Below are 57,671 nucleotides of genomic sequence, written 5' to 3'. Positions count from 1 at the left end.
TGCGTAATTCTTCTTCTTGGCCTTTAGCGATTGGGTTAAAGAAACCAACGCGCTCAATATAACGACCATCACGTTTGCTGCGTGAATCTGTTACGACAATGCCGTAGAAAGGACGCTTTTTAGCGCCGCCGCGTGTCATTCTAATTGTTACCATAAACCTACCCGTTGAAAATCTGGATGGAAAAATAGAGTTATTTTACGCACTTATCTTAGGTTTGCAAAGCTGTAAATACGATTGTCTTAAAATGGCATGCCACCGCCACCCATTGGCAGTTTTCCACCAAGGCCGCGCATCATTTTAGCCATACCACCTTTCTGCCCCATTTTTTTCATCATTTTTTGCATTTGTGAGAACTGTTTCAGCAAGCGATTAACATCCTGAATCTGAGTTCCTGAGCCAGCTGCGATACGTTTTTTTCTTGACCCTTTGATTAATTCAGGTCGACGACGCTCTTTGGGCGTCATCGAATTAATCATGGCTTCCATCTTAACCAGCTCTTTGTCATTGGCTTGGTTTTTAACTGAATCAGGCAACTGACCCATACCGGGCAATTTATCCATTAATGAAGTAAGTCCGCCCATTTTGCTCATTTGCTGCAATTGATCGCGAAAATCTTCGAAATCGAATCCTTTGCCTTTTTTGAGTTTGTTGGCCAGTTTTTCGGCAGAACCAGCATCCATCTTGCGCTGCGCTTCTTCCACCAGGGAGAGCACGTCGCCCATGCCGAGGATTCGAGAAACAATACGATCCGGATGGAATACTTCCAAAGCGGTTGTCTTTTCACCCACACCCATAAATTTAATGGGTTTTCCGGTGATATGGCGAATCGATAAAGCCGCACCACCGCGGGCATCACCATCCGTTTTAGTTAATATCACGCCGGTTAATGGCAAAGCTTCGTTAAATGCTTTAGCAGTATTGGCCGCATCCTGGCCGGTCATGCTATCAACGGTAAACAAGGTTTCTGCTGGATTGATTGCTGCATGAATACGTTTGATTTCACCCATCATGTCATCATCAATATGCAGACGACCTGCCGTATCAATAATCACCACATCGACATATTCGAGCTTAGCTTGTGCAACAGCAGCCTGAGCAATTGCAACCGGATCCTGACTGGCATCACTAGGGAAGAACTTTGCTTCAACATCAATGGCCAGTGTTTTGAGCTGCTCTATCGCTGCTGGACGATAAACGTCAGCACTGGCGACCATTACCGATTTTTTATGTCTTTCTTTTAAGAATCTGGCCAGTTTTGCCACACTAGTGGTTTTACCTGCACCTTGCAGACCAGCCATAAGAATAACAACTGGCGGCTGACTGTTGAGATTAAGACTATTATCCTCATCGCCCATCACGGCGACCAGTTCGTCATTTACTATTTTGACAAAAACCTGGCCGGGAGTAAGGCTACGCATTACATCCTGCCCCATCGCGCGCTCTTTCACTTTTTCAATGAAATCGCGAACCACAGGTAAAGCTACGTCAGCTTCAAGCAAAGCCATACGCACTTCACGTAATGTTTCTTTTATATTGTCTTCAGTGATTCGACCTTGGCCACGCAGTTTTTTGAGGCTACCGGCGAGTCTGTCACTTAGGCTGTCAAACATAATGTATCCTGCATCGTTGGAGTCTGAAAATCAGTACTATCTAGATTGATAAGGCATTATAACTGATATGATATCCGGCGAAGCAGCTTATCGTTTATGATTAGGCCAGCAATTAATTGGATAACATAATTGGAACTTAAGGATCTCCCCTCATGGCCATTGCCAACGCATTAGCCTTCCTACTGTATTTAAGTAGCAGCGTTATTTTGATCCGTGACTTTGTCAAACGTGATCATAACGCCAATAAACTTGCCTTACCGATTGGTATATTGACCACATTGGCATTGCTGTTCCATGCCGCAGATATTTATTTCACCATGAAATTTGCACAAGGCTGGGATCTCAGTCTGATGAGCACATTGTCTATAGCCGCCTGGTTAATGGCATTTATTGCCATGCTAACAGGTTTACGTTCTCCTATAGCTCATCCGGGAATTGTAGTCTATCCATTGGTCGCTTTATGTCTGATGCTCAGAGTGGAAGCTCCGGGAAGTCAACGCGCACTCAGCGATCCCGCTTTAGAGTGGCACATTTTATTATCACTCACCGCATATGCCTTACTTGCACTGGCGGCAATGCAATCCATCATTTTAGCGATTCAGGAAAGACATTTGCGTAATAAACATGCCGGTGGCTGGGTGCGCAAACTTCCACCACTGCAATCGATGGAAAAAGCTTTATTTCAATTGCTTTACGCTGGCTTCATATTGCTCACTTTAGGCTTGATTACCGGATTTGTGTTTGTAAATGATTTTATTGCTCAGCATGTAGCCCATAAAACGGTGTTTTCCATTATTGCCTGGCTGGTTTTTGCTGCATTGCTGTGGGGTCGGCATCAATATGGTTGGCGTAGCCAGACAGCGGTAAAATGGACGTTATCCGGTTTCGGATTTTTGTTGCTGGCGTATGTTGGTAGCAAAATTATCCTTGAATTCCTAATACAAAGTTAAATAGATGCTGGAAAATACTTCTTTAATTGCACTGTTTCTAATCCTGTTTTGCCTCTTGGTTTTATCGGCGTTTTTTTCCAGCTCAGAAACAGCGTTGATGTCTTTAAACCGCTATCGCTTAAAGCATCTCGCTTCGCAAGGCCATCGTGGTGCAATGATTGCCAGTAGCCTGCTGGCCAGGCCTGACCGTTTAATTGGTCTGATCCTGCTAGGCAATAATTTCGTCAATATATTTGCCTCGGCCATAGCAACCGTAATCGGTATTAAATTGCTCGGTGAGAACGGTATTGTGGTGGCGACCTTTACCTTAACTCTAGTCATATTATTATTCGCTGAAGTCACCCCGAAAACATTAGCCGCCCTGCATCCTGAACGCGTTGCCTATCCGGCAAGTTTCGTTTTAAAGCCCCTGTTATTCATTCTCTACCCGCTAGTATGGTTTACCAGCATTATCACCAATCGATTACTGGGTTTATTTGGTGTGTCACGAGAAGATGCCACCTCTACTGCCATTAATATTGAAGAATTACGAGTGGCGTTAATGGAGGCTGGCAGCATGATCCCAAATCGGCATAAAGATATGTTGATGAGTATTCTGGATCTTGAGCAAGTCACTGTGAATGACGTGATGGTGCCACGTAATGAAATCGAAGGAATCGATATCAATCAGCCGTTCGCTGAAATCATCAAACAGTTGTCGCATTGCGGTTATACACGGCTGCCAGTTTACCGTGACAGTATGGATAACATAGTTGGCATATTGCATGTGCGGAAAGCCTTGAATCTGATGACACAGGATAATTTGAACCCGCAAACATTCCAAAGCATCGTCAAAGAAGCTTACTTCGTACCGGAAGGTACTCCCCTTAATACCCAGTTGATTCAGTTCCAACGTAAATTACGCCGAACTGGCTTGGTGGTCGATGAATATGGTGATTTGCTCGGATTGATTACTCTGGAAGATATTTTCAGGGAAATTGTGGGTGAATTCACCGCTAACACCATTGATGATGAAAAGGAAATTCATCCACAAAGTGACGGCAGTTATCTTATTAATGGTTCAGCCAATATTCGCGAACTGAATCGAACTATGGATTGGGATTTACCGACCGATGGCCCCAAAACCATTAATGGTCTGGTTTTAGAATATTTGGAAAGTATCCCTGATCCCGGTGTCAGCATACGGATCAACAGCTATATTATCGAAGTGATTCAAACTGCAGATAATGCCATAAGAACTGTGCGGCTTCGCCAAATACACCCAGCCATTGAGGCGGAGCAAATCTAAATTGGCTAATCTGCGGATACGATGCTTCGGCTTCTCGGATGCAGATCAGCAACAACTGCAAGCATATTTATCTCAGTACAAGGCCTCATTAAACACTCATTGGCGCTTCAGTCGTTTGGGACATGCAGTTCTATACTTTTATAACATCGATAATGCAGAGGGTCTAAAAGCCTGGCAACAACGTGACATCAATTTACTTAATATCTATTGCAGCCGTGGCAAAAGCCATCGTGAACCGAACCTGCTGCAAATAAAACTGCCATTGATGAGCAATAATGTATTTTCTGTTTTTTGCTTTCGCTGAAAGACATTTCTCGCAATCTACTAAATTATCTCCTAACGGTTTTCATTTTCTACAATCGCCCGTCAGGTTAATTAATCCCAAATTATTCAGCATGTGGCTTGGCAATAAATGGTTTCGTTCGCAGGCCAAACCGGCAGCGGATCTTCCTGAGCTGCATTTACTCACCTCCATTGTTACTGACGAACGACGTGGAGAGATTATTACTGACCCTGCTTTATTAAAAATCTGGCTTTCTCAGCTTACCAATGACTTACCGCAACGACTGTCTATCCTATTGGTGAATTTGCAAGCGATTAAACAACAGCACATTTCTGAGAATCGCCAGATAAACCTGCTCGAGGTTTATTATCATGAATTGAATCGACTTTTGTTGAACCGTGACAGCAAAGTCATCGCCAAGGCGACCAGTGCCAAAAAATCCACTTTTAAAAACCTGACTAATTTCAGTCAGACTTTACGTTGTTTAGCCGAGTTATATTTCACGTTGGCCGATAAACATTATCAACGTGGGGAACGTCCTGCAGATCAGCCCCGCTATCTGTTTTGTTTGAACCGAGGCAGCAGTCTGATTGCTTTACAAATTTTGCATGCTTATATGCATTATCGAACGGCACCAAAAGATTGCTGGTTACAGCTCAATCAATTGTTGATGTATTTGGAAAAGGCCAAGGCAGTAGCTCTACAGCCCGAAATAACAACACTCGGCAAAACTGATAGCTTCGAACACATTTATAAACGTGTGGCCTTAACTGCAATTGCTGATCCCTATAGCTTATCGAAATTTGCTGTCAACCGGCTGTATGCCATGTTTGCAGATATGCTGGATAAGGTCGCCATTACGGTTATCCCGCCACAACAGCAAGTTATTGAGAATACTTTTCTGTTAACTGGTTATTTTTGTATAGAAGTTCAATCAGACCACGGCCCGAAAGCTTTAGTAAAAACCCCTCATTTAATTCGTGTTGTTGCGGACAACCGCATGTTGCAGACTCAAGATGTGTTGACCGTTCTCGGACAAAAACTCATCCCGACACGTAAACAGGAAAATACGCTGGATTTAAAACTGATTCGCCATGTTCTACCGCAGTTGGCTGCTAATTATCAACGTCAGTCTCCCAGAAAACAGCTCTCCGAATCCGGTAATATCGAAATTGTTTATGGTTTCCAAAACATAGTGGATTTTTTAAATGGAGCGACAACTGCTTTAAAGGCTGTTGTTGTAAACCATTCCGAGCAAGGCAGTCTGCTGCATATTGCTGACTGCAAAGACAGCATTGATGTAGACGAATTGATATTGCTCAAGATGCACAGCAAATTACAACTCGCCAGTATTTGTTGGTTTTGTAGTGATTGGCAAAACAACGGTCAGGCCGGCCTTAGCTTAATTGAAGGCGATCCAGAAATCGTCACATGTCAGCCTAAAATAGGGAATCTTTTATATCCGGGTTTACAACTAAATACGCAATCTCCAGCACTAATTACTCAGAAAGGTGTCTTTAGCCCTAGACGCCAACTGACGGTATTTAATGCTGACGGGAAAACTATGAACGTGGAAACCAAGGATCTGTTTTCAGCAACTTTGGACTATGAACGTTTCACCTATATCGTTAAAGCCGGTTCATAAACCCACTTAAATGGCTTATCATCTTCGTTATACACCCCTCTAAAGTACAGGATCCAAAGCATGCGCACCTTTATCAAACTGGTTATCGCCATAATCATCATTGCTATTGCGGCTCTCGCAGCACTTCCTTTTATTATTGATCCAAATGACTATAAAGATGAGATTGCGGCTCAGGTTGAAAAGGCAACTGGTCGTAAATTGACCTTACAAGGGGATATCGGTTTATCAGTATTTCCCTGGATAGCGTTAGATCTCGGAGCATTATCACTGAGTAATGCCAGCGGCTTCGAAGCAGAATCTTTTGCCAGCGTACAGGCTGCCAAAATTCGTATAAAACTGATGCCTTTGCTGAAAAAACAGCTTGAAATGGACACCATTGTTCTGGATGGATTGTTGTTAAATCTGGAAACCAATGAAGAAGGCGTAACCAATTGGGATGATCTGACCAAAACTGAAGCTGAAACGGAGGAAGCTGCCTCACCTGCTGCAGAAAAACCGGCGAAAGAACCACGCCAAGGTCTGTCTGCTATCAACATCGCTGGGGTGAAATTAAGCAATGCTAATGTTTTATGGTCAGATGCCAGCAAAGATCAAAATTTCCAATTACGTAATCTCAATTTAGATACCGATCCATTGGTTCCGGGCAAACCTACTGCATTAACAACCTCTTTTGACTTAATTAGCACCAAACCGGATGTTAAAGCTCATATCAAAATCGATACCAAGGTAATCGTTGATTTAGACAAACAAATTTACGCATTGGAATCACTCAGATTCAATACCGTTGCCAACAGCAGTGGTATGCCATTGCAACGCGCCAACCTGAATCTTAGTGCCGATATAAACGCCAACATGGCCAGGGAAATAATTACCATCAATAATCTTGTCATGGATTTGCAAGCTACAGGCGCCGATCAAAAAATTGACGCCAAGTTAAGCGGTTTGGTCGAAGCTAATCTGGCAACACAACAACATCGTATTACCAATTTAGCCATTACAGGTGATGTCGAAAATGAACAGTTACCTGGCGGCAAAGCCAAGCTAGATGTGAATACTAATATCGTTGCCAACCTGGCTGACGAAACTTTCCAAGCCAGCGATCTGATTATTAAATTGGCAGACTTGACGATGAATGGTCGTCTGCAGGCCGAAAAAATTCTGTCTGACGATCTTGCATTTAACGGTAATGTACAAATCAAACCGTTTAATTTGCGTAAATTAGCCAGCGATCTAAAAATTGAGTTGCCCGAAATGGCGGATACCAGCACTTTGGAGCTGGTTCAATTGAGCAGCGAAATCAGTGGTAGCAAAGACTCCATCAACGCTAAAGACCTACAACTGACCCTCGATCAAAGTCAGGTTGCAGGCCAGTTTGGTATCAGTAATTTTGAAAAACCTGCCTACACATTCAATCTGAGCTTGGATCAAATTGACGCTGATCGCTATTTACCGCCAGTAAAAGAAAAAGAAACCAAGCCCGCGGGTGAAAAGTCTGCAAAAGAAGCAGCTACGCCAGCCACTGCCGCAGCAGCTGGTAGCAGTGATTTTCCGTTAGAAACCTTACGTGATATCAATGCTAAAGGCAGTTTCAAGATTGGCAAACTGAAAGCAAGTGGCATCAGCAGTGAAAACATTGTTATTACTATTGATGCCAAAGATGGATTGATAAAGCTCAGTCCATTATCAGCGGAGTTATATCAGGGAAAGTACCAGGGTAATGTCAACCTTGATGCCCGTGGTGATGCGTTAAAACTTGCTGTGGATGAAAACCTGCAAGGTGTGCAGGCAGGACCATTATTAAAGGATCTTACCGGTAATGACCGTATTTCCGGCACTGCCAATGCAAACGTAAAGCTTAATGGCAGCGGTAAAGACATTGATGCCATTAAACAAAGTCTGGCTGGTAACGGTGCATTTTCATTTACAGATGGTGCATTGAAAGGCATCAACATTGCTGAAGCGATCCGTCAGGCCAAGGCGGTTATTTCCGGTCAACGAGCCACTGAAGCAGCTGGACCAGTTCAAACTGATTTCAGTAGCTTGAAAGGCTCATTTACTGCAAAGGAAGGTATTGTTAACAATCAAGATCTTGAGCTGATGTCCCCATTGCTAAGAGTAACTGGTGCCGGCGATATTGATATTCCAAGAGAAGTTATTGATTATGCCGTCAGAGTTTCTGTAGTTGGTACGGCAGAAGGTCAAGGTGGCAGAGGTCTTGAGGATTTAAGAGGTTTAACCATTCCAGTCAAAATCACTGGCAGCTTTGAAAATCCTCGACCTTCTGTCGATTTAGCATCAGTTTTAAAAGAACAGGCGACCGGTGAAATCAAGGCCAAGGCAGAAGAAAAACTAAAAGAAAAACTTGGTGAAGGTCTCGGTGGTTTATTAGGCGGCAAACTAGGTATCGAATCAAAATCAGCCACTCCAACAGATTCTGGTGCGGAAACGACCGAACAACCAGCTGCTGAAGATCAAACTGCAGAAGAGGCAGACGAATCTGAAGCTAAACCTTCAGCTGAAGATCTACTTAAAGAACGGCTGAAAAAATTATTCTAATTACTACACTTCAGGCCGTGGTCTTGATTGGCCACGGCTTGTTTTTATTTTGACTAATAATACATTCAGTGAGCGTTTACTAGCCTGGTATGACCAATATGGTCGTAAAGATTTACCGTGGCAGAAAAACGCTACGGCTTATCATACCTGGCTATCAGAAGTGATGCTGCAGCAGACTCAGGTATCTACCGTTATCCCTTATTACCAACGTTTCATTGAGCGTTTTCCCGATATTAATGCTCTGGCAAATGCCAATGTTGACGAGGTACTCAGTCTTTGGTCAGGGCTGGGCTATTACGCACGAGGTCGCAATCTGCATAAAGCTGCAGTACAAATGCAGCAATTACATAATGCTAAGGTTCCACAAGATTTTGAGGCATTACTCGATTTACCCGGAATTGGACGCTCGACTGCAGGGGCAATTATGGCACTCGCCTATCATCAACCATTTCCTATTCTGGATGGTAATGTAAAACGTGTGCTGGCCCGCTATGATGCAATCACTATCTGGCCGGGTGAAAAAAAAGCTGAAACCGCTATGTGGCAACGTGCCGAACAATTATTGCCGACTAGTCGTATTGCCAATTATATTCAGGCGCAAATGGATTTAGGTGCCACCTTATGTACCCGCAGCCGTCCAGATTGTAATAGGTGTCCTTTGCAAACTGATTGTCAGGCTTATGCATCAGGTGAACCGACTTTATTTCCGGTACGAAAAGCCAAAAAACAAATACCCTTGCGCCAAACTAATTGGTTTGTATATATCAATAAGGATAGACAGATATTATTAGAACAGCGTCCAGCAAATGGGATCTGGGGAGGTTTATGGAGTTTCCCTGAAGCTGAAACGCCAGAGTTTCCAGAAAGTCATTTGCCGATAAAAAACACGCTATTTGCATCAAAAATGCCTGAAATCAAGCATGTTTTCAGTCATTTTAAATTGACCATACAGCCATTTATTTTCAATGCTGAGCCAAATCACTTCGTTGCTGAGAATAATCAATACATCTGGGTTAAAATAGAACAAGCGTTAACAATGGGCCTACCGGCTCCCGTTAAACAATTAATTGAATTCTTATCATCAACCGAGAGGATGCTATGACACGTACCGTGCATTGTGTAAAACTCAACAAAGAAGCAGAGGCGCTTGATTTTCCGCCTTACCCTGGTGAACTGGGTAAAAAAATCTATGAAAGCGTTTCAAAAGAAGCGTGGCAAATGTGGATAGCCCACCAAACCATGTTGATAAATGAATATCGCTTATCTCTGGCTGACCCAAAATCGCAAGCTTTTTTAAAGACCGAATTGGAGAAATTCTTCTTTGGTGAGGGTTCAGAAAAGCCAGCTGAATTTAAGCCACTTTAGCCTGTGTTAACAGCAAAATCGCGCACTTTGACCGCAAGACTGACTCATTAATCGCAGTTAACTAAATTCTATAAACCGGCTTATTTTGTTCACCAAATCTCAAATAAAGATAATGTATTCAATGGTTAAGCGTTTTTTTGTTCGTTTTAATAGCTATTTCTAATAACAAAAAAATTTTGTTATCTCCAAAATAAATGTGACTTTTTGTTAAATTTTGGGCGTACAATGCGATTAACCCCTTTTTAAGGGGTAGTGTAAGCTGACTTAGGAGTTAAGTTAGCAGAAGATTTAAGATATTGAGGTTGATATGGCAGAGCAAGTTACAGGCACAGTGAAATGGTTCAATGACGCAAAAGGATTCGGCTTTATTGAACGCGCCGATGGTCCAGATGTATTTGTACATCACAGCGCGATTAAATCAGATGGTTTCAGAACTCTGAAAGAAGGCCAATCTGTCACGATGGAAGTGACACAAGGTCAGAAAGGTCCACAAGCGGAAAACGTTGTCCCTAGCTGATAACCAGATCCGATACAGACATGAAAAACCGGTTAAGTAATTAGCCGGTTTTTTTTGCCTATGTTTTGAATTAATTCAAATGTATAACTTGACGCTAGGCAACTTGCACAGGCAATATCCCACGCCCATAGGAAAGGAATTTCGTTATGTCTTATCGCGATAAATTTAGTGTTGTTTTAGTGACACTTTCACTTGGTTGTCTGACTGCACCAGCCCAAGCTGATTGGAAACAATTCTTAAATGACTTCAGTAAATCTGGAACCGCCATACTGGGGAATCAACAAGGTAGCGATTTAAGCACAGATATGATCGCCAATGGCTTAAAAGAAGCCCTGGAAGTCGGCACAAGAAAAGCAGTTGAGAATGTTAGCCAAGAAGGCGGTTATCTGAATAATCCGCAAATTCGTATTCCACTCCCTCCCCGTGTACAACAAGCAGCTGGTGTTATGCGTCAGATGGGTCTGAATAAAATGGCAGATGACTTTGAGCAAAGTATCAACCGTGCAGCAGAAAAAGCGGCCCCGCAGGCAACATCAATCATGATAGATGCGATTAAAAGCATGACCATCGACGATGCTCGTACCATTTTGAATGGTGAAAATGATGCCGCCACCCGTTTCTTTGAAGATCGCACCCGTACCAAACTCGCCGGTTTATTTGAACCAATCATCGATACTTCTTTGAATGAAGTTGGCGCGACCCGATATTACAATCAACTTGACGATAAAGTCAGCTCATTGCCTGTAGTAGGCCAAGATCTGAATCTCGATTTACCCGATTATGTAACGGGGCAGGCTCTCGATGGCTTATTTGTCATGCTGGCCCAGGAAGAACAAAAAATCCGTAATAATCCCGCCGCCCGTACCTCAGAAATTTTGCAGCAAGTTTTTGGCAGTAAATAGTGTTTTTTGTCTACTAAGCAAAAACACTATGTAATAAAATAATCACAATAAAAATAAGGGAAACAACATGGCAAGAAATCACAACCTGAATCTCGCAAGTCAAGGCACCTCGTTAAAAGCACTTTTTACCGGTTATCTGGTTGTGGTGGCAGTGGGCTATCTAATGGCAATTGTTCAAATCCAGCTTACCCACGGTTTGGCTGATGGCAAATATGGTCTGTCTATTGATGACATTGTCTACAGCTATTACGGTAATAGAAGCAACTCGTTACTTGAAAACAAATTACATGGCTCGATGAAACCGATGGCAACCGATGATGAGCGGGCTAAAATCATTAGCTGGGTTCATGCCGGTGCGACTGAAGAAGCTTATGAAAATGATGGTATCAGACAAATCTTTGATGCCAAATGCATTGTCTGTCATAACGCCGATGCAGGTGGTGCTGTGCCAGATTACTCTGATTTCAAGCAGATTAAAGAACGTGCTGTGGTCGACACTGGAGCGAGTATTGCAGCACTTGCTCGTGTTTCGCATATTCACTTATTCGGTATTGCCTTTATCTTTATGTTTGTCGGCTTGATTTTCAGCTTGGCTTCGGGCGTGCCAAAACCATTAAAAGTCACCGTTATTTCTATGCCATATATCTTCCTGCTGATCGATATCAGTTCATGGTGGTTGACCAAGCTGAATCCTAATTTTGCTTGGTTTGTCATTATCGGCGGTGGAGCAATGGCGTTATCGTTTGCCTTTATGTGGGTGGTATCGATGTACGAAATGTGGATCCTGCCGCGCTATCGTGAAGATAATCGAGATGCCTTACTCGACGAGTAGGCCATAACTGAAAAAGCCGCTGTCTAGTTATCAAGACAGCGGCTTTTTAGTATCTAAAGAAGATAAATATTGCGTTAGTCGTTCTGCAAGGCTTCCAACTTTTCCCATTTTTCAAAAGCAGCTTCCAGCGATTTTTCCAAATCTGTCATCTGCGTTTGCACTTGTTTAATTTTAGTTGCATCCTGCTGATAAAAGTCTGCCGCTGCCATTTTTTCTGTCAATGCAGCAATCTGTTGTTCAAGCTTTTCAATTTCCAGCGGCAAAGCTTTTAGATCCAGCTGTTGCTGATAAGTTAATGATGATTTTTTCTTAGCCGTCTTTGCAGCCGAAGCCGGTTCTAGTTTAGTAGCTGGCTTGTCCTGTTTAGCTGGCTGCTGCCGTTGTGCCAGCCAATCATCATAACCACCAACATACTCACGCACTTGCTGGTCTTCATCAAACACGATGCAACTGGTGACAACATTATTCAGAAAGCTTCGATCATGGCTGACCAGCAACATGGTGCCGGTAAAGCCCAGTAATAAATCTTCCAGCAATTCCAACGTTTCAGCATCAAGATCGTTAGTTGGTTCATCTAAAACCAATAGATTAGCTGGTTGAGTAAATAATTTTGCCAGTAACAACCGATTACGCTCGCCACCAGATAAGACTTTTACCGGTGTTCGGGCGCGTTCTGGTGTAAACAGAAAATCCTGCAAGTAACCAATGATATGTTTACGGCTGCCATTAACTTCAACAAAGTCTCTGCCCTGCCCAACATTGTCAACAACACTGGCTTCCTCATCGAGCTGGCTGCGTAATTGATCAAAATACGCTACCTGCAAATTGGTACCTAAACGTACCGTCCCGGTTTGCGGTTCCGCCCGACCTAATAAAATCGACAGTAAAGTGCTTTTACCACAACCATTCGGTCCAATAATACCAATGCGATCGCCACGCTGAATGAGCGTTGAAAAATCTTTAAATAACTGTCTACCATCAAACTCCTGGCTGATATTTTCAACTTCAACCACTAATTTGCCGCTGCGATCTCCTTCCTGGATCTGCATAGACACATTACCCTGCACTTCACGGCGTTGCCCACGTTCACGACGCAGCTTTTCCAGTGCTCTGACTCGACCTTCATTACGAGTGCGCCGAGCTTTAATACCTTGACGGATCCACACCTCTTCCTGGGCCAGTTTTTTATCAAACAAGGCATTCTGTTCGGCTTCAGCCGCCAGCAAAGCTTCTCTTTTTTGCAAAAAGCTATGGTAATCACCAGGAAAACTTACTAACTGCCCACGATCCAGTTGCACGATACGGGTCGCTAATGCCTGCAAAAAGCTACGATCATGAGTGATGAATAATAAGGTGCCGCCATAGCTTTTCAGAAAACCTTCCAGCCAGGTGATAGAACTAATATCCAAATGGTTAGTCGGTTCATCCAGCAATAAAATATCTGGCTGACGAACCAAAGCCTGAGCCAGTAAAACCCGACGCTTCATCCCACCAGACAGACTGGCAAATTCCACATCCGCATCCAGAGACAGGCGCGAAATTACTGTTTCGACTTGCTGCTCAAGACTCCAACCATCAACTGCTTCGAGTTTATGTTGTGCTTTTTCCAGCTTGTTAAGAATTTGTTCACTGCTATCGTGTTGCAGTTGCTGAACAATATGATGATATTCCACCAGCAATGGGGCAACCTCACCCAGTCCTGCTGCCACCACATCGAATACACTGCCACCGGTACCAGCCGGAACTTCCTGTTCCAGACGGGCAATTTTCAACTCTTGCAGTCCCACCATTTCACCGCTATCAGGTGTAATTTCGCCAGCAATGACTTTCATCAAGGTTGATTTACCAGCTCCGTTACGGCCCACCAGACACACCCTTTCGCCTTTATCGAGCTGGAAGTCGACTTTATCAAGTAAATTGGGACCGCCATAACTGACGGACAGCTGTTTTAAAGACAATAATGCCACGGGTTAAACCTCTGCAGTTTCTGCGTTTTCGAGTATTTCACTGGCTTCTAGCCAGTCCATTTCAGCCTGTTCCACTGCCGCCTTGGTTGCGGCTTGTTCTTGTAACACAGCTTTGAGTTTTTCTTTATTAGTCGCTTCATACATCGTTGTATCAGCGAGTTGTAATTCTATTTTGGCAAGTTCAGCATTCAGTTTGTCGAGCGTCTGTTCTGCTTTTTTGACCTGATTGCGCAGCGGCTGTAATTTCTGCCGTTGCTGGGCTGCTGCTTGGCGATCCAGCTTTTTGGTATTGTTGGCAGTAGCTGCTTTATCACTGCTGTTACTGATGGTATCCCGTCCAAGACGTAATTGGCGGTAGTCATCCAAATCACCTTCGAACGCGCTGGCTTTACCATCGGCCACCAGCCATAAGTCATCAGTAACATTGCGCAGAAAATACCGGTCATGTGAAACCACCACTAAGGCGCCTTCGTATTCCTGTAGTGCCATCGTCAATGCCTGACGCATTTCCAAATCAAGATGATTGGTTGGCTCATCAAGCAGTAACAATGCTGGACGTTGATAAACTAATAATGCCAGCACTAAACGCGCTTTTTCACCACCGGAAAATGGTGCAACGGGTTCTAATGCAGTATCACCATTAAAACCGAAACCACCGAGAAAGTTACGGCAATCCTGTTCAGTCGCCAGCGGATCCAGTCGCTGCAAATGCTTTAATGCACTGTCATCGGGGCGTAATTGTTCCAGTTGATGCTGGGCAAAATAACCAATAACAATATCTTTACCTTCCCGGCGTTTGCCGCTGAGCGGTTCCAGTTCGCCGGCTATCAGTTTGATTAATGTCGATTTACCGGCACCGTTAGGGCCTAACAAACCAATACGATCGCCCGGTGCAAGGTGTAATTTAATGTTATCGATTAACGGTGTTTGCTGATAACCCACACTGGCTTTATCCAACGCTAAAATTGGCGTGGTTAAACGGCGCGGCTCAAAAAAACGAAAATGAAATGGTGAATCAACATGGGCCGGAGCAATCTTTTCCATGCGTTCCAGCGCTTTAATACGACTTTGTGCTTGTTTGGCTTTGGTGGCTTTGGCTTTAAAGCGATTCACAAAGTCACGGATATGCGCGATTTCAGATTGTTGTTTCTGATAAGCAGATTGCTGATTGGCCAGATGCTCGGCACGGGCTATTTCAAAATCCGAATAATTACCGGTATATAGTTTAACCCGTTGTTGTTCGATATGAGCGATATGAGTAACCACGCGATCCAGAAATTCGCGGTCATGCGAAATCACCAGCAAAGTACCGGCATAACTGCGCAGCCACTCTTCCAGCCAATATACCGCTTCAAGATCCAGGTGATTGGTCGGTTCATCCAGCAGCAATAAATCACTGCGACACATCAATGCCTGAGCAAGATTTAGCCGCATACGCCAACCACCGGAAAAGGTTCTGACCGCATTTTCCTGCTGATCAGCACTGAATCCCAACCCATGCAGTAATTTTGCCGCCCGGTACGTGCGGTGTAGCCATCAATCAGTCCCAATTGATCATGCAGCTGAGTTTGCAAATGCCCATCTTCATTTTTCTCAGCCTGCAGCAACTGGGTTAATAACTGACTAAGCTCAGCATCGCCTTGCAGTACATAGTCGATCGCTGATGTATCAACCGCCGGGGTTTCCTGAGCGACATGCGCAATTACCCAGGATTCGGGCAATGTCAGATCACCACTGTCGGCATGGATTTCGTTACGAATCATCGCAAATAAGCTGGATTTTCCCGTGCCATTGGCACCGGTCAAACCGATACGTTGTCCCGGATGAATCACCAGATTGGCAGCTTCAAACAATAAACGGGGTCCGCGACGTAAAGAAAGTTGGCTAAGATTTATCATGGCGCGAATTGTATCAAGCCTGCCTATCGACTGTATTGAAGAAATATGACTGTTAGATAAATGACTGCAAAAAATTAAACCGATACCGGCAATTGCCAATCAATGGGAGTTTGCCCGTGTTGCTGTAAATAGGTATTGGCCTGGCTGAAATGTTTACAGCCTAAAACCCACGATGAGCGGATAAGGGTGATGGGTGCGGCGCTTTCAAAACCAGATGTCGCTGACTATCGATAGCGAGGCCTTTTTTTTGCGCATAACTGCCCCACAGCATAAACACTACATTTTCACGGCGCTGATTTACTAGGGCGATTACCTTATCAGTAAACTGTTCCCAGCCTTTTCCCTGATGCGCATTGGCCTGCCCGTGCTCTACCGTTAATACGGCATTGAGTAATAAAACACCTTGTTTTGCCCAGGCTTCAAGATAACCATGCTTTGGTGGAGTAATACTCAGATCATTATTCAGTTCTTTGTAAATATTCATCAGCGAAGGTGGAATGGCTACACCCGGCTTTACTGAAAAACACAAACCATGTGCTTGCCCAGGCTGGTGATAAGGATCCTGGCCGATAATCACAACTTTGACTTGTGATAGAGGCGTAGTTTCCAAGGCATGAAACCAATCAGCTGAATGAGGATAAACTATCTTGTGTTGCGCTTTTTGCTGCTGCAAAAAAGTCTTCAATTGCAACATATAAGGTTGTTCAAATTCCCCGCCAAGTAACGCTTGCCATTCAGGCGCTTTCTGCAAAGCCATTATCACTTCCCCGTAGTTAAATTCACATCATACTAATTTTGATTTTTTCACTCAGCCTTGCAACTCAGGTATACGGCGACCAGTCAGATAATGCCGGCTGAAAATATTTAATATTTCAAACTTTCAGGCCGATAGACAAGTTAATAAGTTACTGTTACTTTCAGTGGATACCATTTGCAGTCATTCAAATGTTTGTCGCAATAGTATCTATTCACAAGGAATCGCGATGGATAATAACGCCAATGTATTAATCGTAGATGATGTCCCTGACAATATTCAGGTCGCGATGAATTTTTTAAAAGAAGAGCCTTATAACCTCTCTTTTGCGACCAGAGGACAGGAAGCTCTCGCACTGATGCGAACTCACGATTATGACCTGATCCTGCTGGATATCATGATGCCCGAAATGGACGGTTATGAAGTATGTCGACGAATCAAAGCAGAACCAAGATTGCAGGATATTCCGATTATCTTTGTCACAGCCAAGGTCGATGTTGACTCGATAACTCAAGGCTTCCAAACCGGCGCAGTAGATTATCTTTGTAAACCTTTTCATGCCGAAGAGTTACTCGCCAGAGTCAATACCCATCTCACCTTATATCGCGCTAAAAAACTTCTTCAACAAAATAATCTTTCACTCCAGCATAAATATGAACAAAACCAGCAACGGCTGCTAACCGAGCTTGAACAAAACCAGCTGGAAATGATTTATGTGTTAACTGAGTTGATGGAATCCACTTCTGACGAAACTGGCAAACATATTCGTCGGGTAGCAGAGTGTTGCAGATTATTGGCTTTGTACCATGAAAGCCTGACCGATGAAGATGCCGACATTCTGTTTCATGCCGCGCCAATGCATGATATCGGCAAAATCACCATTCCCCATTCCATCTTGCATAAACCCGGCAAACTCACTGAAGATGAATTTGCCATCATGAAAACTCACACCACCCGAGCCTATAAAATCCTCAACAACTCAAAACGCAAATACACCAAAGCGGCAGCAATCATCGCGTATCAACATCATGAAAAATGGGATGGAACAGGTTATCCACAAGGATTGAAGGGCCAGGATATTCACATCTATGGTCGTATCGTGGGTTTGATTGATGTGTTTGATGCTTTGATGCATAAGCGGGTGTATAAAGAAGCATGGACGCTGGAAGCGACAGTGGATTACATTAAAAAACATAGCAGTAGTCAATTTGATCCTTATTTGGTGAATATATTGATGGAACATATTGATGAATTTGTTGCCATTGCCAATCAAAACTAACTGGCTGTTTTTTATTGTTCTGTTGTGCATCAGTTGCCGGCTGTCGGCGTTGACGTTTACGGAAGAAGAGCAGGCATGGATCGACAATAACCCAGAAGTTTTATTAGGTGCAGATTACAGCTGGGCTCCCTATGATTTTCTCAATGAGAATAATGAACATGACGGTATTGCTGCTGATGTTTTAAAGCTAGTCAGTGAAAAAAGTGGTTTAAAAATTGTGGTTGAACCCGATATCTGGGCGAACACAATGCAAAAAATGCGTAATGGCGAGTTAATGGGCCTTAGCTGCGCGGCAGCCAACGCAGAACGTGAGGAATTTCTGTTATTCAGCAAACCATACGTCAGCATGTCTCTAGGAATTATTGTCCAGCAACATCGGGATGATATTAAGTCCATCGAAGATTTAGCTGGCCTGACCTTGGCCGTCAATGAAGATTCTTATCTACATAACTGGCTGAAAGTCCATTATCCTGACCTGGATTTGCTACTAACGGACTCTAATGACGATTCGCTAGAGGCTGTGTCTTTTTCAAAAGCAGATGCCTATATCGGTAATATCGCGGTCCTTAGTAACGTTATTAAACAACGCTATCTTTCTAACCTGAAAGTAGCCGCCAAAGTGCCGGGAGTGACAACGGATACGTCAGTTGCTATTGATAAACGTTATCCGCTTTTGCACAGCATTATAGAAAAATCCCTAGCAGCAATTACGGCTGCAGAAAAACAGCAAATCATTGATAAGTGGTATGCCATAGTCACTGACAACTCCGGGTTTGAGGTATTACCTGGCGAACAAAGCGGCTTGATTTAACCGATAAAGAACAGCAATGGATAAAAGATAATCCAGTGATAAAAATAGGGGTTGACCCTTATTGGCCACCGTTTGATTTTATTGATAAAAATGCTGTTCACAGTGGAATCAGTGCTGATTATGTACAGCTGATCAGCAAAAAGACTGGCCTGCAATTCCAGCTTGAAACCTACGCTGACTGGCAATCCGTCATCAGAGCAGCTCAGTTACGGCAGGTTGATTTGCTCCCAGCACTCTCACGCAATACCTATCGCGAAACATTTCTGGATATGTCGATCCCCTATCTCGACTATCCCCTTGCCATTGCGACCACCAAATTCGGTCATCTTACTAATCTGAACCAGCTAAGTAATAAACCTGTCGGTGTGGTTAAGGGCTACTTTGCTGAATCCATTTTATTGGCCCATTATCCGGAAATTAACATCGTCTACGTTCCCTCGGTTCGAGAGGGTTTAACGATGTTAGCCGCTGAAGAGATTGATGCCTATTTCGATATCATTGCGACCATCACCTACAACGCTAGTCAAATTGGTTTGACCCACCTCAATACGAGTATTGTTGACGAGTTTTCATCTGCATTACATATGGGTATCACTAAAGAGCAACCAGAGTTACTATCAATCATTAACAAAGCCCTGGCTGCGATCACAGCTGAAGAAAAACGGGTTATAGATCAACGCTGGATGTCCATTGCTACTTTCGATCGCACTAATTACACCTTACTGATTCAAGTCGCTGCTATTTTATTACTTATTCTGTTGGCCAGTATTTACTGGAATAGACGATTAAGTATTGAAGTCGATAAACGGCTTATTTCCGAACAACAACTTCGCGACAGTGAAGCACAGCTTTTACACCTGATTAACGTAATGCCGATGAGTCTGATGGTAACTTCAGCAGTTGATGGCAGTATTTTATTGGCCAATGAACACTGTTATGAAGAATTAGGTTTTACCCCAGAGCAACAAGAGAAGATTAAAGTTCAAGAGTTTTATGCGGATCTAGGGCAACGTCAAGGTGTGTTGGAAAAACTTAGCAAAGAGGGAGAAATTATTGGCAAACTGGTCAAAATTAAAACTAAAAATGGTCAAATCATTCAAGGACTGTTCTCGATAATATCAATTCAATATCAAGGTAAACCAGCCTTTCTCGGCTTTTATCTCAACATGCAAGAACGAATCGCTCTCGAAAACTCACTAAAGGAAGCGAAAACTCACGCTGAGGCAGCAAACTTGGCTAAATCGCAGTTTCTCGCCAATATGAGCCATGAAATTCGTACCCCGATGAATGCGATTCTAGGATTTACCGAATTACTGGACGAGCAAATCACCGAACCGCGTCTCAAAGCTTTTATTAAAACCATTCGCGGAGCTGGCAATACTCTATTGCTGCTGATAAACGATATTCTTGATTTATCGAAAATCGAAGCTGGCAAACTCCAGCTGAATAAAACTGCCACTGATCCACATCAGCTGTTTGATGAAATCGCCAATATGTTTGTGTTGCAAATCCGTAATAAGGATTTAACGCTGCACTTAGATATCGATCCGAACCTACCCCACGGCTTGCTGCTGGATGCTACACGTTTGAGACAAGTGCTGTTCAACCTCATCAGTAATGCAGTGAAATTTACCGATGTTGGTCATGTGCGTATTCACGTTCATGCCGATAACGTTGATGATCATTTAAGCAAGCTTGATTTACATATTCTGGTCGAAGATACCGGTATTGGTATTCCCGAAGCTGAAGTCGAACATATTTTCGAAATCTTCGCTCAGCAATCCGGCCAGGATGTTCGCAAATATGGTGGAACCGGCCTTGGTTTATCAATCACCCGTCGTTTGATAGAAATGATGGGGGGACAAATTCATCTGCACAGTAAAAGTGGTGAAGGCTCTGTGTTTACCATTGATTTGCCCGGGATTGATATCGCAGCAATAGCCAGCGATAAACTTCGCCAACAGGCGTTAGCATTTGATGCCAGCCGAATACGTTTTGAGCCGGCCCATATGTTGATCGTGGATGATGTTAATCATAATCGGGAGTTAATTCGCCAACATTTTATCAACAGTAATATTCAAACCAGTGAAGCCGAAAATGGTCAGCTAGCGGTTGATTTTGTCAAAAACAATACGTTAGATCTGGTGTTGATGGATATTCGTATGCCAGTAATGGATGGCTATGAAGCTGCCAAACAAATCAAGCTGATTAAACCTGATTTACCTATAATCGCGTTGACTGCCTCGGTAATGAAAGATGCTTACGAACAGGATAAATTGCAACATTTTGATGCTTACTTACGCAAACCAGTGCTTCGCAATGAGCTATTTCATGCGTTAAGTGTGTTTTTGGGCTATCAAACCATTGAAATTCAAGCTACGAAGGTTGTTCAAGAAGATTGGTCACAACTCGATAAACAGCAACTTTTATCGATCTTTAATCACTTTCAAACTGACATTGACGAAATTTGGCAAAAAGCCAGCCAAAGCAATAGCATGACGGATATTAAATCCTTTGCTCATGCCATAGCCAAACTTGCTACTGAATATCAAATTGATACTTTGGATCGTTATGCCAGCCAGTTACTGGAACGTATTGATGCATTTGATATTGAAGGCATGAAAATATTACTAAAACAATTTGCCTCGTTAAGAAGTAATCTTCAACAAATTATTCGTGCTGTTTAGCCAGAAAGGCTTAAGCCGATATGATTTGTTTGCCGCTTTTTTATACAATGCCACCACCCTGTAATTGAGATGAGCTAGATGAATTCCGATTTAAAAACGGATGCACAGTGGCGTCAACAACTTAACGATGAACAATATCGCATTACCCGACAGGCTGGCACCGAACCCGCTTTTTCCGGAGAGTATGTCGATCATGATGAAGCGGGTCATTATCACTGCATCTGTTGTGGGCAAGCCTTATTTGCTTCAGACGATAAATTTAATGCCGGTTGCGGCTGGCCAAGTTTCTCCTCACAACTCGAACATGGTGTGGTCACTCATCATCCGGATTACAGTCACAATATGGACCGGACCGAAGTCCGTTGCCAACAATGCGATGCGCATTTAGGACATGTATTTGACGATGGTCCAGCCCCCACGGGCCTGCGCTATTGTATTAATTCGGTTGCTCTCGATTTTCATGACAAAGACTGAATGGACGTTGTATATCATTGAGGCAGCCAACGGTCATCTTTATACCGGTATTACCACTGATTTAGAGCGGCGCTTAAAACAACATCAGAATCATAATGGTGGTGCTCGCTTCTTTCACACCAGTCAGGCTCAAAGAGTCGTTTATCATGAACAACACCCTGATCGTAGCAGTGCCAGCCGTCGCGAAGCGGCAATCAAAAAACTCAGCAGACAACAAAAACTGAACCTTATCGGTAAACCATCAGACCATGTATAATGGCGCGCTTTTTCAGCACGTCTGAATTTCTCCTTTAGATACAGGATTTTAACTTTGTTAAGCACTGCTAACATCACCATGCAATTTGGGGCCAAACCCCTGTTCGAAAATGTCTCGGTAAAATTCGGTGGAGGCAATCGTTACGGTCTGATCGGCGCCAACGGCTGTGGTAAATCAACTTTCATGAAAATTCTGGCCGGCGTCCAGGAGCCCACCTCCGGTAATGTGAGTTACGATCCCAACGAATCTTATGCGGTATTAAAGCAGGATCAGTTCGCTTACGAAGATCAGCGCGTCATTGATGTGGTTATTATGGGCAAACCTGACTTGTGGGAAGTGCACAAGGAGCGGGATCGGATTTATAACCTGCCGGAAATGAGTGAAGAAGATGGCCTGAAAGTCGCCGATCTGGAAGCTGAATACGCTGAGATGGATGGCTACACTGCTGAATCCAGAGCCGGAGAATTACTATTAGGTGTCGGCATACCCGTCGAACAGCATTATGGCCCGATGAGCGAAATCGCTCCTGGTTGGAAACTGCGTATTCTATTGGCTCAGGTACTTTTTGCTGATCCCGATATCATGTTGCTCGATGAGCCAACCAACCATTTGGATATCAATACCATTCGCTGGTTGGAAGATGTCTTAAGTCAGCGTAACAGCACCATGATCATCATTTCGCATGATCGCCATTTCCTCAATCGTATCTGTACCCATATGGCTGATATGGATTACGGCGAATTGCGGATTTATCCGGGTAATTATGATGAATACATGATTGCCTCAACTCAGGCTCGTGAACGTCTGCAATCTGACAATGCGAAGAAAAAAGCGCAGATCAAAGAGCTGCAGGAATTCGTATCACGATTCTCAGCTAATGCTTCGAAGGCAAAACAGGCAACTTCGCGTCAAAAACAAATGGAAAAAATTCAGCTGGATGACATTAAACCTTCCAGTCGGGTAAATCCTTTTATTCGTTTTAACCAGGAAAAGAAACTGTTCCGTAATGCATTGGAAGTCAGCAAGCTAACACAAGGCTACGATAACGAAAAACCGCTGTTTGAAAATTTCAGTTTTATGGCTGAAGTCGGTGAAAAGATTGCCGTGATTGGTCCTAACGGAATTGGTAAAACCACCTTTGTGAAAACCTTGGTCGGTGAACTGGCGCCAAAATCTGGCAACGTCAAATGGTCTGAAAACGTAAATATCGGTTATTACGCTCAGGATCATGATCATCTGTTTAAAAATGATATGACTTTGTTTGAATGGATGTCGCAATGGGGCAGCCCTGAAGATGATGAACAGGTTATTCGTGGCACGTTGGGTCGACTGCTGTTTTCTGGCCACCTGATCGATAAAAAAGTGAATGTACTGTCCGGTGGTGAAAAAGGCCGCATGTTATTTGGCAAATTGATTTTGCAAAAACCCAATATTCTGGTGATGGATGAACCGACCAACCACATGGACATGGAATCTATTGAGTCACTTAATCTGGCATTGGAAAACTATGAAGGCACTTTGATTTTCGTTTCGCATGACCGCGAATTCGTATCATCATTAGCGACCCGTGTATTTGATATGGAAAATGAAGGCATTACTGACTTTACCGGTACTTACGATGAGTACCTCAGAAGCCTTGGCATTAATAACTAAAGCTGATTAATCGATCAGGCCAATGTGATTTTTCAGCGCGTTGGCCTGCTTCCATCACTTTTGTTTGCGTGCTATGTTGAAATCCCAATAACGTAGTTGAGGATTTACAGCATGTTAAACCGTCATACGCTTAATTTATCTGCTCTGTTGGCAATGTTTTTAGCTTTTGCATTGCTGGCGCTTCCTAGTCACTCCTTTGCCGCATCTGCCTCCGAGATTGATATTAAAGTTGATGAAGCTCTGAAACGCTTCCAGACAGAAGTCTCCGGTGGTGATCGCTTCCTTGAAAAAGCTACCGGTGTTTTGGTTTTTCCGGATGTGATTAAAGCCGGATTTGGTATCGGCGGCGAATACGGTGAAGGTGCGTTACGCATTGGTGGCAGCACCGTGGACTACTACAACACTGCTGGAGCATCCATTGGCTTTCAATTAGGCGCTCAGCAAAAAACCGTCATCCTGGTGTTTATGACCGATGAGGCTTTACAACAATTTCGTAATAGTGATGGCTGGAAAGCAGGAGTTGATGGTTCGGTCGCGGTGGTTGAATGGGGCGTAGGTGAAGATATTAATACGACAAATATTCAAGACCCTATTGTGGGGTTTGTCTTCAGCAATAAAGGCCTGATGTATAACTTGACGCTCGAAGGCGCCAAGTTCACCAAACTAAATAAATAGAATTAGTCTTCTATACGAAATCCTAATTTGATAGTGACTTGCCAGTAACGGACACCGCCGTTTTCGATATAGCCGCGGGTGTCCGTTACTTCAAACCAATGCAGGTTTTTAACGGTTTCAGCAGCTTTGGCAATCGCATTTTCAATGGCTTTATCTGAACTCTCGGCTGAGCTGCCAGTGATTTCAATATGTTTATAAACATGTTCAGTCATAATATTTCCTTGTTATTTCCGTAAATAGATAAACCAGTAAAACAGGCCTACAAAGATACTGCCACCCAGCATATTGCCCAATGTCACCGGGATCAAGTTATGCCAGAAAAATCCGCCAATAGTCAGTTGTTCCGATACCATCATCGTGGTGGCAATTTCCGTTTGTGCCAATAAGCCTGCAGGGATAAAAAACATATTGGCTACACTGTGCTCGAACCCCAAGGCAACAAATGCTGTAATAGGAAATATTACTGCCAGCACCTTATCGGTGACACTGCGCCCCGCCATACACAACCAGACAGCAAGGCACACCAGAATATTGCACAATACGCCTCGAGTGAACGCTTCCATCCAGCTCAGGTTCACTTTACTGTCAGCAATTGCCACCACTTTCTGTCCAAGAGCCCCATCCCCCTGCCACCATAAACCACTTAAATACATCAACAGCAAAATCCCCAAAGCACCAATAAAATTACCCACATAAACAATTAACCAGTTATGAATCAATTGCCTGAGGCTGATTAGCCCATCAATGCACGCCATCACCAATAAATTATTACCGGTAAATAATTCTGCCCCGGCAACTACCACCAGAATCAAACCAAGGCAAAATGCCAGACCACCAATTAATCGCATCAAACCTGCTGGCATATTGCCAACGTCATAGGTCACAAGCGTAAAGAAAGCCGCCCCCAGCGCGATAAAGGCTCCGGCTAATAATGAAAGAGCAAATACTCTTAATGGATCAACCGTGCATTTACTCATGCTGGTTTTTTCTAGGCGGCGAGCAATTTCTGCAGGGGTATATGCATCTACTGAAAATGGATCCATAGGTATTTTCTCGATATTGAAAAATAAGTTAGCTGATAATCACATACCTGGGTGTACAGCACCATGCCCATCGAAATAAATGAATGATTTTGCTATCTTTTCATAGAGCGGGCACGTATAATTGCACGCTCGCAAATGTCACTTTTACAGCTTTGTTTCCAAAGCTGCCCATCACAGGTTATTCAATGTCCACACCAGAAAACGATACAACACCCTCATTCGCTGAGTTAGGGTTAGCCGCTCCAATTTTACAAGCCGTACAACAACTCGGTTATGAAACACCATCGCCAATTCAGGCGCAAAGTATCCCGCCGTTACTGGCTGGTAGAGACTTACTGGGTCAAGCCCAAACCGGCACCGGTAAAACCGCAGCCTTTGCCTTACCGCTGTTAAGCCGTTTGGATCTAAAAAACAAAGCCACCCAAATGTTGGTATTAGCACCAACCCGTGAGTTGGCGATCCAGGTTTCTGAAGCGATTCAAAGTTACGCTCGTCACCTGAAAGATTTCCATATTCTGCCTATTTATGGCGGTCAAAGCATGGGTATCCAATTACGTTCATTACAACGTAAACCACAAGTCGTGGTTGGTACGCCTGGTCGTATTCTGGATCACATCCGTCGCGGTACATTGAAGCTGGATAAACTTGAAGCATTAGTGCTTGATGAAGCTGATGAAATGCTGCGTATGGGTTTTATTGATGATGTCGAAACCATCCTCAAAGAAACCCCTGAAAACCGCCAGGTAGCGTTATTTTCAGCAACCATGCCCGGCCCTATTCACCGTGTCGCACAGAAATATCTGAAAGATCCGGTAGATGTTCGTATTCAATCCAAAACGTCAACTGTTACCACCATTAACCAGCGTTATTGGCAAGTGACCGGCATGCACAAACTGGATGCCTTAACCCGTATTCTGGAAGTCGAAGACTTTGATGGCATGATCATTTTCGTGCGCACCAAAAATGCCACGGTAGAATTGGCTGAAAAACTTGAAGCTCGTGGTTATTCCGCTTCTGCGATAAATGGCGATATGAATCAGGCGCTGCGTGAAAAAACCATCGAACGCATGAAAAAAGGCAGTATCGATATTCTGATTGCTACCGACGTCGCTGCACGAGGTCTGGATATTGAACGCATGAGCCACGTGGTCAACTACGATATTCCTTACGATACTGAATCTTATGTACATCGCATCGGCCGAACCGGCCGTGCTGGTCGTAAAGGTGAAGCTATTCTGTTTGTCTCTCCTCGCGAAACCCGTATGTTGAGTGCAATTGAAAAGGCCACACGCCAAGTCATTACTAAAATGCAATTACCAAGCAGCGAAGATATTGCTGATCGCCGTGTATTGCAATTTATGGAACAACTCAGTGAAACCATTGAGTCGCAAGAATTGGCGTATTTCGAAACATTGATCAGTCAGTACCAAAAAGAACATGATGCCGATCCGATTGCCATCGCCGCCGCGTTAGCATTTTTAGTACAAAAAGATCGTCCATTGAAACCAGTCAAGCATGTTACCGAACGTCCAGCTCGTGAAGATCGTGAACGCGCACCACGCCAAGAGCGTGATCGTAGTGAACGGCCAGCTCGTGGCAGTCGTGATGAACGTCCACCACGTGAGAAACGTCCAGCTCGTCAACATCCGAATGAACCGGATATGGATACTTACCGCGTTGAAGTGGGTCGTGCAGATAAAATTGAGCCACGTAATCTGGTTGGTGCAATTGCCAATGAATCGGGTATCGAAAGTCAGTTTATCGGTCGTATTACCATCAATGAAGATCACAGTCTGATTGACCTGCCACAAGGCATGCCAAAAGATATGTTCCAGCAATTACGTAAGATTTGGGTCAACAGTAAGCAGCTGAACATGAGTCTGGCAACAGATGAAGCAGTAGCAGAAAGTGCTGCAGATCGTCCATCACGTCGTAACTTCAGCAAAGATCGTAAAGATGGTCCAAAAAGTAAACCAGCCAAGAAGTTTAAGAAAAGCTAAGAAATAAGTTTTTTCATTACTAAAAAGTCACTGCTAGCAGTGACTTTTTTGAGCATGCCACAATAGCGTCCATGCTCAATATCATCTGGATTGCCTTTTTTCTGATCGCCTTTGCGGTAGCTTTATTTAAGCTGCTTGTATTGGGCGACAGTGAAATCTTCAGCCAGATCATGCAGGCAATGTTTGCCCTCTCCAAAACCGCTTTCGAAATTGCTATCGGCCTGACCGGCATTCTCGCGCTGTGGTTAGGCATTATGAAAATTGGTGAGCGTAGCGGATTTGTTGAACTCTTAACTCGTGGCCTATCTCCCCTGTTTACCCGCTTGATGCCTGAAGTACCCAAAAATCACCCAGCGCTCGGGGCGATGGTGATGAATATCTCAGCCAATGCTTTGGGATTGGACAATGCCGCAACTCCACTTGGCATAAAAGCGATACAGGAATTGCAGAAGCTTAATCCCTTAAAAGATACCGCCAGTAATGCACAGATTTTGTTTCTGGTGATTAATACCTCTGCCGTCACGTTATTCCCAGTTACTATTTTTACTTACCGTGCTCAGATGGGCGCTGCCAATCCGACAGATGTTTTTATTCCATTATTAATCGCTACCTATTTTTCAACTTTGATCGGCTTGATTACGGTAGCTGCGGTACAAAAAATCAATCTGCTGGATAAAGTTGTGTTGATGTACCTGGGTGGATTCAGTGCTTTTGTATTTGGTTTACTGGCTTATTTTGCCAGTCTGGAACAACAACAAATGCTGGTTCAATCAGCGGTAATCAGTAATGTGGTGATTTTTTCACTGGTGATTGCTTTTATCGTCGCTGCAGCCTGGCAACGGGTAAGTGCCTATGAGGCCTTTATTGAGGGAGCCAAAGAAGGCTTTTCAACCGCAGTAATGATTATTCCTTATCTGGTTGCCATGCTGGTCGCTATCGGTGTTTTCCGAGCCAGTGGCGCGCTTGAATTGCTTGCTGATGGTGTGCGTGCAGTAGTATTGGCAATTGGACTGGATGACAGATTTGTCGATGCTTTGCCAACGGCGCTAATGAAACCGTTTAGCGGCAGCGGCGCACGCGCCATGATGATCGATACCATGGAAGTACATGGTGCCGATTCGTTTGCCGGTCGACTTGCTTCTATTGTTCAGGGCAGCACCGAAACGACTTTTTATGTGTTGGCGGTGTATTTCGGTGCGGTAGGCATTAAGAAAATTCGTCATGCTATTGCTTGCGGTCTGGCAGCAGATGTCGCAGGTATCACCGCAGCGATTATTATCGCCTATTGGTTTTTTGGTTAATTCATAACTACAACAAAACTTGTCTATTCAAAGCTCAAAATAAACCTTCAGTAAACTACAAATTCTGCTACATTTTATCGCCCGTTCAAGGGCTTAGTCAGGTTATGCCGTTACAGCTAAGGTCACTTATTCTTCTGGAGAATCGCTTTTTTGAACGCTCAGTCTGTTGTTGATTTTGCTGTGTTCGATCTTATTGCCGATGCGCTGACTACCCAAGGTTATTGCATCCTACCTCAATTATTGCCACCCGCTTTAACCCATGATCTATATCGTCGGGTTGCCCGTCTGGATGAACATAATGATTTAGAACGGGCTGGCATTGGCCGAGAACAAAAGCATCAGTTAAATGAAAATATCCGTAGCGATGAAACCCGCTGGCTGGATTCGGAAAATAATGTTGATCAGGCTTATCTCAACCATATGTCCGATTTTCGTCTGGCAATGAATCAACGGTTGTTTTTAGGCTTGTTTGATTATGAAGCGCATTATGCACATTACCCCAGCGGCGCGTTCTATAAACGCCATGTAGATGCATTTAAAGGTCAATCCAGTCGGATTTTAACCACGGTGATGTATTTAAATCCTTTCTGGCAGACTCAGGATGGCGGTCAATTACAGATCTATGATCTTAATGATGATAGTCTGATTACCTCTGTCGAACCTGAAATGGGCACTTTTGTGGTTTTTTTAAGTGAGCAATTTCCACACGAAGTCTTACCGGCCAAACGTGATCGCTACAGCATCGCAGGATGGTTTCGGGTTCATGATCCGCTACAGGCACCAATGATATGAATACAAACTTTGAGATTCTGGAATTAGGCCAAAGTGATTTACGTCGCGTCGCTCTACCAGTCACCGATATAAATGATGTGGTTTTACAACAGAACATTGATGATTTGATCGTGTTTGTACAGCAACGCGGTGGCATGGGCATTGCAGCCACCCAAGTCGGCATTAACCAACGCTTTTTTATTATGTCGAGTCATCCCAATGAACGTTATCCCTATGCACCGGATATGCCTGCAACCTGTGTAATTAATCCGGAAATTATTTGGCATTCCGCTGCGGTGGAAAAAGACTGGGAAGGTTGTTTGAGTGTCCCCGGATTACGTGCCTTGGTTCCACGTTATCAGCAAATTGAAGTCCGTTACAGCCTACGTGATGGTACCCAAATACAAGTAAAATATGATGATTTCATGGCCAGACTGTTTCAGCATGAACTGGATCATTTGGATGGAAAGGTATTTGTTGATCGGGTGGAATCGACAATGGATATGATGACCGAATCAAGCTGGCGGTCGATGCTGGCGGAAAAAGCCCGGAGCAATGCTAAGTAATGGCACAACAATTTGATAGCTTATCTGATCGCTTAATTGAGTTTATTCTCCAACAGCATCTGTTTTTCGTGGCAACGGCAACGGCTGACAGTCGAGTTAACGTTTCACCCAAAGGCATGGACTCACTACGGGTGTTAAATAGTAATCGGGTGATCTGGTTGAATGTGACTGGTAGCGGCAACGAAACCGCTGCACATATAGAAAAAAATCCACGGATGACTTTGATGTTTTGTGCTTTTGAAGGCAAACCTTTAATTTTGAGACTCTACGGCCAGGCTCGAGCGGTTCATCATAAGGATCCTGAGTGGCAATCACTTTATGGTTTATTTGACGCATTGCCCGGTGCCAGACAGATATTTATTTTGGATATTGATTTGGTACAAACCTCTTGCGGCATGGCTGTTCCCTATTTGGATTATGTCGGTGAACGCGAACTACTGAATAACTGGGCTGAGCGCAAAGGGGAGATAGGTATTAAAGACTATTGGCGCGAAAAAAATCAGTTCACGGTGGATGGACTGGAAACCGAAATTGTCACAAAGAATATTTAGCCTTTTTCGACTTACTATTGGCCAAACATTTCACCCACCGCTTTTGCCAAAGTTTCCGAACGCTTTGGATTACGCAAAACCTGCATAATCGGTTGACGCATACCTGGAATAAATAACAAATCAGCTAATAACTGACTAAAGCCTGGTTGCCCAGCGTCATTATGAGCAAGTTGCTCAAGATACAATTCACAGATGGGTGGTTTGGCCAACGTAAGCCAAATACGACCACTAATGATAGCCAACACTTCAATTTCACGACTGCAGCGATGTTTCAGCACCTGCGTAACCATACGTTCCACTAATCCACGTGCCGGGCTATTGGACGCAGCCCGTAAACAGGAAATGATTTTGACCGTATCCGGCTGTTTTTCCTGCAACTGAATATCGACCTGTTGCGCCAATACTTCTACCACACCCGCTGCCGGACTGGCATGTTCCAGCAATACACAAAGGTTATGAAATGGTTCTTGCGGTAGCTTCGGCAATAGTTGAATCAACCCCAAAGTACCTTCATTGGTATCTAAACGAATGGCAAAATCGGCAAGACCTTGCATTGCCAGTCCCGGCCATTTATCCAATGACAGATCACCTGTGAAATAACGGTAAGCAGAGTCGTAATATTTTGATGGGGACAGTTTCAAGGCATATGTGGCATGCGCATTAAAAGCCGCCATTCGATCCTGTCGCGGCTCAAAGGTAAATGGACTATCTTTTAAAGCACCCTGAATTTTGTCACCATCTGCTGCGGCCAACATAGCTTCGCCAAGTCTTTCCAGCAGCATCAGTAAAAACGCATCACGTGCATCAGGAATCAATAACCCCTGCTCATCTAATGGGAATTGCAAAAACCAAACATATTGTTTTTCTGCTGCATCCGGATGCCAAAAAATGATGCCCAGTTGGGCAAACCGTTTGAATGGATAAGGATATGGTCGCTGGCAATTATCAAAACTGACAAACTGTTCAGGGGTTAATTTACAGACCCTGCGGCCCATATCAAACACCCGATACTGGGCGCCACTTTGACGCAGAAATTTGCTCAAGGTGTTGATCTGTCCAATATCCATATATTGCTCCGTATCAGGTACGGTATTCGGCGTTGATTTTCACGTAATCGTAAGAGAAATCACAGGTCCACACTGTTTTGGCAACCTCGCCTCTACCAAGTTTTACCTGGATGGTTATTTCTGACTGTGACATCACCTGTTGGCCTTTTTCTTCAGTATAGTCAGCAGCGGGTTGACCACCATCGACAATGCATACGGCATCCAGATAAATAGCGATTTTTGATAAGTCGAGATTGGGTAAACCACTACGACCTACCGCTGCCAAAATACGACCCCAGTTTGGGTCTGAAGCAAATAAAGCGGTTTTTACTAGCGGTGAATGTGCAATGGTGTAGGCGACTTGCTTACATTCGTCTTCATCAGCGCCTTGCTCAACATCAATACTGATAAATTTGGTTGCACCCTCGCCGTCACGCACGATAGCTTGGGCCAGAAAACGGCTTAATAAATTAAGTGCTTCGATAAATTGCTGCGCTTCAACGCTATCCATATCTTCAATCGAAGCATTACCCGCCTGACCAGTTGCTATAAGAATACAGGCATCGTTGGTGGACGTATCGCCATCAACGGTGATGCTGTTAAAAGACTGCTCCATCGAAACTTCAAGCATCTTTTGTAAAATTAATGGGCTTATCGCCGCATCAGTAGCAATATATGACAGCATCGTAGCCATATCGGGGCGTATCATGCCAGAACCTTTGGCAATACCTGTCAGGGTTATTTTCTGCCCATTTAGAGACAACTCTACGGTGCGGGCCTTGGCAATGGTATCGGTAGTCATAATGGCATGGGCTGCCGCAAACCAATTATCAGCCTGTAATTTTCCAAAGGCATCCGGTAATGCAGTGGTTATTTTGTCTACGGGTAACGGTTGACCAATCACACCGGTAGAAAAAGGCAACACCGCACTTGCATCACATTGACCGAGTTCGGCCACAGCCTGACAACATGCTTTTGCTGCAGCTAGGCCCGCATCGCCAGTTCCAGCATTAGCATTTCCAGAATTTATCAATAGAAAGCGTGTTGCGGATTGGGTCTGATTTTCTCTGGCAATTAATACCGGCGCCGCACAAAACGCATTACGGGTATACACCGCTGCAGTATGACTTCCGGCGGCCAGTTCGATTAAAACCACATCCTGACGGCCTGGTTTTTTGATGCCCGCACTGGCGGTAGCTAATCGGATACCGTTGACAGGTTTTAATTCAGCAGCGATTGGAGCAGAGAGATTAACTGCCATTATTTAATCGCGCCATGGCAATTTTTGAATTTTTTACCACTGCCGCATGGGCACGGATCATTGCGGCCGACTTTTTTACCTTCTCGTGTTAATGGCTGATTCGCTGACGGATGATCAGCTTCTGCTTCAGCTTCGGCAGATGGACTGGCGTGCTGATATTCCACATCTGCAGATTGACGGCGTTGTTCATCAACTGCTTCAACATCTTCCGGTGCCCGCACCTTAACGCGAGAAATTAAACTGATAACATCATGTTTCAAGCTATCCAGCATAGCGGTGAACAGCTGGAATGCCTCACGTTTGTATTCTTGCTTAGGATCTTTTTGAGCGTAGCCACGTAGATTGATGCCTTGACGTAAATAATCCATTTGCGCCAGATGTTCTTTCCATTGGGTATCCAGTGTTTGCAACATAATGGCTTTCTCGAAATGTCGCATCAGCTCTGCACCAACTGTGGCTTCCTTGGCCTGACAAGCCGACTCAGCTTCATCAATAATACGTTGGCGCAAAGTTTCTTCGTGCAGACTATCGTCTGCTTCCAACCAGCCACTAATATCTAAGTCCAAGGCAAAATCATCACGCAGTGCCTGTTCCAAACCAGTGACATTCCATTGTTCATCAATGCTGTTTGGCGGAATATAAAGACTGATAACATCGTTAATCACGCTGCTGCGCATTGAAATAATGGATTCAGAAACATCTTCCGATGCCATTAATTCATTACGTTGCTCGTAAATCACTTTACGCTGATCGTTAGCCACATCATCGAATTGCAGTAATTGTTTACGGATATCAAAGTTATGCCCTTCAACTTTGCGTTGCGCATTTTCAATGGCTCGACTAACCCATGGGTGTTCAATGGCTTCGCCTTCTTCCATACCCAGTTTTTGCATCAAGCCGGCCATGCGATCTGAGGCAAAAATCCGCATCAAATTATCTTCAAGCGACAGATAAAAACGGGTAGAACCGGGATCGCCCTGACGACCTGAACGACCGCGCAACTGGTTATCAATACGGCGAGATTCGTGGCGTTCGGTACCTATAATATGTAAACCACCGGCTTGCAAAACCAAATCATGACGTTGTTGCCAATCGGCTTTCACTTTTGCTTTTGCAGCGTCATCAGCATCTTCGCCCAACTTATCCAGCTCAGCTTCAAGACTGCCCCCCAAAACGATATCCGTACCACGACCCGCCATATTGGTGGCAATGGTCACTGATCCTGGTTTACCTGCTTCAGCAATAATATGGGCTTCTTTCTCATGGAATTTCGCATTCAACACTTCATGAGGAATTTTGGCTTTGGTCAGCAATTTATCAAGGTATTCCGAACTCTCAATCGAAGCTGTACCAACTAAAACGGGCTGCTTACGTTTAATACATTCCTGGATATCTAATAGAATTGCGTCGAACTTTTCTTTAGCCGTTAAATAAATTCGATCTGCTTCGTCTTTACGTTGCATTGGTCGATGTGTCGGAATAACGACAACTTCCAAACCATAAATTGACTGTAATTCGTAAGCTTCTGTATCAGCGGTACCGGTCATACCGGATAATTTTTTATACAGACGGAAGTAGTTCTGGAAGGTGATTGAAGCCAGTGTTTGATTCTCGTTTTGAATCTTCACGCCTTCTTTGGCTTCTATTGCTTGATGTAAGCCTTCAGACCAACGGCGGCCTGGCATGGTACGGCCAGTAAATTCATCGACGATAATGATCTGATCGTCCTGAACAATATATTCGACATCACGATGGAATAAAACATGGGCGCGCAAGGCGGCAGTAACGTGATGCATCAAACCGATATTGGCCGCATCATACAAACTTGCATCGGCCTCCAGCAGACCGGCATCAGTCAATAACTGCTCGATTTTCTCATGGCCAGCTTCAGTGAAATGAACCTGTTTATTCTTTTCATCTACGGTGTAATCACCAGCGACTTTGATATCGTCATCTTCACCTTCTTGTTTGGTGAGATGGGGAATTAGGGTGTTTATTTGTACATAACGCTCAGAGCTGTCTTCCGCCGGACCGGAAATAATCAGTGGTGTTCTGGCTTCGTCGATCAGGATGGAGTCAACTTCATCGATAACCGCAAAATTCAGTGGGCGCTGTACACGGTCTTCCAAACGAAAAGCCATGTTATCGCGAAGGTAATCAAAGCCAAATTCATTATTGGTACCGTAGGTGATGTCCGCGGCGTAAGCTTCACGACGTTCATCTCCACTCAAACCACTGACAATAACTCCGGTGGTTAAACCAAGGAAGCCATAAAGTTTACTCATCCACGCCGAGTCACGCTTGGCAAGATAATCATTGACTGTGATTACGTGAACACCTTCGCCAGTCAACGCATTTAGATAGACCGCTAAGGTTGCGACCAGTGTTTTACCTTCACCGGTTTTCATCTCAGCGACTTTGCCATCGTTGAGAACCATACCGCCAATCAACTGAACATCAAAATGGCGCATTTCCATTACACGCTTGCCGGCTTCACGAACTACTGCAAATGCTTCAACCAAAATATCATTGAGGGTTTGGCCGTCATTCAGTCTTTGTTTAAATTCGATGGTTTTGGATTTTAAGGCAGCGTCATCCAGCTTTTCGTATTCGCTTTCCAATTCATTGATAAGGCCAATTTGTTTCTGCAGCTTTTTGATTACACGATCATTGCGACTGCCAAAAACCTTACTGAAAAACTTGCCTACCATGACTGAACTACCTGTTGAATTGAGTCGAATTGACGACGGTTTGATAAATCACGTGATTATAACGCGTACTATTGAGAAGATCGAAGATCAACTTCATCTTTTAAGTGGTGACAGAATGTGTAATTACAAGTGGGATTATTCGATGTAATTAAATGGATTTACGGATTTACCGTCTCGCAGCACTTCAAAATGAACATGAGGACCAGTTGATCGGCCAGTTGACCCCATCAACGCAATGACATCACCTTTATTGACCCGATCTCCAGTACTCACTTCCAGCGATTTATTGTGGGCGTAACGTGTTACGTAGCCATTACCGTGATCGATCTCTACCAAACCACCATAACCGCCACGCATACCTGCCCAACTTACAATGCCATCTGCTACAGAAATAACGGCACTACCGGTTTTTCCTGCAAAATCAATTCCGTCGTGAAAGGATTTTTTTCCGTTGAACGGATCTACTCGATAGCCATAAAAAGATGATATCCAGCCTTCATCGACAGGTCTGCCAGTTGGGATGGCACCAGTGATATTTTCGTTGGTAATCAAATAATCTTGTAATGCCGTTAAGGTATCTTGTTGATTAGCAAAGTCTTGAGACAAACGAACTAAACTTTCTTCAAATTCAGCATTGGATAACCAGTCACCTGATGTTTCGATGCCGCCCATGCCTGGAGCAAATTCCAAATCAAAGTCACTTACTTCAAACCCTGCAATTTCCGCTAATCGTTGGCTAAGCATTTTCAAGCGAATGGCTTCCGCCTGCAATCCACCAAGCTGTTGCGCATAGAAACCTTGAATGGCTTCATTAGCAGTCGTGTCATCACTTATAGAATAGGGATCGGTTTTAGGTGTGAGAAGTTGAGCGGTAGGGAAAAATTTTGAATCTTCAGTAGATGTCAGAGTGGTCTTTTCATCAATGTAGTTCATTGCCGAGATAGTCACTGCAATGGTGATTGATAACACAAACATTGTCAGCAACATCAGACTGGTTCGGCTTAAATGCCAGTTCTTATGGCCGGTATTGTCGGCGGATATTATGATAATCTGCATACTTATCCTCGTCCCGGTATTGAGACATGTCAAATAAACCGCTTCATTTTGCAACTGTGTGCCAAAGTAATCAGCAACTACAGCAAATCGCGAAGCGCGCCCAAAAATTAACTCAGCTTAACAGCATTCTGCAAGAAATTTTACCTTCGCAGTTCGCAGGGCATTGCCAGCTGGCAAATCTGAATGACAATAAAATTATCATCCATACCGAAAGTGCGGCAATTGCAAGCTTGTTACGCTTTCATTCCGCAACCATTTGTAAGACACTTTCCAACCAATTGGCTGTTAACATTGATCGCGTCGAAGTCAAAGTAAAACCGGGGCAATCTGCCCAGAAATCACCAAGATCCAACACGATTGATATGTCCAATAACAATGCAGCGCTGATTGCTCAGACCGCCGCCGGCTTGGACGATGGTCAGCTCAAAACAGCGCTGCATAAACTCGCAAAGCGAGGTGAATTTTCTAATGACTCCTAGCTGACTATTGAAGCAGCTGGTCGACTGAATACAATCGGTGCATCTGCATCTTCTTCAAATGTCACCAATTCCCAACAATCTTGTTGAGCCAGAAGTTTGCGTAATAAACGATTGTTAACCTCGTGGCCCGATTTATGACCAACGAAAGCGCCAATCAAACTATGTCCTAATAAATACAGATCACCAATTGCATCAAGCACTTTGTGACGAACGAACTCATCTTCGTAACGTAGACCATCTTCATTCAAAACACGAAAGTCATCTACAACGATCGCGTTGTCCATACTGCCACCAAGCGCAAGATTCATTTCACGCAATTTTTCGATATCTTTCATAAACCCGAAAGTCCGGGCACGGCTGACTTCACGAACAAATGATGTGGAGGAGAAATCAACATCGACTTGTTGTGGTCTGCCAGTAAATGCCGGATGTTCAAAATCAATGGTAAAAGAGACTTTGAACCCTTCAAATGGCTCAAACTTAGCCCATTTATCACCGTCTTCCAGTAATACAGGCTTTTTGATACGAATAAATTGTTTAGCAACTGACTGTTCTTCGATACCTGCAGATTGCACCAGAAACACAAATGGTCCGGCACTGCCGTCCATAATCGGTACTTCTGCGGCATTGAGGTCAATATAAGCATTATCGATACCCAGCCCGGCAAAGGCTGACAATAAATGTTCAACTGTTGAAACCCGCTGACCATTTTGGACTAGTGTGGTTGACAGGGCAGTCTCACCCACATTCTCCGCTTTGGCTTCGATTTCAACGACTGGATCTAAATCGACTCGACGGAAGATTATGCCTGTATTCGGGGCAGCCGGACGCAATGTTAAATAAACCATCTCACCGCTGTGTAATCCCACACCTGTGGCACGAATCACATTTTTCAATGTTCGCTGCTTAATCAAGGTGCTCTACCCCCTTCTAGTTTAATCATCCGACAATAATATCATAGGCTTATATTACATAACCATCTTCGTTAGTCAGCTTGTCGGCGTAAAAAGGCTGGAATGTCTAAATAATCCATGTTGACATCACCATTGGCCACTTGTTTATGTTCGCTATTCCGACCATTACGTAAAACAGTTGGTTCGTCATAGTCGATATCAATTGGCTTTTTGACAATTTCAATTTGCGGTGCTGAAGCAGTTTCGACTGGTTTCACTACTGCGGCTCTTGCTGCGCCCAAACCAGTGGCAACAACCGTTACACGCAATTCATCAGTCATATCAGGATCAATTACGGTACCCACAACCACTGTTGCGTCTTCTGAAGCAAATTCTTTAATGGTATTACCCACTTCTTCAAACTCACCGATGCTCATATCCAGACCTGCAGTGATATTAACCAATACACCGCGGGCACCCGCCAAATCAACATCTTCCAACAGCGGACTAGATACCGCTAGTCTTGCTGCTTCAGAAGCACGATTTTCGCCAGAAGCACGGCCTGTTCCCATCATCGCCATACCCATTTCTGACATAACAGTTCTTACGTCAGCAAAGTCGACATTGATCATACCTTCACGAGTAATCAGTTCAGCAATACCCTGAACAGCACCCAGTAATACGTCGTTGGCTGATTTAAAGGCATTAAGCAAGCTCATTTCCTTGCCTAATACTTTCAGTAGTTTTTCATTTGGAATGGTAATCAATGAGTCAACATGCTGACCCAATTCTTCAATACCTGCCGCAGCCACTTTCAAGCGTTTAGCGCCTTCGAAAGGGAAAGGCTTAGTTACAACAGCTACGGTCAAAATCCCCATTTCTTTGGCAACCTGAGCAACAACAGGAGCCGCACCCGTTCCTGTACCACCACCCATACCGGCGGTAATGAACACCATATCGGCACCACGGATTACATCCATGATACGTTCACGATCTTCTAATGCTGCCTGACGACCTACATCTGGATTGGCACCGGCACCAAGTCCTTTAGTAATATCAGTTCCTAGTTGTAAATGTGTGGTGGCATTACTTTTACGTAAAGCCTGTGCATCAGTATTGGCACAGATAAAATCAACACCTTCGATTTTACTGGCTACCATGTGTTCCAATGCGTTACCACCGCCACCACCAACACCGATGACTTTAATAACCGCATTCGCTGTATATGTATCAATCAATTCAAATGTCATGATTTTCTCCCCTCTTCATTAACCAACATAACCTGCTCAGAAATTGCCCTGAAACCAACTTTTCATTCTGGCAAGCATTCCTTTAAAACCATCCGAAATCACAGATTCACTGTGACCGGTACTCACTTGTTCATTTCCAAACAATAATAAGCCCACACCCGTGGCGTGGATTGGATTACGTACTACATCAACCAAACCACCAACATGCTGTGGTACACCCAGTCTTACAGGCAGATGAAACACTTCTTCTGCCAATTCAATCGCACCTTCCATTTTTGCACTGCCGCCGGTTAAGACGACACCTGCCGCCAGCATCTCTTCAAAACCGCTGCGGCGTAATTCAGCCTGCACAAGCATCAATAATTCTTCATAGCGTGGTTCCACCACTTCTGCCAGAGTTTGTCTGGCCAGTTGCCGTGGAGGTCTGTCACCGACACTTGGCACTTCAATGGTTTCATCTTCACGAGCCAATTGTGTTAAGGCACAGGCATATTTGATTTTGATCTCTTCGGCATACTGGGTTGGTGTTCGTAAAGCCACCGCAATATCATTGGTAACCTGATCGCCAGCAATTGGAATAACTGCGGTATGGCGAATGGCACCATCAATAAACACGGCAATATCTGTTGTTCCGCCACCGATATCTACTAAACACACACCTAACTCTTTTTCATCCTGTTCCAGTACTGAATAGCTCGATGCCATCTGCTCAAGAATGATGCCATCAACCACTAGTCCACAACGTTCGATACATTTGGTGATATTTTGTGCGGCGCTGACAGCACCGGTAATCAGATGCACTTTGGCTTCCAGACGAACGCCTGACATACCAATTGGCTCACGAATACCTTCCTGATTATCAATAATGTATTCCTGTGGCAGCACATGCAGTAATTGCTGATCGCCAGGGAAATGTACGGCACGAGCCGCATCCAACACCCGGTCCAAATCACCTTGAGTGACTTCTTTATCGCGAATAGCCACCGTGCCATGTGAGTTCAAGCTGCGGATATGACTACCGGCGATACCAGCAAATACAGAATGGATCTGACATCCAGCCATCAATTCAGCTTCTTCAATTGCGCGTTGAATGGATTGAACTGTTGATTCAATATTCACCACAACGCCTTTTTTCATGCCTCTGGCAGGATGTGAACCGATTCCGATAATTTCCAGCTTATTGTCGTTAGGACCAGCATCCAGAATCGGCGCTGCAACTATCGCAACAACTTTGGAAGTTCCGATATCCAATCCGACAATCAGTTCTCTTTCAATTCGTTTCGACATTACACAATTCCATTAAAAACAGGTTGCTTACCATCTTTCCAGACTACTGCGAGTCCGTTGGTATAGCGCATATCTACGGTTTCGATTTGTTCGCGATAGATTGCGAGCGGGCCTTTGAAAACCTGAATAAATCTTGCTAACCGCTGCTCACTGGCAGCCCGGCCAAGTAGCAGCTGCATATCATCTGTAAATTTAACTTGCCACGAACGACGCTCATCCATGGTCAGGCTTTTGACTCTTAAACCTAATGTTTCCACCGTCTGCTGAATCGTGACCATTTGTCTTGCCATCAACTCACTGTTGCCATCAGGCCCGAATAACTGAATGAGTCCTTCCGGCATTTTTCCACCATCGGGATAAAACACTTGCCCGCGTGTATTTACCAGTCCGTTTTCGTTCCAACGAGCGATTGCTTGATGCTCACTGACCATCAAGTGCAAGGTATCCGGCCAGACACGTCTCACTTGAATCTGGGCAACCCATGGCAAAGCTTCCCCTGCTTGCCGAATACCCGCCACATTTACATCAAGGAAACTGCCAGTAACGTAAGGAGTCACTGCCTCGATCAACGCCTGTTTTTCCGTGTTAATCAATTCACCTTCAACCGTTACATGCATAATCGGCAAGGTGTCGGTATTGTTCAAATACACTGTGCCAAGAATTAACGTCAGCAATACCAACACGGTACTGATATTTCGCAGTCTTACCGACCAGTTAACTTGCTCGCGTGGTTTCACCGCACGGGTGCGGGTTGCTCCAGCAGTTGGGCGTTGTCTGATAGCCATCAGCGCTTAAGCTCCATACTGCCTTGTAGAATTTTCCCGACCAGATTTTCAAAGCTGATCCCAGCCTGACGCGCTGCCATCGGTACCAGACTGTGATCAGTCATACCCGGGACACTGTTGGCTTCTAGCAGGTAAAACTCACCTTGTTGATCAGCCATAACATCAATGCGTCCCCAACCTTGCATATTAAGTGCATTAAATGCTTTTACCGCCAGTTCCTGACAACGCTTTTCATCTGCTTCTGCCAGACCGCAGGGGCAATGATATTCAGTTGAATTCGCGAGATATTTGGCTTCAAAATCGTAAAATTCTCTAGGAGTTTTTAAACGGATAACTGGCAAAGCTTCACCATTTAAAATGCTGATAGTGTATTCAGCTCCGTTAACCCATTGTTCAGCGATAACTTCAGCATCGTACTCAAATGCCAAATCAATCGCCTGTTGCAATGCCTCTAAAGTATTCACTTTGCTCATGCCAATACTTGAGCCTTCATTGACTGGCTTAATGACGATAGGCAAACCCAAATCTTCAACGATTTGCTGGGGAGTCGATTGACGAGTCAAACGCACATATTTAGGAGTTGGCAGCCCCTGCTTTGCCAAATCTGTTTACTGAGGCGTTTATTCATCGACAATACTGCACCAGTGATGCCGCTGCCGGTATAAGGGATCTGCAAAGACTGCAATACACCTTGAATTTCACCGTCCTCACCGCCCCGGCCATGCAAAATGATAAAAGCACGATCAAAACTGCCTTGCGTTAAACGCTCACTGACTGATTCATCAACGTCAATTTCTACTGCATCGATTCCAAGTGACTGCATTGCTGCCAACACTGCACGTCCACTTTTCAACGAAATCTCACGTTCTGCAGATCGGCCGCCCATTAATACGGCGACTCGACCAAATTCTTGGGTATTAAAAGTTAAGTTACTCATGCATGTTCTCCGATAATGTGGACTTCGGGCATCAGTCTTACCTTTGTTTCTGCTTCGACGCGCTCTCTCACCAACTCGATAAGCGCCTCAATATCGGCAGCGCTGGCGTTGCCTTCATTGACAATAAAGTTGGCATGTTTGGGTGACACACTGGCCCCGCCTACCTGTAAACCTTTCAGGCCACATTGTTCAATCAATCGTCCAGCAAAATCACCTTCTGGATTACGAAACACCGAACCCGCACACGGCTGATTGGTTGGCTGACTGTCATTCCGTTTTTTCAATAATTGTTTTATCAACGCTGTTTCAGCATCGGCATCCCCCACTGGTAATTCCAGTGTGGCGGATACAAACCACTCGGTCTCGGGTAGCTCAACATGTCGATAGCTGACTTTAAAATCGCTCACCGGACGTTTTTTCAATTCACCCTGACGAGTGACTGTGGTGGCATCTTTAACCAGCTGCCAGGTTTCTGATCCATGAGCGCCTGCATTCATTGCCAAAGCACCGCCAAGAGTGCCGGGAATACCAGCCAGAAATGCAGCCCCACTCAAGCCATGCTTGGCTGTTTGCTTGGCTACTTTACTGCAGTAAACACCTACTTCGGCTGTAACTGTTTGACCATCAATATCTAAAGCCTGCATGGTGCCTGCCATACTAATAACAGTGCCAGCATAACCACCATCACGAATTAACAAATTACTACCTAAGCCCAGCCATAACAGTGGTTCATTGGCAGGTAACTGACGTAAAAAATTGGCTAGATCATGTTTATCTTTTGGCCGATAAAAACGCTCAGCATTGCCACCAACACGCCATGAGGTGTGTTGTGAGAGTGGTTCATTGGTTTTCAATTCACCTTGTAATTCGGTAAACAGCATTACCATCAGCTTAGCCCCCCAAGTTGTTGTTCCAACTCTTTGGCTATTGCACCGATATCACCAGCACCAAGCGTAAGCAATAAGTCCTGATCTTGTAGTAAGCCTGGCAGCACTGAAAACAGTGCTTGTTTATCCTCTGCAAACACCGGCTCAACTTGGCCTCGCAAGCGAATAGCACGGCATAAACTGCGGGCATCGGCCCCAGCAATTTTGTTCTCTCCCGCTGGATAAACCTCCAACACAATTAATACATCAACGGTTGACAGTACGCGGGCAAAGTCTTCAAACAAATCACGGGTACGGGTATAACGATGTGGCTGAAATATCACCACCAGACGTCGATCTGGCCAACCGCCACGACTGGCGGCAATGGTGGCAGCAATCTCAGTTGGATGATGACCATAATCATCAACCAGCAACACTTGACCTTGTGCTGTCTGTTTCTCACCAAGAATATTGAATCGTCTGCCAACACCATCAAATTTCAACAGCGCTCGCTGGCATGCGCTAACATCAACTCCCAAATTACGTGCAACCGCTAAAGCTGCAGTGGCATTCAATGCATTGTGTAATCCCGGCATATTTAAACGAATCTGATATTGCAAACCGCTTTGAGCTTCGTGAACGATAAACTCGCTTTGTCCTTGGAATTGCTTCAATTCACTGATGCGGAAATCAGCACGCTGATCCTGTCCGTAAGTTGTAATCGGACGGGTCACTTCTGGCAAAATACTTTCCACCACATCATCATCAATGCATAACACAGCTAAACCATAGAATGGCAAGTGATGCAGGAACTCAATAAAGGTGGCTTTGAGCTTTTCAAAATCTCCTTCATACGTTGCCATATGATCATCATCAATATTGGTCACAATGGCGATCATCGGCTGCAGATATAAAAACGATGCATCGCTTTCATCCGCTTCAGCAACCAGATAACGTCCCGTGCCCAAACGTGCATTTGAACCTGCACTATTCAAGCGACCACCAATAACAAAGGTTGGATCCAACTCGCCTTCACTTAACAATGCTGCCGTTAAACTGGTGGTGGTGGTTTTACCATGGGTTCCTGCAACGGCAATGCCATAACTGAAACGCATAAGTTCCGCCAACATTTCAGCACGAGGAACTACTGGTATACGATGTTCACGGGCAGCAACTACTTCAACATTGTCAGCGCTCACTGCGGTGGTAACGACCACCACATCTGCACCTTTCAAATATTCCGCATCATGGCCAATCATGATCGTGGCACCCAATTGACGCAGATGTTGAATCAAACTGTTTTCATGCAAATCCGAACCACTGACCTTATAACCCAGATTCAGTAACACTTCGGCAATACCACCCATTCCCACACCACCAATACCGATGAAATGGATATGTTTGACCCGACTTTGCATTGCTGAGGTTAATTTAGCCATGTGCATACTCCAGACAGATATCCGCGATCTGCGCTGCTGTTCCGGGTTTTGCGAGTGTTCTTGCTTGAATTGCCATGCTTTCTAACTGTTTTCGATCTTCTAATAGTGACTTTAACGTTGCTGCCAGATCTTGTGCGTTTAAATCTGAATCCTTAATAAGCAGCGCCGCTCCAGCATCTTTTAATGCCTGAGCATTGTGCGTTTGATGATCATCAACAGCAAAAGGATAAGGAACAAAAATCGCTGCAACGCCTGTCGCGGCAACTTCAGCAACCGTTAATGCTCCGGCTCGGCAAATAACTAAATCTGCCTCAGCGTATGCCACTGCCATATCATCGATAAATTGAGTAACTTTTCCAGTTACTCCAGCGTGTTGATAAGCTTGCTGACAATCCGCCAGATGTTTTTCACCGCATTGATGAATGACTTCGACCGGATGTTCTGTTTTGAGTAAAGCCAAAGCCTGTGGCACAACCTGATTCAAGCTTTTTGCGCCAAGACTTCCACCTAAAACCAATAGTTTGAATGGCGACAAAGCTCTTGCAGCGTAACGAACCTGAGGTTCTGGTAATTTTTCAATTTGTGCTCGAACTGGATTACCGACCCATTTGGTTTTTGCTGTCTGGGTAAAACTTTTTTCAAAGCCTTGTAAAACCTGTTTGGCAATTTTCGCCAGCAAACGATTGGTTAAACCGGCAATGGCATTTTGTTCGTGAATTAATAATGGTTTTCCAGAAAGCCATGCCGCCAAACCACCAGGGCCAGAAGCAAAACCGCCCAAGCCAATCACTACATCAGGTTGGAAACGTTTAATTACTTTTCTGGACTCAATTACAGCTCGCAGGATTCTAAATGGTGCCACCAACCAGCCCAACAGGCCGTTACCACGTAATCCTTTAATTGGAATCAAATTTAATTTGAATGCCGCTGCAGGTACCAGCCGGGATTCAATACCGCGCTCAGTACCAATCCACTCTACTTTTACTGAACGTGAGCGTAATTCTTCGGCTACTGCCAAAGCAGGAAAGACATGCCCACCAGTTCCACCAGCCATAATTAATACGCGAGTCATCGTTTGATCCTCGCGGAGGCTTTTTCAGGCTGACGGGTTTCCAAATCAACACGTAATAACAAACCTATTGCCACACAGACGATTACCAAACTACTGCCGCCATAACTCATTAATGGCAAGGTTAAACCTTTAGTTGGTAATGCCCCCATATTCACGCCGATATTGACGCAGGCCTGCAATCCCAACCAGACAGCAATACCATAAGCAACTTGAGCACCGAATAATTGACCAGCTTCTTCCGCAGCACGTCCAATTGCCAGAGCACGCCAAATCATCACCAGAAATAATGCAATGACCGCTACAGCGCCAATCAATCCCAATTCTTCTGCCAAAATGGAAAACAAAAAGTCAGTATGTGCTTCTGGTAAATAAAACAGTTTTTGCATACTGCTGCCCAGACCGACACCAAACCAATCTCCACGACCGAAAGCAATCAAGGCCTGTGTTAGCTGAAAACCACTACCAAACGGATCTGCCCATGGATCCATAAAGCTTTGCAGACGTTGTAAACGATATGGAGCAATCCAAACCAGCATGGCAAACAGTCCAGCGAGAATCCCCATTAAGCCAATAAACACATCCAGTCTTGCACCACCAAGGAACAACATAACCAAGACTGTCGATAGAATGACGACGATAGAGCCCATATCCGGCTGCATTAACAACAATACTGCTGCCACACTGAGGAGTAATAAGGGCGATAAGACTTTCAATAACGAGGTATTAAGCTGACCATGATGACGTTGCAAATAATCAGCAACATAAATTATCGCGAATAATTTGATTAATTCTGCAACTTGCAGATTGACCGGCCCTAAAGGTAACCAACGAGAGCTACCATTCACTTCGCGGCCAATGCCTGGTATCAATACTAATACCAACAAACCTACCCCCACCATCAGTAACATCGGCGCCATTTGTTGCCAATGTGAAAGACGTATAGAGATCACACACCACGCAAAAAATAATCCCATCAATGCAAATGCCGCCTGACGGATAAAGAAATAAAGCGGTTGACCGGTTTTATTTTCAGCAATTGTAATTGAGGCTGAACACACCATTATCAAACCAATTAGCAACAAGGCTAACGTTGACATTAAAAGCTTAGAATCAAAGTGGGCACTTACACGGCTCATGCCGTCAACTCCCTTACAGCTTGTTCAAACTGTTCGCCACGATCGACATAATTGCTGAACTGATCAAAACTCGCACAGGCTGGTGACAATAAAACCTGTTGGCCATTTTCTGCAGATGTAGCTGCCAGTTTTACGGCCGCTTTAATATCTCCAGCAAAATGTACTTTCACTGATTTCGGTACATGTCGGGCAATCTCTTCTGCAGACTGACCGATTAAAACCACGGTACTGACATATTCATTCAAGGTGGCTGCTAAAGGCTCAAACTTTTGACCTTTGCCAACACCACCAGCAATTAAAACCAACTTCCCATTATCAGCCAAGCCTTCAATTGCAGCGATACTTGCCCCAACATTGGTGGCTTTAGAATCGTTAAACCAGCGTACTCCATTGATCTCACGAACAAACCGGCAACGATGTGGCAAACCTTTAAATTCTCTTAATGCCTGCAGCATGGCATCCATCGGTAATCCCATTACCGAACCAAGTGCCAGAGCAGCCAACGCATTTGCAACGTTATGTTTGCCAGCAATTTTCATTTCACTGACCAGCATTAATGGCGCATCACCTTCGGCTAACCAGAGATGTCCTCGTTGACTTAATACACCGAATTCATAACCTTGTGATTCATGCAGACTAAAGCCGAGCTGATTACGGCCAGCTATGGCCATTGATGACACAATCGGATCATCCCGGTTAATCACCATGACACCATTACCCTGATAAACCTTTTGTTTTGCTCGCTGGTAATCTTCCACCGAATCATAGCGATCCAGGTGATCTGGACTGACATTCAGAATAACTGAGGCAAAGGCATTCATTGACTTCACAGTTTCCATCTGGAAACTGGAGAGTTCCAGTACATAAAAATCTGGAGCCGGATCGGTCAGCAAATCCAAAGCTGGCGTGCCGAGATTACCGCCTACCGCGACTTTTTTACCTGCCATTTGTGCCATCAGGCCTACCAGAGTAGTCACTGTGCTTTTGCCATTGGAACCGGTAATCGCAATGATTGGTGCGTTAGCATGACGGGCGAATAACTCAATATCGCCAACGATTTCAATCCCTGCGGCTGCAGCTTGTTGAATTTGTGGTAAGCGTGGGTCAACGCCTGGGCTCAATACAATACTATCTGCACGCATTAACCAATCAGCCGGGATACTGCCGGTTTTCACCACGACTTCTGGGTAGTCTTTTTGTAGCGCATTCAAACATGCCGGTTTATCATTGCTGTCAATGACAGCCACGGCATTGCCTTGTTGAACTAAAAATCGTGCGCAGGATAATCCTGTCTGACCTAAACCAATGATCAGGCTGTAGTGCGAACTATGATGGTTTAATTCTGCTGTCATCGTATTTTCAACGTCGCTAAGCCGACCAGCACCAGAAAGACGGTAATGATCCAAAATCGAACAATAATGCGTGGCTCGGGCCAGCCTTTTAATTCATAGTGATGGTGTATCGGTGCCATCAAAAACACGCGCTTACCGCGTAATTTATAGGAGGCCACCTGAATCATTACTGAGAGCGTTTCAATTACAAATACCCCGCCCATAATCAGCAATACCAGTTCCTGACGTACCAAAACTGCTACTGTCCCCAGTGCTGCACCTAGTGCCAAAGCACCGACATCCCCCATAAAAACCTGAGCTGGATAAGTGTTGAACCAGAGGAATCCCAAGCCCGCTCCAACCATTGCCGCACAAAATACGGTTAATTCACCGGCACCAGGAATGTGTGGAATCTGCAGATAACGGGCAAACTCAAAGTGACCTGCCACATAACTGAACAAACCTAATGCGGCGGCAACCATTACAGTTGGCATGATGGCTAAGCCATCCAGTCCATCCGTCAGATTCACAGCATTACTGCTGCCAACAATGACCAGGTAGACCACCAGTAAATACCAAGCACCTAATGGAATAACTATTTCTTTAAAAAACGGCACGATTAACTGTGTTTCAGCCGGTGTTTGAGTGGTCATATATAAAAATATCGCAGCGCCCAAGCCCACAACGGATTGCCAGAAATATTTATAGCGGCTCAATAAGCCTTTAGGATCCTGTCTGACCAGTTTGATGTAATCATCAACAAAACCAATTAACCCAAACAATAAGGTAACTAGTAGCACCACCCATACATAGCGGTTTGCCAGATCTGCCCATAACAATGTGCTGACCGCAATGGCAACCAGAATTAATGAACCACCCATAGTTGGGGTTCCGGTTTTGCTGAAATGCGATTCCGGACCGTCATTTCTGACAACTTGACCAATCTGTCTGAAACTGAGATGCCTAATCATCGTAGGACCAACAACTAATGCGATCCCCAAAGCAGTCATAACCCCTAATATGGCGCGTAAAGTCAGGTATTGGAAAACATTAAAGCCGGTGTGATACTGGCTTAAATACTCACTGAGCATTAATAGCATCAGGCATCTCCTCCAACTGCGAGCACATCCGCCAGCTGATCCAGCTTCATAAAGCGAGAGCCTTTGATTAAGCAAGCCACATCACTGTTCAATGTTTGCTTTAATTCGGCTTCTAACGCGGTCTTGTCGGTGAAATGCTGTGCATTTTCACCAAATGCTATGGCAGCTAGCTCACTTTGTTGGCCAACAGTTAATAATTTCTTTATTCCTGCCGCTTTGGCATCCCGTCCTAGTTGTTGATGTATCGAAGCGCTTTCCGGACCTAATTCACCGAAATCCCCTAAAACTAACCAATGCTCACCTGGAAACTGCATCAAGGTTTGTAAAGCCTGACGGAATGATCCGGGATTAGCGTTATAGGTGTCGTCAATAATTAGGGCATTATTTACTGCCTGGCGCAGTTGCAAGCGATGTGGCACAGATTTAATTGCTGCCAACCCCTTCACAATTGCTTCAGGGTCAATTTTCAATGCAAAGCAAATCGCAATTGCAGCCAATGCATTACTGACGTTATGAATTCCTGGTAAGGGAAGACTTATAAAATGACAAACGCCATCCAGTCTGACCATAAAATGGCTGCCGGTTATCGAAAGTTGTAAATCCAAGGCAGTAATATCGGCAGGTTGCTGCAGACCAAAACGAATCTGCTGGCGTGCACCGAGAATGTGTTCCCACAGCTCACCGTATGGCATATCAGCATTGATAATGCCTACACCATCTGCTTTAAGGCCTGCATAAATTTCGCCTTTTGCTTCTGCAACACCTTGTAATGATCCAAAACCTTCAAGATGTGCCTCACCAACGTTATTAATTACTGCAATATCTGGTTCGGCCATGGCAACCAGAGATGCAATTTCACCTGAATGGTTGGCACCCATTTCGATTACAGCAAAATCATAATTATCATTTAAACGCGTCAGAGTCAGAGGTACGCCCAACGCATTGTTCAAATTACCTTTAGTCGCTAACACCTTGCCACATTGTGACAAGATCGAAGCAATCATCTCCTTGAGTGTTGTTTTACCGTTGCTACCAGTTACTGCAACCACTTTTGCATGACTTTTCTGCCGCCAGAATCTGGCGATTTGGCCATAAGCGCGGGTAACATCTTCAACGACAAGCTGCGGCAACTCACTAGGAACATATCGATTCACCAGGCAGCACAAGCACCTGCTTGATAAGCCTGTTCAATAAATTCATGACCATCGCTATTCACACCAGACAATGCGACAAACAGATCACCGCTTTCAATTTGACGGCTATCAATTTTACTGCCCGTCATCACGGCATCATTGCCACGCAACTCTGTGCTGAGTAGTTCAGCGATCTCAGTCAGGGTTATATTCGTCATAGCGTAACCCTTGTGACTGAGTGGCGTTTTTGTATGGCTTTCATAGCTATCTCGTAATCATTAAATGGTTTTTTGACGCCAGAGATTTCTTGATAATGCTCATGGCCTTTGCCAGCAATCAGCACCATATCTTCAAGTGCAGCATCATTAACGGCGTATTCAATCGCCCGTTGTCTGTCTTCTTCGATATGCACATCAATATTGCTTTGGATACCTGCCAAAATATGTTCGATTATGCTGGAGCTGCTTTCATTACGCGGGTTGTCGTCAGTAAGCACTACCTTATCTGCAAGTTCACTGGCGATTTGCCCCATTAATGGACGTTTTCCGTTATCACGATCACCACCACAACCAAATACACACCAAAGTTTGGAACGTGTATCTATATGCTGACGCATACCCTGTAATGCTTTCGCGAGAGCATCCGGAGTGTGAGCAAAGTCAATCACAACCGCCGGTTGTAAATTGCTCGCTAACATTTGCATGCGACCGTTGACACTAATTAAATGATTCAGGCTTTGAGCAATGTCATCTGTTGACCAGTTAAGCAACGATAGAACTGCAGCCGTTGCCAATATATTTTCAACATTAAACTTGCCAAGTAATCGGCTTTGAATCGTTAAATTCTGCTGAGCAATCTGTAAATCAAATTGCAAACCAGTGCTGGCAGTACGAATATTAGAGGCAACAAGATCAACCTGAGAATCCTTACAGCTATAGCGAACAGTGTTGATTTGCTTCGCAGCCAGTAATGGAATCAATGATTGGCCAAACGCATCATCGGCATTCACAACAGCGGCTCGCAATGAATCAAAATCAAATAAACGTTTTTTTGCCGCAGCGTAGTCCGCCATGCTCTGATGATAATCAAGGTGATCACGACTTAAATTAGTCAATACTGCATAGTCAATATCGACAAAATTCAATCTTCCCTGCTCTAAGGCATGGGACGACGCCTCGACAGTCACATATTGAATTCCACTATCACGCATTTCTGCCAATATCGCTTGTAAACGCACAGGATCCGGCGTTGTCATACCGTTGTATTGCATGTCGGTTAACCGTCCACTGCCTAGCGTGCCGATTACTCCACACGCTTGTCCTGCATTTTCCAGTGCCTGAGCGATAAATTGAGTCACCGAGGTTTTGCCATTAGTGCCTGTCACGGCAATGATGGTCATCACTGCTGATGGATAGTTATAAAACGCCGCAGCAAGACGCGAAGTTTTATCCTTAAGATTTGCGACGGCCACCAACTCAATGTGTGTAGCTGCCAGTTGTTGTAACAATTCCGGTTCTAATGGTAATTCAGCTGAGTAGCAAACTGCAGCAACATTGGCTGTAATGGCTTGTTTGATATGTTGTAACTGTACTTGTGGATTGGCTGCTAAGGCAATAAACAAATCCCCTGACTTGAGCTGACGACTATCAAGACTCATACCTGTTATCAAACAAGTTGAGCTGGTGTCACTTTCAACCAGATGCATTAAATCAATCAGGCGCATTTGATAATTCATTGATGTGCCACCTGTAATTGCGTTTGCGGCAAAGCATCAGGTGCAATATTTAATAACCGCATCGCACCAACCATGACATCAGCAAATACCGGCGCAGCTACTGCACCACCGTAATATTCTTCTCCGGTCGGGTTATCAATCACTACCACCATCGCAAGTCGCGGATTGCTGGCTGGAATTAAACCGGCAAATAACGACAGATATTCGCTTTCGGTATACCCACCTGCCATGGCTTTTTTTACGGTACCGGTTTTAGCGGCAACACTGTAATTAGGTACTGCAGCTCGTTGTGCTGTACCGCCAGGCAATACCACCAACTCCATCATGCCGCGAACCGTTTCCATCAAATCTTTGGAAAATACTCGACGACCTTTTGGTGTTTTATCCTGTTTAATAAAGGTGACATCGCGCATGATGCCGCCATTGCCAATAATCGTATACGCCCTGGCAAGTTGTAATGTATTAGTGGCCAAGCCATAACCATAAGCCAGCGTGGCACGATCCAGAGTTCGCCATGACCGTGGATCAGGTAAACGTCCCATCGCTTCGCCGGGGAAATAAGCACCACTGTCTACGCCCATACCAAAACTGGCAAAATCTTCCCAGAGTTGCATCGGTTCTATTTCCAGGGCAATTTTGCTGGCAGCCACGTTACTGGATTTTTGAATAGATGTGGCAAGATCAATAATGCCGTAATCACGAAAATCACGAATATTATGGCCACTAACGCGCATGGTACCCGGATGGGTATTGATCATCGTGGTGAGATCAAATTTGCCCGACTTCAAACCACTGACTACCGTAAATGGTTTGACGGTTGAGCCTGGTTCAAACAAATCGGTAACGGCACGATTACGTAAGTCAGTCGAACTCACACCATATCGATTATTCGGATTAAATGCGGGCTGATTGACCATAGCCAATACTTCGCCAGTCTGTACATCCAGAATAACGGCAGAACCAGATTGTGCCCCATGTTTTTCAACTGCATTTTTAAGTGCGTTGTAACTTAGATATTGCAGACGAAGATCAATGCTCAGCTGAATATTTTCGCCTGCTTTCGCCGCACGAATCGGATCGCCACCACCTACAAAATTACCTTTACTGTCACGCACCATGCGACGCAGTCCAGGCACGCCAGTTAAGAGGGGTTCGTAGGTTAACTCGAGACCTTCCTGACCAATATCATCAACATTGGTAAAGCCTACAACATGGGCAGCGACTTCACCGGTTGGGTAATATCGTTTGTATTCCCGTTGTAGTGCCACACCACCAATATTTAACTGTTTAACCTGCTCTGAAATTTCAGGTGTTACCCGACGTTTAAGATAGAGAAATTCACGATTGGGATTTTGATAAATCCGTTCACGGACATTTCTTGCATCAATCCCCAGAATGGATGCTAAGTTTGTCAATTGTGGATGTTCAGGATCGGTGGCCTGTGGATTCAACCACACCGAATGCACCGGTGTGCTGATGGCCAGAGGTTCGCCATGTCGGTCCAGAATCATGCCGCGATGTGCGACGATAGGCACATTACGCAAATGGCGCGCATCGCCTTGATTACGTAAAAAATCAGGGTTTAAAACCTGAATATCCACCAACCGCCACAATAAACCCAAACCAATCAGAATAAACGACAGTCTGACCAGATTCAGCCGCCAGCTGCCGGTTTGTTGATAACCGCGTTGTTGACGGCGACTCATGGTTTAACCACCACGGTTTGCTCGTTGCTAGGGACTTGCATATTCAAACGGGTACGAGACTGTAGCTCTACTCGGGCGGGACTTGCCCATGTACTCTGTTCAAGCAATAACTTGCCCCACTCTTCATTCAATTGGTCACGTCTGTTATCCAATTGTTGTAATGCCACAAACTCGCTGCGGCCGGCATGTTTGGTATATACCACCGCAACGGAAGAAATCAGCACCAATAGCGTCATAATCAATACTGGGAAGTCGATACGTACATGCTCAAAAAAAGTTGGCCAACTCATGCCAATTTCTCCACCACACGTAATACCGCGCTGCGTGCACGGACGTTGACAGCTAACTCGGCGTCATCCGCTTTGACGGCTTTGCCGATAATGCGTAAACGCGGGTTTAACTGATCAGCAGTGACCGGAAAATGAGCTGGTAAATTATCGCCTTTGGCTTGATCACGGAAAAAACGTTTTACGATGCGATCTTCCAGCGAATGAAAACTGATAACAACCAGTCTGCCACCTACCGCCAGTACTTCCAGAGCTTGTTCCAGAGCACTGGTTAACTCTTCTAACTCACTATTAATAAATATACGAATTGCTTGAAAAGTCCGGGTGGCCGGATGCTTGAATTTATCCCGCGTGGGGCTGGCTTTATCGACCAAATCCGCTAATTGCTTTGTAGTAGTAATCGGGGTGTGTTCACGGGTTTCTACGATTGCTGAAGCAATACGTTTACCGTAACGTTCTTCACCTAATGTCTTAATCACTGTAGCGATTTCATTCATTTCGGCACTGGCAAGCCATTGCGCCGCACTCATGCCTGAAGTCGGATCCATTCGCATATCTAACGGACCATCATTCTGAAAACTAAAGCCGCGCTCGGCTTCATCCAGCTGCGGGGAAGACACACCAATATCCATCAAAATACCATTCACTTTGCCCTGCCAAAGTCGTGAATGGATAACGGTTGAAAGCTCTGAAAAGGCACAATGTTCAATGGAAAAACGGTTGTCAGTCGCAGCTAATGCCTGACCGACTTCAACAGCAGCAGGATCACGATCCAGACCCAATAAACGGCCATTTTCGGAAAGTTGTTCTAACATTGCCCGGGAGTGTCCACCACGACCGAAAGTCGCATCCACATAAATACCATCTGGCTGAATAAACAGGGCCTCGACAGTCTCTTTCAAAAGGACCGGTTGATGTGTAGGGAGTTGGTTCGTCATGACTCCGCCCTATATCGACAGCGTTTCGAGTTCGGCGGGCATTATTGCGTCAAAGTCTTCTTGAAGACATGCGTCCATCAATGTATTCCAGCTTTGTTCATCCCACAGCTCAAACTTATTTCCTTGACCAATCATCACAATATTTTTATCTAAACCTGCGAACTCACGAAGCTTAGCCGGCAACAAAATGCGGCCATTGCTATCCATCTCACATTCGGTGGCATAGCCCAGCAACATACGTTTCAAACGACGAACTTGAGGATTCAAACTTGGTAGCGCAGATAATTTTTGCTCAACAGCTTCCCATTCTGGCAGTGGGTAAACCTGTAAACAGTGGTCGGAGTGGTCAATTGTGATCACTAATCGGCCCTCGCAGCAGACATCAAGATGCTTACGGAACTTGGCTGGAATGGCCATCCGTCCTTTTGCATCCAGATTGAAAGTTGCTACGCCTCGAAACACCGTTAGTCCTCAAATTGAAGGATCCACAAAGATCCACTTTTCCCCACTTTCCGACACTATAGGAGGGCGACATAACGAAGTCAAGCACGAAAATTAAGCAAATCCTCTTTTTACGACAAGGACTTAGCGCATTTTCATTAAAGTGGGGGAAAAGTGGATCAAGGCAAAAATGAGGACTTATTTCTTATCAAAAAACTGGCATCGGAAGTTAAAGTAGATTCTAGAATAATGATTGGATTTGGACTGACTGAAAAAAAATTTAGCCGGGTAAAAACAAAAAAAGGTTGAGATGGCCGATAAGCCGGGTTCTGTCGTGGACAATCATTCATCTGGGACAGATGTCACCATCTGCCTCAAGCAACCTACCCGGGAACCATGGTTCAACGCATGTACAACCGAAGTGCGCAGTTCGATCACTGGTGTTTTGACTCTTGATTACCTTAAGTTACGACTATTTAAAATGCGCTGATTGTACCAAAGTTTGTACCACAGATAGACATAGTTTTATGTCACAGCACTGCCAATAACTGCTCCTGAAATTATTGCGCGAGGCTAGACTAGAACACGTTTTTTCTAAGATATAGTTACAATTTGAGCAATTTCTGTTTTGCTAAGAACTTCACTGTAAATATCTACATCCTGATCTTGCACTTTTATAGAGACAATCAAGCTGTACCTTGCTTCTTTATTATACCTTTCTAATCTGGTTCTGGTTTTCCACCATCCCATTGCGGGATAGATAATTAACGCTCCGCGCTCAGATAGGTCAACCGCTCTTCCTCTCCATACATCTTTATGAATTGAGCCTCGATGACGATTTGTCGGTCCAATGAGCCAATTGGGATCTGAGGTAGTTGAGCTAGTTCCTTCTTCCTCATCTCTAGCTTGTCGGTTTACTCGTTTACGAAATTCATCAATTGTTTCAACCGGTCTTTTTACATCAAATCTCAGTCCAAAACTTTGATAACTATACTTACCACTAACAATCCTGCTAGATGGGTTAGGTTCAATAAAATATGAAAGTGTTACTGACATTTCCACTTCGATTTCACCTAGATTAGCTAAAGCTTCAACAGGCCAGGGCAAGTTATGAAGATGCATATCTCGTGTTCCAATCGCTTTACCACGAGGTTTATCAAAGGGCTGTATTGAGTCTTCGATAATCATTGATAGTGAGTTATTGATACTCCACAGCGCTCGTTCTAAATTTGGTACACCATATCCAACAGCCTTCAATCTATTGAGAACACGACGCTTTTCACTTCCCGATGGATTAAATTGATTAATCATCTCGTCAGTCCATTCAGCAGAGTGAACAATTAATCCTCTAACAGTTTCTGGCCAGAACTCTGGATACTGAGAATATATCTCTGCTGCAAACTTACTGGCTAAAGCTGTACTTGCACTTGTAGCATTGAAAGTAGTTAAAAGCCTCGTAGTCAAATCATGATGAGTGCTTAATAAATCCAAACTTGGTATTGAGGTACAGCCATATTGATCAACAGCAACGTTACCACCTTCAAAAACCACTTCCGGTTTTATTGGATATTTACCCTCCTCCCATGTGAGTGATGTTGTGCTGTGAGGGGAAATACCTCCTCTTGGAGCTAGTGGTTGACGTTCGCCAGCATCAGCCTCCGTGATGAGGTTTTTTTCGGTATAAGATCCAATAGTTAAAGCATTCCAAGACTGACCGGGATCGTGAACATCCTGAAGTATTGAGTGTTCAGGATAATTTGCCATATCTGTAAGGCTACCTGATGAGTTCCCCGCAGAAATAATGAAGAGTCGCCTAGTTTCATTTTCACCTAAATAATCAGCAGCTAAACTATCAATTTCAGCTGACCATGCAGATGGTTTACCACGATCTCTTGAATCTTTTGCTGTAATAGCCATACAGTGAATTCTAGTGCGATTTGGGTTGTTTATCTCGGGATATGAAACTGCATCTGCTGTGAGAACACCTAAATGCTCTTCAGAATTGTCTCCTGAGTGGCGTAGAAGCTTAACAGACTCTATATAATGTCCAACTGTAATAGTTCTATCAGCCGCTAACGACTCTGATAAATCTCCCCATATAGCAAGACCCGCCATACCTGTCCCATGCCCATCTTCATCAGCAGAAA

At 44.4% G+C, this 57,671-nt stretch carries 51 protein-coding genes and 2 pseudogenes (1 of these 53 running past the window's edge); 22 read left to right on the top strand and 31 right to left on the bottom strand.

Annotation, left to right across the window (positions count from 1 at the left end; genetic code table 11):
* Positions 1–154: the 5' portion of a 30S ribosomal protein S16 gene (gene rpsP / locus A9E74_RS06205; protein ID WP_069295778.1), read on the bottom strand. Its footprint begins 95 nt before the window's first position; 154 of the gene's 249 nt are visible here — the first part of the coding sequence; its start codon is at positions 152–154; the stop codon falls past the left edge of the window.
* A gap of 86 nt (positions 155–240) precedes the next feature.
* Complete coding sequence (gene ffh / locus A9E74_RS06200) at positions 241–1,611, bottom strand: signal recognition particle protein (RefSeq protein ID WP_069295777.1); 1,371 nt, start codon at positions 1,609–1,611, stop codon at positions 241–243.
* Positions 1,612–1,763: 152 nt separating this feature from the next.
* Here ffh and A9E74_RS06195 point away from each other — a divergent pair, with 152 nt between their 5' ends.
* From A9E74_RS06195 to A9E74_RS06150, 9 genes are all read left to right on the top strand, one after another.
* Positions 1,764–2,561 (top strand): cytochrome C assembly family protein, encoded by a 798-nt coding sequence (locus A9E74_RS06195; RefSeq protein WP_069295776.1) that lies wholly within the window; start codon positions 1,764–1,766, stop codon positions 2,559–2,561.
* Positions 2,562–2,565: 4 nt separating this feature from the next.
* Positions 2,566–3,849, top strand: coding sequence for an HlyC/CorC family transporter (locus A9E74_RS06190; protein ID WP_069295775.1), 1,284 nt, complete (start codon positions 2,566–2,568; stop codon positions 3,847–3,849).
* A 275-nt stretch (positions 3,850–4,124) separates the two neighbouring features.
* Positions 4,125–5,777 carry a hypothetical protein gene (locus A9E74_RS06180; RefSeq protein ID WP_069295773.1) on the top strand — a complete coding sequence of 551 codons (1,653 nt, stop codon included), beginning with the start codon at positions 4,125–4,127 and terminating at the stop codon, positions 5,775–5,777.
* Positions 5,778–5,837: 60 nt separating this feature from the next.
* Positions 5,838–8,333, top strand: coding sequence for an AsmA family protein (locus A9E74_RS06175; protein ID WP_069295772.1), 2,496 nt, complete (start codon positions 5,838–5,840; stop codon positions 8,331–8,333).
* Positions 8,334–8,382: 49 nt separating this feature from the next.
* On the top strand, positions 8,383–9,435 hold the full coding sequence (gene mutY, locus A9E74_RS06170; RefSeq protein WP_069295771.1) for an A/G-specific adenine glycosylase: 1,053 nt from the start codon (positions 8,383–8,385) through the stop codon (positions 9,433–9,435).
* Positions 9,432–9,698: an oxidative damage protection protein gene (locus A9E74_RS06165; RefSeq protein ID WP_069295770.1), complete on the top strand. Its 267-nt coding sequence runs from the start codon at positions 9,432–9,434 to the stop codon at positions 9,696–9,698. Before mutY ends, A9E74_RS06165 begins: the two co-directional genes overlap by 4 nt.
* A 307-nt stretch (positions 9,699–10,005) precedes the next feature.
* Positions 10,006–10,215, top strand: a complete 210-nt coding sequence (locus A9E74_RS06160) for a cold-shock protein (protein ID WP_069295769.1) — start codon at positions 10,006–10,008, stop codon at positions 10,213–10,215.
* Between the two features lie 146 nt (positions 10,216–10,361).
* On the top strand, positions 10,362–11,117 hold the full coding sequence (locus tag A9E74_RS06155; RefSeq protein ID WP_069295768.1) for a DUF4197 domain-containing protein: 756 nt from the start codon (positions 10,362–10,364) through the stop codon (positions 11,115–11,117).
* Positions 11,118–11,184: 67 nt separating this feature from the next.
* Positions 11,185–11,949, top strand: a complete 765-nt coding sequence (locus A9E74_RS06150) for a cytochrome c family protein (RefSeq protein ID WP_069295767.1) — start codon at positions 11,185–11,187, stop codon at positions 11,947–11,949.
* Between the two features lie 74 nt (positions 11,950–12,023).
* Here A9E74_RS06150 and A9E74_RS06145 read toward each other — a convergent pair whose 3' ends face one another.
* The 3 genes and pseudogenes from A9E74_RS06145 to ung all read right to left on the bottom strand — a co-directional run bounded on the left by A9E74_RS06145 (position 12,024) and on the right by ung (position 16,571).
* Positions 12,024–13,916: an ATP-binding cassette domain-containing protein gene (locus A9E74_RS06145; RefSeq protein WP_069295766.1), complete on the bottom strand. Its 1,893-nt coding sequence runs from the start codon at positions 13,914–13,916 to the stop codon at positions 12,024–12,026.
* Between the two features lie 3 nt (positions 13,917–13,919).
* Positions 13,920–15,814, bottom strand: a pseudogene (locus tag A9E74_RS06140) (ATP-binding cassette domain-containing protein).
* A 74-nt stretch (positions 15,815–15,888) separates the two neighbouring features.
* Positions 15,889–16,571: pseudogene (gene ung, locus A9E74_RS06135) on the bottom strand (uracil-DNA glycosylase).
* A gap of 226 nt (positions 16,572–16,797) precedes the next feature.
* Here ung and A9E74_RS06130 point away from each other — a divergent pair.
* The 7 genes from A9E74_RS06130 to A9E74_RS06100 all read left to right on the top strand — a co-directional run bounded on the left by A9E74_RS06130 (position 16,798) and on the right by A9E74_RS06100 (position 24,403).
* The gene (locus tag A9E74_RS06130; protein WP_069295765.1) at positions 16,798–17,847 is read left to right on the top strand and encodes a response regulator; all 1,050 of its coding nucleotides are present in this window, start codon (positions 16,798–16,800) and stop codon (positions 17,845–17,847) included.
* Positions 17,816–18,658 carry a transporter substrate-binding domain-containing protein gene (locus tag A9E74_RS14235; protein WP_069295764.1) on the top strand — a complete coding sequence of 281 codons (843 nt, stop codon included), beginning with the start codon at positions 17,816–17,818 and terminating at the stop codon, positions 18,656–18,658. Before A9E74_RS06130 ends, A9E74_RS14235 begins: the two co-directional genes overlap by 32 nt.
* Positions 18,659–18,693: 35 nt before the next feature.
* The gene (locus A9E74_RS06120) at positions 18,694–21,345 is read left to right on the top strand and encodes an ATP-binding protein (RefSeq protein WP_069295763.1); all 2,652 of its coding nucleotides are present in this window, start codon (positions 18,694–18,696) and stop codon (positions 21,343–21,345) included.
* 78 nt (positions 21,346–21,423) lie between these two features.
* Entirely contained in the window at positions 21,424–21,819 is a 396-nt protein-coding gene (gene msrB / locus A9E74_RS06115) for a peptide-methionine (R)-S-oxide reductase MsrB (protein WP_069295762.1), read from the top strand.
* Positions 21,806–22,075 (top strand): GIY-YIG nuclease family protein, encoded by a 270-nt coding sequence (locus A9E74_RS06110; RefSeq protein WP_069295761.1) that lies wholly within the window; start codon positions 21,806–21,808, stop codon positions 22,073–22,075. Before msrB ends, A9E74_RS06110 begins: the two co-directional genes overlap by 14 nt.
* Before the next feature lie 54 nt (positions 22,076–22,129).
* The gene (locus A9E74_RS06105) at positions 22,130–23,728 is read left to right on the top strand and encodes an ABC-F family ATPase (RefSeq protein WP_069295760.1); all 1,599 of its coding nucleotides are present in this window, start codon (positions 22,130–22,132) and stop codon (positions 23,726–23,728) included.
* A gap of 111 nt (positions 23,729–23,839) precedes the next feature.
* Complete coding sequence (locus A9E74_RS06100; RefSeq protein WP_069295759.1) at positions 23,840–24,403, top strand: BPSL1445 family SYLF domain-containing lipoprotein; 564 nt, start codon at positions 23,840–23,842, stop codon at positions 24,401–24,403.
* A 2-nt stretch (positions 24,404–24,405) separates the two neighbouring features.
* On the opposite strand, the gene A9E74_RS06095 is transcribed toward A9E74_RS06100, so the two are convergent.
* Together A9E74_RS06095 and A9E74_RS06090 are read right to left on the bottom strand one after the other, a co-directional pair.
* The gene (locus A9E74_RS06095; protein ID WP_069295758.1) at positions 24,406–24,615 is read right to left on the bottom strand and encodes a dodecin; all 210 of its coding nucleotides are present in this window, start codon (positions 24,613–24,615) and stop codon (positions 24,406–24,408) included.
* A 12-nt stretch (positions 24,616–24,627) separates the two neighbouring features.
* Positions 24,628–25,446: a formate/nitrite transporter family protein gene (locus tag A9E74_RS06090; RefSeq protein ID WP_069295757.1), complete on the bottom strand. Its 819-nt coding sequence runs from the start codon at positions 25,444–25,446 to the stop codon at positions 24,628–24,630.
* A 185-nt stretch (positions 25,447–25,631) separates the two neighbouring features.
* On the opposite strand from A9E74_RS06090, the gene A9E74_RS06085 reads away from it, so the two are divergent.
* From A9E74_RS06085 to A9E74_RS06065, 5 genes are all read left to right on the top strand, one after another.
* Positions 25,632–27,446 carry a DEAD/DEAH box helicase gene (locus A9E74_RS06085; protein ID WP_069295756.1) on the top strand — a complete coding sequence of 605 codons (1,815 nt, stop codon included), beginning with the start codon at positions 25,632–25,634 and terminating at the stop codon, positions 27,444–27,446.
* 71 nt (positions 27,447–27,517) lie between these two features.
* Positions 27,518–28,747 carry a nucleoside recognition domain-containing protein gene (locus tag A9E74_RS06080; RefSeq protein WP_069295755.1) on the top strand — a complete coding sequence of 410 codons (1,230 nt, stop codon included), beginning with the start codon at positions 27,518–27,520 and terminating at the stop codon, positions 28,745–28,747.
* 150 nt (positions 28,748–28,897) lie between these two features.
* Positions 28,898–29,539, top strand: a complete 642-nt coding sequence (locus tag A9E74_RS06075) for a 2OG-Fe(II) oxygenase (protein WP_069295754.1) — start codon at positions 28,898–28,900, stop codon at positions 29,537–29,539.
* Positions 29,536–30,084 (top strand): peptide deformylase, encoded by a 549-nt coding sequence (gene def, locus A9E74_RS06070; protein WP_069295753.1) that lies wholly within the window; start codon positions 29,536–29,538, stop codon positions 30,082–30,084. Before A9E74_RS06075 ends, def begins: the two co-directional genes overlap by 4 nt.
* On the top strand, positions 30,084–30,635 hold the full coding sequence (locus A9E74_RS06065; protein ID WP_069295752.1) for a pyridoxamine 5'-phosphate oxidase family protein: 552 nt from the start codon (positions 30,084–30,086) through the stop codon (positions 30,633–30,635). The genes def and A9E74_RS06065 overlap by 1 nt, the downstream gene beginning before the upstream one ends.
* A gap of 14 nt (positions 30,636–30,649) precedes the next feature.
* Here A9E74_RS06065 and A9E74_RS06060 read toward each other — a convergent pair whose 3' ends face one another.
* The 4 genes from A9E74_RS06060 to A9E74_RS06045 form a co-directional block, all read right to left on the bottom strand.
* Positions 30,650–31,702, bottom strand: a complete 1,053-nt coding sequence (locus A9E74_RS06060; RefSeq protein WP_069295751.1) for a DUF3549 family protein — start codon at positions 31,700–31,702, stop codon at positions 30,650–30,652.
* 13 nt (positions 31,703–31,715) lie between these two features.
* The gene (gene argJ / locus A9E74_RS06055) at positions 31,716–32,942 is read right to left on the bottom strand and encodes a bifunctional glutamate N-acetyltransferase/amino-acid acetyltransferase ArgJ (protein WP_069295750.1); all 1,227 of its coding nucleotides are present in this window, start codon (positions 32,940–32,942) and stop codon (positions 31,716–31,718) included.
* Positions 32,942–35,653, bottom strand: coding sequence for a preprotein translocase subunit SecA (gene secA, locus A9E74_RS06050; RefSeq protein WP_069295749.1), 2,712 nt, complete (start codon positions 35,651–35,653; stop codon positions 32,942–32,944). Before secA ends, argJ begins: the two co-directional genes overlap by 1 nt.
* Before the next feature lie 135 nt (positions 35,654–35,788).
* Entirely contained in the window at positions 35,789–36,709 is a 921-nt protein-coding gene (locus tag A9E74_RS06045; RefSeq protein ID WP_069295748.1) for a M23 family metallopeptidase, read from the bottom strand.
* 26 nt (positions 36,710–36,735) lie between these two features.
* Between A9E74_RS06045 and A9E74_RS06040 the strand changes: the two genes are divergently transcribed.
* Positions 36,736–37,188, top strand: a complete 453-nt coding sequence (locus tag A9E74_RS06040; RefSeq protein WP_069295747.1) for a DUF721 domain-containing protein — start codon at positions 36,736–36,738, stop codon at positions 37,186–37,188.
* Here A9E74_RS06040 and lpxC read toward each other — a convergent pair.
* From lpxC to A9E74_RS05950, 20 genes are all read right to left on the bottom strand, one after another.
* Complete coding sequence (gene lpxC / locus A9E74_RS06035; RefSeq protein WP_069295746.1) at positions 37,185–38,102, bottom strand: UDP-3-O-acyl-N-acetylglucosamine deacetylase; 918 nt, start codon at positions 38,100–38,102, stop codon at positions 37,185–37,187. The two genes, A9E74_RS06040 and lpxC, sit on opposite strands and share 4 nt — an antisense overlap.
* 71 nt (positions 38,103–38,173) lie before the next feature.
* Positions 38,174–39,331 (bottom strand): cell division protein FtsZ, encoded by a 1,158-nt coding sequence (ftsZ, locus tag A9E74_RS06030; protein WP_069295745.1) that lies wholly within the window; start codon positions 39,329–39,331, stop codon positions 38,174–38,176.
* A gap of 36 nt (positions 39,332–39,367) precedes the next feature.
* On the bottom strand, positions 39,368–40,618 hold the full coding sequence (gene ftsA, locus A9E74_RS06025; protein WP_069295744.1) for a cell division protein FtsA: 1,251 nt from the start codon (positions 40,616–40,618) through the stop codon (positions 39,368–39,370).
* Entirely contained in the window at positions 40,618–41,403 is a 786-nt protein-coding gene (locus A9E74_RS06020) for a cell division protein FtsQ/DivIB (protein WP_069295743.1), read from the bottom strand. The genes ftsA and A9E74_RS06020 overlap by 1 nt, the downstream gene beginning before the upstream one ends.
* A complete protein-coding gene (locus tag A9E74_RS15065; protein ID WP_425412308.1) occupies positions 41,403–42,005 on the bottom strand; it encodes a D-alanine--D-alanine ligase in 603 nt (200 codons plus the stop codon). Before A9E74_RS15065 ends, A9E74_RS06020 begins: the two co-directional genes overlap by 1 nt.
* Positions 41,963–42,340, bottom strand: coding sequence for a D-alanine--D-alanine ligase (locus A9E74_RS15060; RefSeq protein ID WP_425412307.1), 378 nt, complete (start codon positions 42,338–42,340; stop codon positions 41,963–41,965). The genes A9E74_RS15065 and A9E74_RS15060 overlap by 43 nt, the downstream gene beginning before the upstream one ends.
* A complete protein-coding gene (gene murB, locus A9E74_RS06010; RefSeq protein WP_069295742.1) occupies positions 42,337–43,227 on the bottom strand; it encodes a UDP-N-acetylmuramate dehydrogenase in 891 nt (296 codons plus the stop codon). Before murB ends, A9E74_RS15060 begins: the two co-directional genes overlap by 4 nt.
* Positions 43,227–44,645 (bottom strand): UDP-N-acetylmuramate--L-alanine ligase, encoded by a 1,419-nt coding sequence (gene murC, locus A9E74_RS06005; protein WP_069295741.1) that lies wholly within the window; start codon positions 44,643–44,645, stop codon positions 43,227–43,229. The genes murB and murC overlap by 1 nt, the downstream gene beginning before the upstream one ends.
* The gene (gene murG, locus A9E74_RS06000) at positions 44,638–45,717 is read right to left on the bottom strand and encodes an undecaprenyldiphospho-muramoylpentapeptide beta-N-acetylglucosaminyltransferase (protein ID WP_069295740.1); all 1,080 of its coding nucleotides are present in this window, start codon (positions 45,715–45,717) and stop codon (positions 44,638–44,640) included. The genes murC and murG overlap by 8 nt, the downstream gene beginning before the upstream one ends.
* Positions 45,714–46,853 (bottom strand): putative lipid II flippase FtsW, encoded by a 1,140-nt coding sequence (ftsW, locus tag A9E74_RS05995; protein ID WP_069295739.1) that lies wholly within the window; start codon positions 46,851–46,853, stop codon positions 45,714–45,716. Before ftsW ends, murG begins: the two co-directional genes overlap by 4 nt.
* Complete coding sequence (gene murD / locus A9E74_RS05990; RefSeq protein WP_069295738.1) at positions 46,850–48,205, bottom strand: UDP-N-acetylmuramoyl-L-alanine--D-glutamate ligase; 1,356 nt, start codon at positions 48,203–48,205, stop codon at positions 46,850–46,852. The genes ftsW and murD overlap by 4 nt, the downstream gene beginning before the upstream one ends.
* Complete coding sequence (gene mraY / locus A9E74_RS05985; RefSeq protein WP_069295737.1) at positions 48,202–49,284, bottom strand: phospho-N-acetylmuramoyl-pentapeptide-transferase; 1,083 nt, start codon at positions 49,282–49,284, stop codon at positions 48,202–48,204. The genes murD and mraY overlap by 4 nt, the downstream gene beginning before the upstream one ends.
* Positions 49,284–50,438: a UDP-N-acetylmuramoyl-tripeptide--D-alanyl-D-alanine ligase gene (locus tag A9E74_RS05980; RefSeq protein WP_245652078.1), complete on the bottom strand. Its 1,155-nt coding sequence runs from the start codon at positions 50,436–50,438 to the stop codon at positions 49,284–49,286. Before A9E74_RS05980 ends, mraY begins: the two co-directional genes overlap by 1 nt.
* Positions 50,435–50,635 carry a Mur ligase domain-containing protein gene (locus A9E74_RS14705; RefSeq protein WP_245652077.1) on the bottom strand — a complete coding sequence of 67 codons (201 nt, stop codon included), beginning with the start codon at positions 50,633–50,635 and terminating at the stop codon, positions 50,435–50,437. The genes A9E74_RS05980 and A9E74_RS14705 overlap by 4 nt, the downstream gene beginning before the upstream one ends.
* On the bottom strand, positions 50,632–52,152 hold the full coding sequence (locus A9E74_RS05975) for a UDP-N-acetylmuramoyl-L-alanyl-D-glutamate--2,6-diaminopimelate ligase (protein ID WP_084002971.1): 1,521 nt from the start codon (positions 52,150–52,152) through the stop codon (positions 50,632–50,634). The genes A9E74_RS14705 and A9E74_RS05975 overlap by 4 nt, the downstream gene beginning before the upstream one ends.
* Positions 52,149–53,858, bottom strand: coding sequence for a peptidoglycan D,D-transpeptidase FtsI family protein (locus A9E74_RS05970; RefSeq protein WP_069295736.1), 1,710 nt, complete (start codon positions 53,856–53,858; stop codon positions 52,149–52,151). The genes A9E74_RS05975 and A9E74_RS05970 overlap by 4 nt, the downstream gene beginning before the upstream one ends.
* Positions 53,855–54,148, bottom strand: a complete 294-nt coding sequence (gene ftsL, locus A9E74_RS05965; RefSeq protein WP_069295735.1) for a cell division protein FtsL — start codon at positions 54,146–54,148, stop codon at positions 53,855–53,857. The genes A9E74_RS05970 and ftsL overlap by 4 nt, the downstream gene beginning before the upstream one ends.
* A complete protein-coding gene (rsmH, locus tag A9E74_RS05960) occupies positions 54,145–55,083 on the bottom strand; it encodes a 16S rRNA (cytosine(1402)-N(4))-methyltransferase RsmH (RefSeq protein WP_069295734.1) in 939 nt (312 codons plus the stop codon). Before rsmH ends, ftsL begins: the two co-directional genes overlap by 4 nt.
* Positions 55,084–55,092: 9 nt before the next feature.
* Positions 55,093–55,545 carry a division/cell wall cluster transcriptional repressor MraZ gene (gene mraZ, locus A9E74_RS05955; protein ID WP_069295733.1) on the bottom strand — a complete coding sequence of 151 codons (453 nt, stop codon included), beginning with the start codon at positions 55,543–55,545 and terminating at the stop codon, positions 55,093–55,095.
* A gap of 573 nt (positions 55,546–56,118) precedes the next feature.
* Positions 56,119–57,671, bottom strand: a 1,553-nt coding sequence (locus A9E74_RS05950) for a S8 family peptidase (RefSeq protein WP_141696772.1), incomplete at its 5' end; no start/stop codon positions are given.

The organism is Methylophaga muralis (assembly GCF_001720165.1).
Taxonomy (GTDB): Bacteria; Pseudomonadota; Gammaproteobacteria; order Nitrosococcales; family Methylophagaceae; genus Methylophaga; species Methylophaga muralis.
Note: the sequence above shows the minus strand (reverse complement) of the source record. Positions and strands in the feature narration are given on the sequence as shown.

What these genes read in the sequence shown, in the direction of transcription:
- ffh (WP_069295777.1), bottom strand. Translation starts at nt 1,611, where the DNA reads ATGTTTGACAGCCTAAGTGACAGACTCGCCGGTAGCCTCAAAAAACTG.
- A9E74_RS06195 (WP_069295776.1), top strand. Translation starts at nt 1,764, where the DNA reads ATGGCCATTGCCAACGCATTAGCCTTCCTACTGTATTTAAGTAGCAGC.
- A9E74_RS06190 (WP_069295775.1), top strand. Translation starts at nt 2,566, where the DNA reads ATGCTGGAAAATACTTCTTTAATTGCACTGTTTCTAATCCTGTTTTGC.
- A9E74_RS06180 (WP_069295773.1), top strand. Translation starts at nt 4,125, where the DNA reads ATGTATTTTCTGTTTTTTGCTTTCGCTGAAAGACATTTCTCGCAATCT.
- A9E74_RS06175 (WP_069295772.1), top strand. Translation starts at nt 5,838, where the DNA reads ATGCGCACCTTTATCAAACTGGTTATCGCCATAATCATCATTGCTATT.
- A9E74_RS06165 (WP_069295770.1), top strand. Translation starts at nt 9,432, where the DNA reads ATGACACGTACCGTGCATTGTGTAAAACTCAACAAAGAAGCAGAGGCG.
- A9E74_RS06160 (WP_069295769.1), top strand. Translation starts at nt 10,006, where the DNA reads ATGGCAGAGCAAGTTACAGGCACAGTGAAATGGTTCAATGACGCAAAA.
- A9E74_RS06155 (WP_069295768.1), top strand. Translation starts at nt 10,362, where the DNA reads ATGTCTTATCGCGATAAATTTAGTGTTGTTTTAGTGACACTTTCACTT.
- A9E74_RS06150 (WP_069295767.1), top strand. Translation starts at nt 11,185, where the DNA reads ATGGCAAGAAATCACAACCTGAATCTCGCAAGTCAAGGCACCTCGTTA.
- A9E74_RS06130 (WP_069295765.1), top strand. Translation starts at nt 16,798, where the DNA reads ATGGATAATAACGCCAATGTATTAATCGTAGATGATGTCCCTGACAAT.
- A9E74_RS14235 (WP_069295764.1), top strand. Translation starts at nt 17,816, where the DNA reads ATGAATTTGTTGCCATTGCCAATCAAAACTAACTGGCTGTTTTTTATT.
- msrB (WP_069295762.1), top strand. Translation starts at nt 21,424, where the DNA reads ATGAATTCCGATTTAAAAACGGATGCACAGTGGCGTCAACAACTTAAC.
- A9E74_RS06110 (WP_069295761.1), top strand. Translation starts at nt 21,806, where the DNA reads ATGACAAAGACTGAATGGACGTTGTATATCATTGAGGCAGCCAACGGT.
- A9E74_RS06100 (WP_069295759.1), top strand. Translation starts at nt 23,840, where the DNA reads ATGTTAAACCGTCATACGCTTAATTTATCTGCTCTGTTGGCAATGTTT.
- A9E74_RS06095 (WP_069295758.1), bottom strand. Translation starts at nt 24,615, where the DNA reads ATGACTGAACATGTTTATAAACATATTGAAATCACTGGCAGCTCAGCC.
- A9E74_RS06090 (WP_069295757.1), bottom strand. Translation starts at nt 25,446, where the DNA reads ATGGATCCATTTTCAGTAGATGCATATACCCCTGCAGAAATTGCTCGC.
- A9E74_RS06085 (WP_069295756.1), top strand. Translation starts at nt 25,632, where the DNA reads ATGTCCACACCAGAAAACGATACAACACCCTCATTCGCTGAGTTAGGG.
- A9E74_RS06080 (WP_069295755.1), top strand. Translation starts at nt 27,518, where the DNA reads ATGCTCAATATCATCTGGATTGCCTTTTTTCTGATCGCCTTTGCGGTA.
- def (WP_069295753.1), top strand. Translation starts at nt 29,536, where the DNA reads ATGAATACAAACTTTGAGATTCTGGAATTAGGCCAAAGTGATTTACGT.
- A9E74_RS06065 (WP_069295752.1), top strand. Translation starts at nt 30,084, where the DNA reads ATGGCACAACAATTTGATAGCTTATCTGATCGCTTAATTGAGTTTATT.
- A9E74_RS06060 (WP_069295751.1), bottom strand. Translation starts at nt 31,702, where the DNA reads ATGGATATTGGACAGATCAACACCTTGAGCAAATTTCTGCGTCAAAGT.
- argJ (WP_069295750.1), bottom strand. Translation starts at nt 32,942, where the DNA reads ATGGCAGTTAATCTCTCTGCTCCAATCGCTGCTGAATTAAAACCTGTC.
- secA (WP_069295749.1), bottom strand. Translation starts at nt 35,653, where the DNA reads ATGGTAGGCAAGTTTTTCAGTAAGGTTTTTGGCAGTCGCAATGATCGT.
- A9E74_RS06045 (WP_069295748.1), bottom strand. Translation starts at nt 36,709, where the DNA reads ATGCAGATTATCATAATATCCGCCGACAATACCGGCCATAAGAACTGG.
- A9E74_RS06040 (WP_069295747.1), top strand. Translation starts at nt 36,736, where the DNA reads ATGTCAAATAAACCGCTTCATTTTGCAACTGTGTGCCAAAGTAATCAG.
- ftsZ (WP_069295745.1), bottom strand. Translation starts at nt 39,331, where the DNA reads ATGACATTTGAATTGATTGATACATATACAGCGAATGCGGTTATTAAA.
- ftsA (WP_069295744.1), bottom strand. Translation starts at nt 40,618, where the DNA reads ATGTCGAAACGAATTGAAAGAGAACTGATTGTCGGATTGGATATCGGA.
- A9E74_RS06020 (WP_069295743.1), bottom strand. Translation starts at nt 41,403, where the DNA reads ATGGCTATCAGACAACGCCCAACTGCTGGAGCAACCCGCACCCGTGCG.
- A9E74_RS15060 (WP_425412307.1), bottom strand. Translation starts at nt 42,340, where the DNA reads ATGAGTAACTTAACTTTTAATACCCAAGAATTTGGTCGAGTCGCCGTA.
- murB (WP_069295742.1), bottom strand. Translation starts at nt 43,227, where the DNA reads ATGGTAATGCTGTTTACCGAATTACAAGGTGAATTGAAAACCAATGAA.
- murC (WP_069295741.1), bottom strand. Translation starts at nt 44,645, where the DNA reads ATGGCTAAATTAACCTCAGCAATGCAAAGTCGGGTCAAACATATCCAT.
- murG (WP_069295740.1), bottom strand. Translation starts at nt 45,717, where the DNA reads ATGACTCGCGTATTAATTATGGCTGGTGGAACTGGTGGGCATGTCTTT.
- ftsW (WP_069295739.1), bottom strand. Translation starts at nt 46,853, where the DNA reads ATGAGCCGTGTAAGTGCCCACTTTGATTCTAAGCTTTTAATGTCAACG.
- murD (WP_069295738.1), bottom strand. Translation starts at nt 48,205, where the DNA reads ATGACAGCAGAATTAAACCATCATAGTTCGCACTACAGCCTGATCATT.
- mraY (WP_069295737.1), bottom strand. Translation starts at nt 49,284, where the DNA reads ATGCTATTAATGCTCAGTGAGTATTTAAGCCAGTATCACACCGGCTTT.
- A9E74_RS14705 (WP_245652077.1), bottom strand. Translation starts at nt 50,635, where the DNA reads ATGACGAATATAACCCTGACTGAGATCGCTGAACTACTCAGCACAGAG.
- A9E74_RS05975 (WP_084002971.1), bottom strand. Translation starts at nt 52,152, where the DNA reads ATGAATTATCAAATGCGCCTGATTGATTTAATGCATCTGGTTGAAAGT.
- A9E74_RS05970 (WP_069295736.1), bottom strand. Translation starts at nt 53,858, where the DNA reads ATGAGTCGCCGTCAACAACGCGGTTATCAACAAACCGGCAGCTGGCGG.
- ftsL (WP_069295735.1), bottom strand. Translation starts at nt 54,148, where the DNA reads ATGAGTTGGCCAACTTTTTTTGAGCATGTACGTATCGACTTCCCAGTA.
- rsmH (WP_069295734.1), bottom strand. Translation starts at nt 55,083, where the DNA reads ATGACGAACCAACTCCCTACACATCAACCGGTCCTTTTGAAAGAGACT.